Source organism: Streptomyces griseiscabiei (genome assembly GCF_020010925.1).
GTDB classification, from domain to species: domain Bacteria; phylum Actinomycetota; class Actinomycetes; order Streptomycetales; family Streptomycetaceae; genus Streptomyces; species Streptomyces griseiscabiei.
The window spans coordinates 3,265,001-3,319,427 of record NZ_JAGJBZ010000001.1; the positions used below are offsets into that span (position 1 = coordinate 3,265,001).

Consider the following 54,427-nt stretch of genomic DNA (forward strand, 5'->3'; position numbering starts at 1 on the left):
CAGGTTCATGCAGTGCCACATGCCGTAGGTGAAGTAGACGTACACATGTCCGGGCGGACCGAACATCACGCCGTTGCGGGCGGTGCGTCCCCGATAGGCGTGGGAGCCGGGGTCGTTCGCGCCGTCGTAGGCCTCGACCTCCGTGATGCGGAGCTCGATCGGACCCTGCGGGGAGGAACGGACGAGGACGCGTCCCAGAAGGTCCGGGGCCACCTCCAGTACAGGGCGGTCGAAGAACCCGCGGGCGAGGGGCGTACGGTCGAGGCTCGCGATCATGGCGTACGAGCGTAGTCCCCGACGGGTGTGTGCCGACGGGTGGCCAGGTGGCGCTCTCTCTTGGAAGGGTTGGAGAAGAGAGAGGACGCGGAACCGGCGACTGCCGGACTGCGTTTGTAGGGATCAAGGATCAACGCAGGCTTTGCCTGACGGGAGGAACAGACATGGGGTTCAAGCGGCTGCTCGCGAGCCTGGGAGCCGGTGGCGCTTCGGTCGAGACGGTGCTGACCGAGGTCAATGTCGTGCCGGGCGGTGTCGTCCAGGGTGAGGTGCGGATCCAGGGCGGCTCCGTGGACCAGCAGATCGAGGCGCTGTCCGTCGGTCTCCAGGCCAAGGTCGAGGTCGAGGGCCAGGACGCGGAGTACAAGCAGGACATCGAGTTCACCAAGCAGCGGCTCGGTGGTGCCTTCGAGCTCAAGGCCGGGGCGGTGCACGTGGTGCCGTTCGGGCTGGAGATCCCGTGGGAGACGCCGGTCACCACGATCCAGGGGCAGCCGCTGCGGGGCATGAACATCGGCGTGACCACCGAGCTGGAGATCGCGCGCGCGGTCGACTCCGGTGACCTGGACCCGATCAACGTGCACCCGCTGCCGGCCCAGCAGGCTCTCCTGGACGCCTTCATCCAGCTGGGCTTCCGCTTCAAGAACGCGGACATGGAGCGCGGTCACATCCGGGGGACGCGGCAGAAGCTGCCGTTCTACCAGGAGATCGAGTTCTACCCGCCGCAGCAGTACCACGGCCTGAACCAGGTCGAGTTGAGCTTCGTCGCCGACGAGCGCGAGATGGACGTCGTGCTGGAGATGGACAAGAAGCCGGGTCTGTTCAGCGAGGGCAGCGACTCGTTCCGCTCGTTCAAGGTGGGGCTGCACGACTACCAGAACACGGACTGGGCGGGGTATCTGAACCAGTGGCTGTCGGAGGTCGGCAGCAAGCGCAGTTGGTTCTAGGCTCGGACCGCTCGACAGCCGCTCGACAGCCGCTCGAGACAACTGGAACCACACCTACCCCGGATCCATCAGGAGGTACCGAGGTGACCGAGCCGAAGAGGCCGCCGCTTCCCCACGATTTCCACCCGGTCGTGCCGTCCTTCACGGTCGCTAGCGAGGACGTCGAGGCCGGTGCGACGCTCAAGGACGCTCAGGTCCACGCGGAGGGGAACACATCTCCCCATCTGCGCTGGGAGGGCTTCCCTCCGGAGACCAAGAGCTTCGCCGTGACGTGCTACGACCCGGACGCCCCCACGGGCAGCGGGTTCTGGCACTGGGTCGTGTTCGACATCCCGGCGTCGGTGACGGAGCTGCCCACGGGTGCGGGCTCGGGGAAGTTCGAGGGGCTGCCCGAGGGCGCCGTCCAGGCGCGCAACGACTACGGGACGAGGGACTTCGGCGGTGCCGCTCCGCCGCCCGGGGATCCCGCGCACCGGTATGTGTTCACGGTGTACGCGGTGGATCAGGAGAAGCTCGGTCCGGACGCGGACGCCTCTCCCGCCGTGGTCGGCTTCAACCTGCGATTCCACACGCTGGGGCGCGCTCAACTCATCGGAGAGTACGCCGCTGTGGCGGAATAGTAACGAAGCCGGACGTTCATTGAACGTTTGCCCGTCTCTGGTCTTGGAAGTGATCAGAGACGGGCATTTTTTATTGCGTTGTCCATCTCGGCGTGCCCGGCCAGAGTTGATCCAAGCCCGCCGGGGGGTGGGCTGGCACAGGAGGTGGGCTGGGATGCGGGACACGCTGGTACTGAACGCGAGCTTCGAGCCGCTGTCGACGGTGACGCTCAACCGAGCCGTCGTGCTGGTACTGCAGGACAAGGCCGTCGTCGAGCAGACCCACCCCGAACTGCGCATGCGCGGAGCCGCGGTCGACATACCGGCGCCCCGGGTGATCAGGCTCTGCAGGTATGTACGGGTGCCGTTCCGAAGACAAGCGCCGTGGTCGAGGCGGGGTGTTCTGGTACGGGACAGGCACAGGTGCGCGTACTGCGGTCGTCGGGCGACGACCGTGGACCACGTGGTGCCGCGGTCGCGGGGTGGTGGTGACACCTGGCTGAACACGGTGGCTTCCTGCGCCGAGGACAACCACCGCAAGGCGGACCGGACTCCGGAGCAGGCGGGGATGCCGCTGCTGCGGCAGCCGTTCGAGCCGACGCCGGCCGATGCGATGCTGCTGTCTCTGGGGCACGACGACTTCGACGCGCTGCCTGCCTGGCTCTCGCAAGGGGCCGCGTAACGCCGTTGGGGTCGGTGCCGTTCGCGGACTGCGGGTCCGTTGTGGCTGATCGCGCAGTCCCCCGCGCCCCTTGAAAGCAACAGCCTGGGGCCCGCCTTCCTCGTCGAAGGCGGGCCCCAGGCTGTGGTGCGTGTTCAGTCGATCGCCGGCTTCTCGCGGCGGTCGCCGTTGCCGTCGGACGGGCGGGGGACGGACGGGCCGCCGCCCAGATTGCCGAAGTTGCCCATGGCGCCGGAGAGGCCCTTGAGGGCGTCGCCGATCTCGCTGGGGACGATCCAGAGCTTGTTGGCGTCGCCCTCGGCGATCTTCGGGAGCATCTGGAGGTACTGGTAGGAGAGGAGCTTCTGGTCCGGGTCTCCTGCGTGGATGGCCTCGAAGACCGTACGGACGGCCTGGGCCTCGCCCTCGGCGCGCAGGGCGGCGGCCTTGGCCTCACCCTCGGCGCGCAGGATCTGGGACTGCTTCTCACCCTCGGCGGTGAGGATGGCCGCCTGGCGCGTACCTTCGGCGGTGAGGATCGCGGCGCGCTTGTCACGGTCGGCGCGCATCTGCTTCTCCATCGAGTCCTGGATGGAGGTGGGCGGCTCGATCGCCTTGAGCTCGACGCGGTTGACGCGGATGCCCCACTTGCCGGTGGCCTCGTCGAGGACGCCGCGCAGGGCCGCGTTGATCTCCTCGCGGGAGGTCAGGGTCCGCTCCAGGTCCATGCCACCGATGATGTTGCGCAGGGTGGTGACGGTGAGCTGCTCGATGGCCTGGATGTAGCTGGCGACCTCGTAGGTGGCGGCGCGGGCGTCGGTCACCTGGTAGTAGATGACCGTGTCGATGTTCACCACCAGGTTGTCCTGGGTGATCACCGGCTGCGGCGGGAACGGCACGACCTGTTCGCGGAGGTCGATGCGGTTGCGGATCGAGTCGATGAACGGGACGACGATGTTGAGGCCCGCGTTGAGCGTGCGCGTGTAGCGGCCGAACCGCTCGACGATGGCCGCGCTGGCCTGTGGAATCACCTGGATGGTCTTGATCAGGGCGATGAAGACCAGCACCACCAGAATGATCAGGACGATGATGATCGGTTCCATCGTGTGCTCCCCGAGCCCTTCTCCGCCGTGTCGCTGCCTGAGATCTTGAAAGTGCTCAAGATCCTGAAGATCCTATGCCTGCCGAGGCCGTTGAAGATCTTGTGGTCGAGTCTGGCAGAACACCGCCTGCCAGGTGGGTCGTTCAGGTCACAGTGTCATCGCCTCGTGACCACGTCGTACGAGGTCACATGACGATCGCCGTGGCTCCCTCGATCTCCACGACGTCCACTTCCTGGCCCACCTCGTAGGCCTGACCGGTGTCGAGCGCGCGGGCGGACCAGATCTCGCCGCCCAGCTTGATACGGCCGCCCGTGCCGTCGACCCGTTCCAGGACGACGGCGTGCTTGCCCTTCAACGCGTCGATGCCGGTCGCGAGTTGGGGCCGTCCCGATCTGTGCCGGGCCGCGATGGGCCGTACGACGGCGATGAGCGAGACGGAGACGATCGCGAAGACGACGACCTGCAGGACGACTCCCCCGCCGAGCCCCGCGACCACGGCGCCGGCGACCGCGCCCAGGGCGAGCATGCCCAACTCGGGCATCGCGGTCACGACGAGGGCGATACCGAGCCCGGCCGCGCCGATCAGCCACCACACCCATGCGTCGATGCTGTCCACAACGGCCATGGTAGAACCGCGATCCGCCCGCCGAACAGAGCGCACGGTCAAAGATCGCGTACAGAGGGCTGCCAAGTCGGGTGCGCCCGGGCCCGGTTGTGGTCCCGGGGCACCCGACTTGCGGAAGATCGGGAGAAGTTGGAGGTCAGGTGAGGGGCAGGCCGTGGGCGGTCCAGCGCTCGCCGAGCTGGTCGACGACGAGCGGGAGGCCGAAGCAGAGGGAGAGGTTGCGGGAAGTCAGCTCCAGCTCCAGCGGGCCGGCGGCGAGGACCTTGCCCTGACGGATCATCAGGACGTGGGTGAAGCCCGGCGGGATCTCCTCGACATGGTGCGTGACCATGATCATGGAAGGGGCGATCGGGTCGCGGGCGAGGCGGCCGAGCCGGCGTACGAGGTCCTCGCGGCCGCCGAGGTCGAGGCCGGCGGCGGGCTCGTCGAGGAGCAGCAGCTCGGGGTCGGCCATCAGGGCGCGGGCGATCAGGGTGCGCTTGCGCTCGCCCTCGGAGAGGGTGCCGAACTTGCGGTCGACGTAGTCCGTCATGCCGAGGCGGTCGAGGAAGGCGCGGGCGCGCAGCTCGTCGATCTCCTCGTAGTCCTCGTTCCAGGTGGCCGTCATGCCGTACGCGGCCGTCAGCACCGTCTGCAGGACGGTCTGGCGCCGGGGGAGCTTCTCCGCCATGGCGATGCCGGCCATGCCGATGCGGGGGCGCAGTTCGAAGACGTCGACCTTGCCGAGGGTGTCGCCGAGGATCGTGGCGGTGCCCTTGCTGGGGTAGAGGTAGCTGGAGGCGATGTTGAGGAGGGTGGTCTTGCCGGCGCCATTGGGGCCGAGGATGGCCCAGCGCTCGCCCTCCTTGACCGACCAGGAGACCTGGTCCACCAGAGCCCGGCCCTCGCGGACCACGGATACGTCCTCCAGCTCCAGAACATCGCTCATGAGCGCGCTGTCTCCCCTTGCAGTGTCGGCCTGTCTCGGCTGTCGCGTACGCCTGTGGTCGGAGCCACCGCCGGGTGGGCGCAGCCCTCAGGGAAATCTACGCCACCGGTCGGGCCGTCCATCCCCTCGGTCGGTCCTTAGGGTGGGGGCATGCTCTCGGAACCACGTTCAGGACGCCTCGCCTCATGGGGAAATGCCCTTCTTGCCGGACTTGTCTCGCCGGATGACGCGGTGCTCGCGATCGTCGGGGAGGACGCCGTGCACCGGGTGGAGGGGTTGCCCGGTGAGTCGGGGCCCGTCGGGCTGACGCTCGGGCTGGGGCGGTTGCGGGCGCTCGGGGTGACCGGGCTGCGGGTCGCGCTGCCCGCGGCGGGGCATCCGCTGGGGCTGAGCGGGCCGCCGGAGTTCAACAAGCGCGCGCTGGAGGCGGAGGAGGCGGTCGTCTGCCACGGGGGTGCGCTGGGGCTGGTGCCGGAGGTGTACGCGGTCGGGCCGTCGGGCGACGAGCATGTGGAGGTCGTCTGGCACTGTCTGGAGGTGCGGGAGGCGCCGCCCGCCGATGTGCCGTCCCTCGGGGAGGCCGAGCGGGAGTTGGCGGAGGCGTTGCGGGAGGCGACCGAGGTGCTGTCGCGGCTGGACGTCGCCGCGTCGGGGCCGGTGGCGGAGGCGGCGATCGACGCGTACCGGGCGCGCGCCGAGCGGGGGCGGGAGATGCTGGCGCCCGGGTATCCGCCGCGTGCGGTACGGGTGCTGGAGCTGGCCCAGCGGGTGGGGCTGCTGATCGCGGTGGCGTTCGAGAACGGCGACGGCGGGGCCGTGAGCGCCTCGGAGATGGCCTCGCGGGCGGCTGCGCTGCGGCCGGTGGAGCGGACGGCCCGGCGGGCGCAGGTGGCGGCTTACAACGCGTTCGTGGAGGAGCGGGAGCGGGGGCGGTAGTTCGTGCGGGGGTGCGCTGGGGCCCTGGCTGTGTGTTGCCCGGCGGCTGCGGGTGCGACTGGGCCCTTGGTCGCGGGTTGCTCGGTGGCTGCGGCTGGGCGGGGGCCGGGTTTCGCTCACCGGCGCTCGCCGGGTGCCGCTGCGCCCACCCTCCCCCACTCTCGGCTTCGCTCGAGCGGGAGGTGCCCCCATCGCCGCAGCGGCACGATTGCCCGCAGTCGGGGGGAGCCGCGGTGCGATCGGCCCGCAGTTGGCGCTGGAGCGGACGGCCGAAGCCCCGCGAACCCGGAAGGGTTGCGGGGCCTCGGTGCGCAGCGCCTCGGCTCAGGGGTTGGCCGTCACGTTGCCGAACGTCGGGTTGAGCGCGGCGATGAGGTTGGCGCTGAGTCCGGTGACCGTGACGGGGACGTCGACGGGGACCTGGACGTCGAGGCCGGAGCCGACGCCCGGGGAGTGCACGGCAGCGCTGTCGGCGGACGAGTCGGCGACGGCCGCACCGGACGAGGCGCCCGCGGCGAGACCGGCGGCGGTGACGGTCAGGGCGGCCTTCTTGGCGAAGTTCATGAGCTGCGTTCCTCCTGCGTCGTACGGGTCCGGCCCGCTCGCGGGCCGTGCGCTGATCAACGCCGGGCGGACACGCGGTGGCACGGACGAACGCCGGGAACTGCCTGTTCGGCGCATTGGGGTGACAACCTGACCGGCCTTCCAGGAGCGCCTGGAAGGCCGGTGGTCACTGGTGCTCCGGGGCGGGAACGTCAGTGGTTGACACCCAGGTTGCCGAAGGCCGGGTTCAGGACACCGATGACGTTCACGCTGTTGCCGACCACGTTCACGGGGATGTTGACCGGGGCCTGGATGACGTTGCCCGAGACGACGCCCGGCGAACCGAGGGCCTTGCCGTCGGCGTGCGCGCCGCCGTCGCTGGCGGAGGCCATACCGGCACCGGCGGCGACGAGGCCACCGGCCACCATCGTGACAGCGGCGGCCTTCTTCAGGTTCTTCACTTTGAGCCCTTCCTCGCGGTCGCTGCGGCGGTCGCACGCAGCACGCACTGAAGAACGCGGGCGGTCCCGGCAGGATGCGCCACCCGGGGGACATACACCCGACAGTATGAATCTCAGTCCGGAGGGGAACCCTCCGTGTTGCCGGACGATCCGTCCCTCATCCGGCCACACCGTGTCGCACCGCCCACAGCGCGGCCTGTGTCCGGTCCGCCAGGTCGAGCTTCATGAGGATGTTCGAGACATGGGTCTTCACCGTCTTCTCGGAGAGCACCAGGGCGCGGGCGATCTCCCGGTTGGAGCGGCCGTCGGCGATCAGGCCGAGCACCTCGCGCTCCCGCTCGGTGAGTGAACCGCCTCTCCCCTGCCCCGAGTTGGTCTCCTCCTGGGACAGCAGGGCGTCGGCGACCTCCGGTTGGAGAAGGATGTGGCCGGCGTGCACCGAGCGGATGGCACCGGCCAGGGCGTCGGGGTCCACGTCCTTGTAGACGTATCCGGCGGCGCCGGCGCGCAGGGCCGGGACGACCGTGCGCTGCTCGGTGAAGCTGGTGACGATGAGCACGCGCGCGGGGTTGGACAGTTCGCGGAGTTTCCGGAGGGCCTCGACGCCGTCCATGCCGGGCATCCTGACGTCCATGAGGACGACGTCCGGCCGTAGTTCCTCGGCTCGGGCGACGCCCTCGGCGCCGTCGGCGGCCTCGCCCACGACCTGTATGTCGTCCTGCACCTCCAGGAAGGTGCGCAGGCCGCGTCGGACCACCTGGTGGTCGTCGACGAGCAGCACCTTGATTGCGTCAGCCACCGGGGACCTCCATCTCGATCGTGGTGCCCTTTCCGGGCGCCGATTCCACGGTCAGCCGGCCGCCGACCCCGCTGGCCCGGTCCCGCATGGAGACCAGTCCGAGGTGGCGTCCGGCACGGCGTACGGTCTGGGGGTCGAAGCCGGTGCCGTCGTCCGTGACGCGCAGGACGGCTCCGCCGCCCCGCCGGTCGAGGGTGACGTCGACCTGTTCGGCGCCCGAGTGCCGCAGGGCGTTGTGCAGGGCCTCCTGGGCGACGCGCAGCATGGCCTCCTCCTGGGCGGCGGGCAGCGCGCGGGCGCCGCGGCCGGAGAAGGTGACGCGGGCGCTGTGGGCGCGGTCCAGGACGTGGACCTGGGTGCGCAGGGTGGCGACCAGGCCGTCCTCGTCGAGTCCGGCGGGGCGCAGTTCGACGACGGCGGCGCGCAGTTCGTCCGCGGCCTCGGCGGCGAGGGCGGCGACCTGCTGGAGTTCGCCCTTCGCGCGCGTGGGGTCGCGGTCGACGAGGGCGGTGGCCGCCTGGGCGGTCAGGCGCAGGGAGAACAGCTTCTGGCTGACGGCGTCGTGGAGTTCGTGGGCGAGGCGGGAGCGCTCCTCGGCGATGGTCAGCTCGCGGCTGCGCTCGTAGAGGCGGGCGTTGGTGAGGGCGATCGCGGCGTGCTGGGCGAGGATCGACAGCAGTTCCTCGTCCTCCTCGGTGAAGCCGCAGCCGCCCTCGGGCCTGGGGCAGCGCTTGTTGGCGAGGAAGAGGGCGCCGATGACCTCGTCGCCGTCGCGGATGGGCAGGCCGAGGAAGTCGATCAGGTCGGGGTGGGCGCTGGGCCAGCCCTCGAAGCGGGGGTCCTCGCGGACGTCCGCCAGCCGCTCGGGGGTCGCCTCGTGGAGCATCGCGGCGAGGATGCCGTGCTGACGCGGGAGGGGGCCGATGGCCTTCCACTGGGCGTCGCTGACGCCGTCGACGACGAACTGGGCGAAGCCGCCGTGGTCGTCGGGGACGCCGAGCGCGGCGTACTCCGCGTCGAGCAGCTCACGCGCGGAGGCGACGATCGTCTTGAGGACGTCACGCACCTCCAGATGCCTGCTCATGGCCAGCAACGCGCTGCTCACCGCGGCGAGGCCGGACCGTGGACCTTGACTCATGGCCTCACCGTACCGGCGGGGTCCGACACCGCGGATCGGACCGCCGGAGGCCTCGGCGGGGCCCTCGGACCTAGGCCGGGGACCTACGACCGGACCTAGGCCCCGTCCTAGGTCCCTCAGGTCGGCCCGGCGGCCTAGGGCGAAGTGCCCCGGTGGTCTGCGGCCCGCGTACGAGGCGGCCGGGGTGGTCCCGTTCCTACGTTGGGATCACCGCCGACCGGTTCGGGAGGCGGCCGGGAACGAGGGGACGGTTGTCATGCCGGTAGCGATCATCACGGGGGCGTCGAAAGGGCTGGGCCGGGCGCTCGGCTCGGCACTGGCGGAGCGCGGCTGGGATCTGGTGCTGGACGCCAGGACCGCCGGGGCCCTGAACGAGACGGCGGCGGAGCTGTCGGCGTACGGGACGCGGGTGGAGGCCCTGCCGGGGGATGTCACGGACGCCGGGCACCGGGCGGAGCTGGTGGCGGCGGCGCGGGCGCTGGGCGGGGTCGATCTGCTGGTGAACAACGCCAGCGCGCTGGGTGCAGAGCCGCTCGTACGGCTGGAGGAGCTGGCGCTGGACGGGCTGCGGCGGGCCCTGGAGGTCAATGTGGTCGCGGCGCTGGGGCTGGTCCAGGAGGCGCTGCCGCTGTTGCGGGCCTCGGGGGCGGGCGCGGTGATCGGTGTCAGTTCGGACGCGGCGGCCGAGGCGTACGGGACGTGGGGCGGGTACGGGGCCTCGAAGGCGGCGCTGGACCAGCTGTCGGCGGTGCTGGCCGAGGAGGAACCCGGGCTGCGGGTGTGGGCCGTCGATCCCGGGGACATGGGGACGGACCTGTACGCGGCGGCCGTGCCGGACGACGACGATCCGCGGCCGAGCCCGGCGACGGTGGTCCCGGCCTTCCTGCGGCTGCTGGACGAGCGGCCGGCCAGTGGCCGCTACGGGGCCCCTTCCCTGCTGGAGCGGCGATGACGACGGCGGCGGTGCGGGTGCCGGAGGGGCTGCACGCGCGTGTGCCCGCCGAGCAGCGCGGTCCGGGGCTGGACCGGGACGGTGTGCGGCTGCTGGTCTCGCGGGGCACGGCGGTGTCGCACCACGCGTTCGCGGCGCTGCCGGGGCTGCTGAGAGCGGGGGACCTGCTGGTGGTCAACACCTCGCCGACGCTGGCGGCGGCGGTGGACGGGACGGTGGGGCACGCGCGCGTGGTGGTGCATTTCTCCACGCGGGGCGACGACGGGCGGTGGGCCGTCGAACTGCGGGAGCCGGACGGGCGCGGCACCACGCGCGCGCGTGCGGGCGGTCCGGCGGGGACGGAGGTACGGCTCCCCTGTGACGTACGGCTCGTCCTGGAGGAGCCGCTGAGCGAGCGGGGTGAGCGGCTGTGGTGGGCCCGGGTGTCCGCACCGGCCGTCGCGGGGGTGCGGGCCGGTGCGGGGGTGCCGGCCGTCGCCGAGCTGCTCCGGGAGCACGGGCGGCCCATTCGGTACGCCTATACGGAGCGGGACCAGCCGTTGTCCGTGTACCAGACGGTGTTCGCGCTGCCGTCGGAGGGCGGGGCGGGGAGCGCCGAGATGCCGAGTGCGGGGCGCCCCTTCACCGCGCGGCTGGTGGCGGAGCTGGTGAGCCGGGGGGTGCAGTTCGCGCCGGTCACGCTGCACACGGGGGTGGCGTCGGCGGAGGCGCACGAGCCGCCGTATCCGGAGCGGTTCGCGGTGCCGGAGGCGTCGGCCCGGTTGATCAACGCGGCGCGGGCCGGAGACGGCCGGGTGGTCGCCGTGGGGACGACGGCGGTGCGGGCCGTGGAGTCGGCCACCGGGGACGACGGCGTCGTACGGGCCCGGGAGGGCTGGACGGATCTGGTGGTGACACCGGGGCGCGGGGTGCGGGTGGTCGACGGGCTGCTGACCGGGCTGCACGAGCCGGAGGCCTCGCATCTGCTGATGCTGGAGGCGGTCGCCGGGCGGGCGGCGATCGACCGCGCGTACGAGGCCGCCGTCGAGGGGCGTTACCTGTGGCACGAGTTCGGGGACGTGCACCTGATCCTGCCGCCGGAGCCCACCGCCACGGGGCCTTACACAGAGCATTGCGACAGCAACTGCCCGTGAGGCGCACGCCCGGCCCGTGTGAGCCCGCCCATAGGGCGCGCATCACGTACGAACCTGCCTAGGAGAGAGATAAGGGTGGTTTGAGCGGGAGAGACGGGTTGGTCTGTCCTGTTTTGCCGTTTCCGCTCCAACTACCGAGGATCGTACGTCACACCTTTGCCACATGATTTTGCGGCCGCTAAGAATTGCTGCTGTCGCTCGACGCCGCGGGTCGCCCCGCGGCGTTTGTGCTGGAAGAGCAGTGTCCCCATCCGGCACGAGAGCGACCTCCGCGCTATTCGAAGAGGTCCCTCACTCATGCTCAAGAACGCCAAGAAGAACCCCGGCCACAGTCTCGCGCTGACCAAGACCCACAAGCTCTCGCTCGCCGGAGTGGCCGCCTTCGGTGCCGCCGCCCTCGCGTTCTCGCTGGTGCCGGCCGAGGCTCAGACCGCCACGCAGACCGTGTCCGCGGCTCCGGCGGCGTTCAGCCAGAACCCGGCCAAGGCCGCGAAGGCGAGCGTCACGAACCAGGCCGCCGACGCCGACAAGAAGGCCGCCGCCGCTGCCGCGAAGAAGAAGGCCGCGCAGGAGCGCGCGAAGAAGGAGGCGGCCAGCCGGTCCGCCCAGCGCGCCAAGGTCGCCAAGGCCGCCGCGAAGTCGTACCCGAACAACCTCGACGGCTGGATCCGCGAGGCGCTCGACATCATGAAGAAGCACAAGATCCCGGGCACCTACAACGGCCTGCACAAGAACATCATGCGGGAGTCCTCGGGCAACCCGAACGCCATCAACAACTGGGACATCAACGCCAAGAACGGCGTCCCGTCGATCGGTCTGCTGCAGGTCATCAAGCCGACCTTCGACGCGTACCACGTCCCGGGCACGAAGAAGAGCCAGTACGACCCGGTCGCCAACCTGACGGCCGCCGCGAACTACGCCGCCGACCGCTACGGCTCGATCGACAACGTCAACAGCGCGTACTGAGGCCCGCGCGGGACCTCGGAGAACGTGGAAGGGCGGCACCCGGTGCGGGTGCCGCCCTTCGCTTGCCGGTGCTACCCGGTCACTTCCGCATGACCTCGGGCTCGTGGCGGCGCAGGAAGCGGGCCACGAGGACACCGCAGAGCGCGCCGAGCACGATGAGGGCGATCATGTCGAGGGTGTAGGCGCCGACCGCGTGGTCCCACAGCGGGTCGGTGTCGCCGGCCTCCTTGGGCGGGCTGATGTTGTTGAAGTCCAGCGTGGCACCGGCGGCGGCGACCGCCCAGCGCGACGGCATCAGGTACGAGAACTCGTTCACACCGGGGCTGCCGTGCAGGGCGAAGAGGCAGCCGGTGAAGACGACCTGGACGATCGCGAACATCACCAGCAGTGGCATCGTCTTCTCGGCGGTCTTCACCAGCGAGGAGATGACCAGGCCGAACATCATGGACGTGAAGCCGAGTCCCATGATCGGGACGGAGAGCTCCAGCATCACGGCGAACTTGCCCTCGCCGAAGATCAGCCCCTCGTCCGGGATCGTCCGGCTGGAGAAACCGATCGCGCCGACCATGGCGCCCTGGAACACGGTGACCGCGCCGAGGACGATCACCTTGGACATCAGGTACGCCGAGCGCGACAGGCCGGTGGCCCGCTCCCGCTCGTAGATCACCCGTTCCTTGATCAGCTCTCGTACGGAGTTGGCGGCGCCCGCGAAGCACGCGCCGACCGCGAGGATCAGCAGGACGGTGGTGGCCGTGCCGTTCGGGATGGGCAGGCCGGTCGCCTTGTTCACCCCCCGCACCAGCAGGTCCTTGTCCGGGTCGATGAGCAGGCTCACCGCGCCGAGGACGGCCGGCAGGATCACCGTCAGCGCCAGGAAGCCCTTGTCGGAGACGATGACGGAGACATAGCGCCGGACCAGGGTGGCGAGCTGGGAGAACCAGCCCTGTGGCTTCGGCGGGCGCATCGACTGCGGCGGCGGCATGTGCACCGACTGCGGGGCGACGGCGTCGATGTCCGCGGCGTACATCTGGTAGTGCTGCGAGCCCTTCCAGCGGCCCGCCCAGTCGTAGTCGCGGTAGTTCTCGAAGGCGGAGAAGACGTCGGCCCAGGTGTCGTAGCCGAAGAAGTTCAGCGCCTCCTCAGGCGGACCGAAGTACGCCACCGAGCCGCCCGGGGCCATCACCAGCAGCTTGTCGCAGATCGCCAGCTCGGCCACCGAGTGGGTGACCACCAGGACGGTGCGGCCGTCGTCGGCGAGGCCGCGCAGCAGCTGCATGACGTCGCGGTCCATGCCCGGGTCGAGGCCGGAGGTCGGCTCGTCCAGGAAGATCAGCGACGGCTTGGTCAGCAGCTCCAGGGCGACCGAGACGCGCTTGCGCTGGCCGCCGGAGAGCGAGGTGACCTTCTTGTCCTTGTGGATGTCGAGCTTCAGCTCGCGCAGCACCTCGTCGATGCGGGCGTCACGCTCGGCGGCCGTGGTGTCGGCCGGGAAGCGCAGCTTGGCCGCGTACTTGAGGGCCTTCTTGACGGTCAGCTCCTTGTGCAGGATGTCGTCCTGCGGGACCAGACCGATGCGCTGGCGCAGCTCGGCGAACTGCTTGTACAGGTTCCGGTTGTCGTAGAGGACGTCGCCCTGGTTGGCCGGGCGGTAGCCCGTGAGCGCCTTCAGCAGGGTGGACTTGCCGGAGCCCGAGGGGCCGATGACCGCGATCAGCGACTTCTCCGGGACACCGAAGGAGACGTCCTTCAGGATCTGCTTGCCGCCGTCGACGGTGACCGTCAGATGGCGTGCGGAGAAGGAGACGTCACCGGTGTCGACGAACTCTTCCAGGCGGTCGCCGACGATGCGGAACGTCGAGTGGCCGACGCCGACGATGTCGTTCGGGCCGAGGAGGGCGGTGCCACCCTTGGCGATCGGCATGCCGTTGACGAACGTGCCGTTGTGCGAGCCGAGGTCACGGATCTCGAAGCGCCCGTCGGGCGTCGCGTGGAACTCGGCGTGGTTGCGCGAGACCTGGAGGTCGGAGACCACCAGCTCGTTCTCCAGCGCACGACCGATCCGCATCACCCGGCCGAGGGCCAGCTGATGGAACGTGGTCGGGCTGCGGTCGCCGTAGACCGGCGGCGCCCCCGCGCCACCACCGGGGCCCTGCTGCGGGAAGCCCTGCTGCTGCGGGACCTGGGCCGCCTGCGGCTGCTGCCAGCCCGCCTGCGGCGCCTGCTGCTGCGGGGGCTGCTGGCCGGCGTATCCGGCGCTCGCGCCCTGCGCCGCGTACGGCTGCTGCTGGGGCTGCGCGACGGACGCGGCGGTGCCGGAGAGGCTGAGTCTCGGGCCGTCGGTCGCGTTGCCCAGGTACACGGCAGAGCCGGGGCCGATCTCCAGCTGGTGGATCCGCTGCCCCTGCACGAAGGTGCCGTTGGTGCTGCCGTGGTCCTCGATCACCCAACTACGGCCGCCGAAGCTGATCGTGGCGTGACGCCAGGACACCCTGGCGTCGTCGAACACGATGTCTCCCTGCGGATCACGTCCGAGGGTATATGCCCTGGACGGATCGAGCGTCCAGGTTTGTCCGTTCAATTCCAGTACGAGTTCCGGCACTCCATGCCCCACTGAGTTGTCCCCCGAATTACCCCCAACACAGGGAGTCTAGGGATGTCGAACATCGGGGGGAACTATTTCAGGCTCGACCCCCTGACCGAAAGTCGGGCCTTGTGAAGAGAACGTACGGGGGCATCTCCCCGTCCCGTTGACGGGGTTGAAACCGGGCCGGAGAGTGGTAATCCCACGCGAGGGGGACATCAGCGGTGCAACGCCGCGATGCGGATCGGGGGGTCCGACCATGAGCGACCGGAATGTTGACCGTGGCAGGCGTGTGCCGTGGGGGGATGTGCTGTTCTCCGCGATCGCCGCCGTGAGCTGGGCGTTGATCGGCATGGCGGCCACGGCGGCGCTCGGTCTGCATCTGCTGGAGGCCGACTCCGCGGGCGAACTCGGGCCCATGACGGCGGCTGTCGTGGCGCTCGGGGCGGGTGGGTCGGTGACCCCGTCCGGCGATGTGTCCGCCTTTGGCCTGGATGGGGCACGGGCCACCACCGCCATCGAGATCACGCCACTGGGGGTGAGCCTGGTCGGAGCGCTCCTGCTCTCCTGGTTCTTCCTGCGCTCCCTGCGCGGCGCGGGAGTCACGATCCCCGCCGCCGAACTCCTCGCGCGCGCGGGCACGGTGCTCGCGCTCTTCGTGGCGCTGATGGGCGGACTGGCCTGGGCGGGCGCCGCCGTCATCACCCTCGACGGCGCCCGGCTCGGCATCGACGGACAACTGCCGGGCGGCGGCGGCCTCGACGACGTGGAGATCCCCGGGCTCGGCGGTCTCGGGGACCTCGGCGGCGGTCTGCTGCCGGACCGGCTGGGCGACCTGGCCGACGCGAACGCCCGGGTCGGCTTCACGGTCGACACCGTGCCGACCCTGCTGGGCGGCCTGACCTGGTGCCTGGGCGTGCTGCTCGTCGCCCTGCTGGCCTCGCGCCGCACTCCCCTGCCGCCCGCCCTCGACGCCGTGCACCGGGTCGTACGGCCGGCCGTGTCCGCGGTGGTCACCGTGCTGCTGGTGGCGGTCCTGGCCGGGCTCGCGGCGGCGGTGTACGCGGCGATCGGCGACGCGCACCCCGGGCGGATCGCCGGCGCGGCCCTGCTCGGCGCGCCCAACGGGGTCTGGGTGGGCGTCCCCCTCGGCCTCCTCGTCCAGTGGGACGGCAGGGCCACCGGGGCGCTGGCCGACCTCCTGCCCGACCCGCTCGACGAACTGCTGCGCGTCGACGCCGGCGAACCCGTCACGCTCGGCCGCCTCGCCGAACTCGACAACCGTCTCTGGCTGTTGGGCCTCGCCGCCGCGCTGATGATGATGTACGCGGGGGTCCTGACCGCCGTGCGTACGCCTTTCGTACGGCCGTCGGCCGCCACCGCTGCCGGGGGTGCGCCCGGTCCGGATGTACGGGGCGGGGGTGCGCTCGGCTTCGTCGCACGCTGCGCGCTTCGGCTGGGGCTCGCGACGGCGGTGGCGCTGCCGCTGCTCGTCCTGCTGACGGAGCTGTCGGTGGACGCCTCGCTGGCCGTGTTCGGCATCGACGCGTTCGACGCGGGGATCGAGCTGCGCGGGCGGGCGGCCATGGCGCTGGTGCTGGGCGCGCTCTGGGGCGCGGGCGCGGGGGCCGCCGGGGCGGTCCTGGCCTGTCTGACGCGGGCCGCCGGGCTGCGGCCCTCTCCGTGGGCGCGGGGTGGGGTGGGTGGCGGCGGGGCGGCGGGCACCGGGGTCCACGAGACCTCGGGCTCCGCCTCGGGACCGTACACGCCGGGCGCTCCGTACCGGCCGCCGAACCCGGACACCAATCCGTATCTGCGGCTGCCGGACGGGCTGCGGGGGCCGTCGGGGGCGCCGGGTCCGCCGGGAGCCCGGGAGCCCGGAGGGCCCGGGGGCGGCGGTCAGGGGGCGGCTGGTGGCCGGGGCGGTTCCGGGGCGCGGGAGCCCGACGTGTACGGGGCGCCGACGGTGATGCGGAGGGGCACGCCTCCGCCGAGGCGCCCCGGGACGGGGCCGGGGACGGGATCGGGGCGGGGATCGGGGGCGGGCTCCGGCTCGGGGGCGCGGTCGGGGACGTGGCCCGCACCGCCTCCGCCTCCGCCGCCGCCGGAGGAGCGGCCGCCTCCGCCACCGCCTCGGGGCCCCCGGGGGCGTTGACGGAGGCCCGGGACCGGGGGAGATCCTGTGAAGGTGTTCCGGGGCGTCGTACACGGTCCGGGTGCGCTTCAGCCGCCGGTAACCCAGTGTTCTCCGTCCGCTGGGCGGACCTCAGGGGCAAAAGGCGCGGGGCGCCGGATACGGTTGGCACATCATGAGCGCTTCGCAGACCTCCTCTGACACGCCCACTCTCCTCGTCAAGATCTTCGGCAAGGACCGGCCGGGCATCACCGCCGGGCTGTTCGACACCCTCGCCGCGTACTCCGTCGACGTCGTCGACATCGAGCAGGTCGTCACCCGTGGCCGGATCGTGCTGTGCGCGCTCGTGACCGAGCCGCCCGCCGGTCAGGAGGGCGACCTGCGGGCGACCGTGCACAGCTGGGCGGAGTCGATGAAGATGCAGGCGGAGATCATCTCCGGCCTGGGCGACAACCGGCCCCGTGGCCTCGGCCGCTCCCACGTCACCGTTCTCGGCCACCCGCTGACCGCCGAGTCCACCGCCCGTATCGCCGCCCGGATCACCGCGACCGGCGGCAACATCGACCGTATCTTCCGGCTCGCCAAGTACCCGGTGACGGCCGTCGAGTTCGCGGTGTCCGGTACGGAACCGGAGACGCTGCGCACCGCGCTGGTCACCGAGTCGGTGGCGCTGGGCGTGGACGTGGCCGTCGTCGCGGCGGGGCTGCACCGCCGGGCGCAGCGCCTGGTGGTCATGGACGTGGACTCCACGCTCATCCAGGACGAGGTGATCGAGCTCTTCGCCGCGCACGCCGGCTGCGAGAAGGAGGTCGCCGAGGTCACCGAGGCCGCGATGCGCGGGGAGCTGGACTTCGAGCAGTCGCTGCACGCGCGCGTGGCGCTGCTGGAGGGGCTCGACGCCTCGGTGGTGGAGAAGGTGCGCAGCGAGGTCCGGCTCACGCCGGGGGCACGCACCCTGATCCGTACGCTGAAGCGGCTGGGCTTCCAAGTCGGTGTGGTCTCGGGCGGGTTCACCCAGGTCACGGACGATCTCAAGGAGCGGCTGGGCCTCGATTTCGCGCAGGCCAACACCTTGGAGATCGTCGACGGCAGGCTCACCGGCAAGGTCGTGGGCGAGATCGTCGACCGGGCGGGCAAGGCGCGGCTGCTGCGCCGGTTCGCCGCCGAGGCGGGCGTGCCGCTGGCCCAGACCGTGGCGATCGGCGACGGCGCCAATGACCTCGACATGCTCAACGCGGCCGGTCTGGGCGTCGCCTTCAACGCCAAGCCGGTGGTCCGCGAGGCCGCGCACACGGCGGTGAACTTCCCCTTCCTCGACACCGTGCTGTACCTCCTCGGGGTGACCCGGGAAGAGGTCGAGGCGGCGGACACGCACGACGAGTAACGGGGCGGGCGATTCACGGACGACAGGCCCGGCACCAGGTGGTGCCGGGCCTGTCGTCGTGCCTGTCGTCGTGTCGGGTGCCGGGGCGCCCGCGCGGCGGGTTATTCCGTCGGCGCCCAGTAGTCGGCCAGCGTGGCCGCGCCCGGTTCCAGGCTCTTCCAGGCGCCCTCGAAGGTGAGGACGGCGAAGGCGGCGGCCGGGAAGCCGAGGCGGTTCATCCGCTCGCGGGCGTCGCCCTCGGCGCCGCCGGCGAGGATGTCGGCGAGGCTCTGGACTCCGGGGTTGTGGCCGATCAGGACGACGTTCTGGGTGTCGTCGGGGGTTTCGTTGAGCAGGGCGATCAGCTCGCCGGGCGAGGCTTCGTAGATCCGCTCCTCGTAGACCGTTTTCGGCCGCTCGGGCAGCTCGTGGACGGCCAGCTTCCAGGTCTCGCGGGTCCTGACGGCCGTGGAGCAGAGGGCAAGGTCGAGGGGGATGCCGGAGTCGGCCAGCTTGCGCCCGGCGACGGCGGCGTCCATACGGCCCCGGTCGGCGAGCGGCCGTTCGTGGTCGGAGACCTGTGGCCAGTCGGCCTTCGCATGCCGGAAGAGGACGATCCTGCGGGGTTCTGCGACGCTCATGCGTCCCAGCTTCGCACGAAACAGGCCATGGGGCGCAGGGAGTTGAAGTGCGGATACCCGAGACCGGTACCCGTGCTTCCGGCGGGCTGGCCGCTCGTCACGGTGTGTGGTTCGGCAGGGCCTGCTGTATCCACTGCAGGAAGTGGGCGATCACGGGGTCGCCGCTCGCCGCCCGGGCCTCCGCGGGGTTCAGGATCAGCAGCAGGAGAGCGGCGAAGCCGAGGGCGGGCAGGGCGATCGCCCACCAGGGCAGCCGGATGTCGACACCGGTCGTGGGCGCCGGGTGGGGCCGGGTGTGCGTAGGGGCCGACATGCCGCCTCCGTGGTCCGCGAGTCGTCGTGGCCCGTCCTCCGTGGGCCCTCGCGGGTCCCCTGCGGCCACACCTCGAAGCTACGGAACGCGAGCGCCGGGGCCCATCCGGTGATCCACCCACTTCACCCTGAGACTCACCCCCTAGGGGACGGGGGGATATCCCCACCCCGGCGGTCACGGCGGCGGTCACGCCGACGATCAGGCCGGCGGTCACGCCGACGCGACCGCCGTGCCGCTCAGGGTGACGCGATGACCGCGATGATCCCGATGACGACGAAGATGGCGAGGAACGAGCCGAAGACCAGGAGCATCTTCTTCTGGCCGTTCTGGGGGTTCGGGTCGAGCACTGGCATACGCCCAGTCTCGCACCCCCGGCCCGCCGCGAGGCCGCCGGGGGGCGCAGCGGACCGCCTGGCGGCCCGGGGGCCGTCAGCGGGCCGCCTCGTCCTCCACCACCCGGTCGCGGCCCGCCAGGACGCCCGCCGCGATCTGCGGGACCATCAGGGCCGCCATCAGGGCGAGGGGCAGTCCCCAGCCGCCGCTGTGCTGGTACAGGACGCCGACGAGGAGCGGGCCGGGGACGGAGATCAGGTACCCCGTGCTCTGGGCGAAGGCGGACAGCCTGGCCACCCCCGCGCCGGTCCCGGCCCGCATGCCGACCATGGTGAGCGCCAGCGGGAAGGAGCAGTTGGAGACACCGATCAGCAGCGCCCACGCCCAGGCTCCCCCGGCCGGGGCCAGATAGAGCCCGCCGTAGCCGAGGAGCCCGCAGACGCCCAGGGCGACCGCGATGGGGCCCTGGTGGGGCAGCCGGGTGGCGAGCCGGGGGATGACGAAGGCCAGCGGTACGCCCATCGCCATGGTGACGGCCAGCAGCAGCCCCGCCGTGCCGGCCGGGACCCCCGCGTCCCGGAAGATCTGCGCCATCCACCCCATGGTGATGTAGGCGGCGGTCGCCTGGAGGCCGAAGAACACGGCGAGCGCCCAGGCGGTACGGCTCCGGGTGATCCGGAGGGCGGGCCCGTCCTCGGGCGCGGGTGCCGTGCCGGCGGGTGCCGTCCCGCGCGCGGGGGTCTCCCCGGCCCGGCGGCGGTCGCGGTCCCGCACGAAGGGCAGCCAGGGCAGTACGGCCGCCGCCGCGAGGCCCGCCCAGACGGCGAGGCCGGTCTGCCAACTGCCGCCCAGCGCCGCGGTCATGGGCACGGTGACGGCGGCGGCGGACGAGGTGCCGAGGGCGAGGGCCATGGAGTACAGGCCCGTCATGGAGCCGACGCGGTCCGGGAACCAGCGCTTGACGATGACCGGCATCAGGACGTTGCTGACGGCGATGCCCATCAGGGCGAGGGCGCTCGCGGCCACGAAGCCGGCCGTACCGCCGGCGTACGGCCTCAGCAGCAGGCCGCCCGCGATCGCGGCCATGCCCGCGCAGACGACGGCGGCCGGGCCGAAGCGGCGGGCGAGCCGGGGGGCCATGACGCCGAAGAGGGCGAAGCAGAGCGGGGGTACGGAGGTGAGGAGACCGGCGACGCCGCCGCTCATGCCGAGCCCGACGCGCACCTCTTCGAGGAGGGCGCCGAGGCTGGTGATGGCGGGGCGGAGGTTGAGCGCGGTCAGGACGATGCCCACGACCACCAGACGGGTCGTCCACGCGCGCGTGGACGACGACGGGCCCCCGGAGCGGGGCTGTTCGGACGGGACGCGTCCCTGGGCGGTGGATGCGGGCATGGTCGATGGGGGTGTGGTGGATGTCGGCGTCAAAGTCTCCTCACTCATGAGACCCATCATAGAATCATAGGATGATTGGTTGTCCATGGCCCGGCCTCTCCCGGTCGGCCCGTCCGTGCGAAGGTGTGCCATGCCGCTGAGCCATCCCCGCCGATCGGCGCTGTCCGAGCAGGTCATCGCCGCGCTACGGAACCAGATCACCTCGGGCGAGTGGCCGGTGGGCTCCCGTATCCCCACCGAGCCCGAACTCGTCGAGCAGCTGGGCGTCGCCCGGAACACGGTCCGCGAGGCCGTGCGCGCGCTCGCGCACAACGGTCTGCTGGACATCCGCCAGGGCTCCGGCACCTATGTCGTCGCGACGAGCGAACTCGCGGGCGTGATGCACCGCCGCTTCGCGGGCGCCGATCCGACGCACATCGCCGAGCTGCGCTCCGCCCTGGAGTCGAGCGCCGCGAAGCTGGCCGCCGAGCGGCGCACCGAGAAGGACCTGAAGCAGCTCGACACGCTCCTGGCCCGGCGTGAGGAGGCGTGGGCCTCGGGCGACGCGGAGGCCTTCGTGACCGCCGACGCGACCTTCCACCTGGCCGTCGTCGCCGCGTCCCACAACGACGTCGTGACGACCGTCTACGCCGACCTGGGCGAGGTCCTGCGGGACTGGCTGCGCGGTGACGTGGGCGAGGAGCTGACCCCGGAGACGTACATGGACCACACCCGGCTCGTGGACGCGATCCGCGCGGGCGACACGAAGACCGCCGCGGCGGAGGCGGCCGGCTATCCGTTCCACTGCCGTCCGGCCCGGGTCAGTCCGCCCCCCGCCGGTGGCTGAACCACACCGACCGGACCTCCTTCCAGCAGCGCCCGGTGAGGCGTACGGTCCGCGCGGGCGCCGTCTCGACGGCCGCGCTGTCGCTGTCGATGTCCCACCACCGCGCGCACTCGATGTGCAGCCGGACGTGGTCGACGGAGGCGTAGGGGTTGAAGCAGTGCGCGACCACCTGGGAGCCGGTGACGGTGCTGTGGCAGGCCGCCCCGAACGGATCGGGCTTGCCGTCGTCCGCCGCTACGCGCGCGTGCGGTGCCGACTCGGACGGAAGGGTGAGGACAAGGGCCAGGGCGACGACAGCTGGGGCGACGCTGCGGGAGACGCGCACAAGGGGGACCTCCTCGGCCGAGTGGCTGAGCGGTGCACGTCCAGCGTGCGCGGCACCCGGCCCCGACGGCCCGCCGGATGAGCCGAACGAGTGACGATTCCGGCGGACAGGAGTACGGCGAGGGCGCGCACCCGAATGGATGCGCGCCCTCGAACCGGCGTACTGCCTGTGGCGGTGGCGTTCAGGCGCCGATCGCGTGCAGCCCGCCGTCGACGTGGATGATCTCGCCGGTGGTCTTCGGGAACCAGTCGCTGAGCAGCGCGACGACACCGCGGCCGGCCGGCTCGGGGTCCTTGAGGTCCCACTCCAGCGGCGAACGGTCGTCCCACACGGCCGCCAGCTCGCCGAAGCCCGGGATGGACTTGGCGGCCATGGAGGCGAGCGGACCGGCGGAGACCAGGTTGCAGCGGATGTTCTGCTTGCCCAGGTCACGGGCGACGTAACGGCTGGTGGCCTCCAGGGCGGCCTTGGCCGGGCCCATCCAGTCGTACTGCGGCCAGGCGAACTTCGCGTCGAAGGTCAGACCGACGACCGAGCCGCCGTTCTGCATCAGCGGCAGGCAGGCCATGGTCAGCGACTTCAGGGAGTACGCCGAGACGTGCATCGCGGTGGCGACGGACTCGAACGGCGTGTTGAGGAAGTTGCCGCCGAGGGCGTCCTGCGGGGCGAAGCCGATGGAGTGCACGACGCCGTCGAGGCCGCCCAGCTCCTCACCGACGATGTCGGCCAGCCGCCCGAGGTGTTCGTCGTTGGTGACGTCCAGCTCGATGACCTTGGTGGGCCTGGGGAGCTTCCTGGCGATGCGCTCGGTCAGCGTGGGCCGGGGAAAGGCCGTGAGGATGATCTCGGCGCCCTGCTCCTGGGCCAGCTTGGCGGTGTGGAAGGCGATGGAGGACTCCATCAGCACACCGGTGATCAGGACGCGCTTGCCCTCGAGGATTCCGCTCATGGTGATCAGTGACCCATTCCCAGTCCGCCGTCTACGGGGATGACGGCTCCAGTGATGTACGAGGCGTCGTCCGAGGCGAGGAACCGCACCGTCGCGGCGATCTCCTCGGGCTGCGCGTACCGGCCGAGCGGCACCTGCTTCACGATGCCCGCGCGCTGCTCGTCGGTGAGCACCTTCGTCATGTCGGTGTCGACGAAGCCGGGGGCGACGACGTTGAAGGTGATGTTGCGCGAGCCCAGCTCACGGGCGAGGGAGCGCGCGAAGCCGACCAGGCCCGCCTTGGAGGCGGCGTAGTTGGCCTGCCCCGGCGAACCGTAGAGGCCCACGACCGAGGAGATGAGAACGACACGGCCCTTCTTCGCGCGCAGCATGCCGCGGTTGGCTCGCTTGACGACCCGGAAGGTGCCCGTGAGGTTGGTGTCGACGACCGAGGTGAAGTCCTCCTCGGTCATCCGCATCAGCAGCTGGTCCTTGGTGACGCCGGCGTTGGCGATCAGGACCTCGACCGGGCCGTGCTCGGCCTCGATCTCCTTGTAGGCCTGCTCCACCTGCTCGGGGTCGGTGATGTCGCACTTGACGGCGAGGAAGCCGGCCGGCGGCTCCCCCGAGCGGTAGGTGATGGCGACCTTGTCGCCGGCGTCGGCGAACGCGCGGGCGATGGCGAGGCCGATGCCCCGGTTGCCTCCGGTGACGAGAACCGAGCGGCTCAACGGATCACCCTTTCGTTCTGAAGTCTGGTACCGGGTCTGGCACCAGGTCTGTCACCCCCGAACCTATCCGTCCGCCGCGCCGGGAACGGACTAGGGGAGCGACAGGGCCATGGGGTGCTGTCTGTGGGAACCCCACAGACAGCACCCCATGGCAAAGTGGATCACCTGAGTGCGGGATCCCCACAGCACTTCTTGTACTTGCGCTCCGAGCCGCACCAGCACGGTCCGTTGCGCGGCGGCGGCCAGTCGACCGCCTGCCCCGTGCGGGCCAGTTCGGCGGCGTACGCGGACCGGACCGCCGGAGTGTCGAGGGAACCGCTTCCCGTCGCCTCCGCGTACGCCGTCAGATCGCCCACCGTCGCCCGGCCGACCGCCAGGCGTGGGGCGCCCTCGTCGGACAGCTCGCGCAGTGTCCGTTCGACCTGGCGACGATAGTCCGCGTGGTCGTCGCCGTACGCCTCCACGACGGACGGCAGGCGCTGGAGCAGCCGCGCGAACTCTCCCGGCGGCCAGAACAGAACACAGGTCTTCAGCCGGCCGGAAGACAGCAGCTCGTCTTCGGCGAAGTCGTGCGCGAGCGCCTCGAACTCGGCCAGCACGGCATCTGTGCCCCCGGCCTCCAGCCGCTTCCTGCGAAGTGGATCGTGCAACTCATCCAGCGGGCGCACCCGGCCGCCCCCCGCGAGGCTGGCACGTTGTTCGTGCAGTGCGTCTGCCAGGTGGTCCCAGTCGTCGTGCGGTTCGCCGAGCAGTCGCCGTACTCGGTGGCGGCCGATGACGAGTTCCTCCAGACCGAAGGAGTCCGGGGAATCGGCGACCACGTCGGCCGTCACGGTGGCGCCGACGCCCAAGGCATGTGTGACCCCGGACGTGAACCACTCGGCGGCCTTCGCCGTCTCGCCCCCGGCCTCGAAGACCTCGGCGACGATGCTCCAGGCGGCCGGGTCCCGGGGGTGCCGCGCGCGGAACGCGGCAGCGGCGGCGCGGGCCACATCCTCCTTCCCGGCCTCCCACAGCGCGTTGATACGCCAGGCGTCCACGATGTCCGGCTCCCGGCAGCCGCCCGACGCCGGGTCGAGCAGCCGCTCGTAGAGCGCGACCGCCCGCTCGTGCTCTCCGGCGTCGAGCCATGCCTCGGCGGCCTCGCGAAGCAGCTCCTCACGCTCTTCCGGACATCGCTCCGCCAGTCGTTCACTCTCCTCGGCGAACTGGGCGTGGTTGCTGCCCCCCAGCGCACCGGGAGGGACAGCGGCGGGCTGCCGGGCCTTGCGTGCCTTGTTGCTCCTGCTGGACATGCAGCGCTTGCTGGACATGAACTCACGGTAGTGGGGACGCGGTTGGGGTGGAGGGGGAACCTCCCCTGATCACACCTTCGTGATGAGCGAGACGGACATCTTGCACTGGAGCACGCTGTTCGAGGATCCCAACGCCACGGAACCTGATGGACACGAGGTAGGAGGTCCGCCTCCTGGGTGGTCAGGACGGCTGGAGTGGGCCGCCGGCCGGTGGCCATCGCTCGCGTGACTGTCCGGCCAGCCACCTGCATGCCCGGTGTTGCCGCAGCTACTTCACGCTCTTCAGGGCAAGGACAAGGGCCAGGGCCCAGAACCCCGATGGCCGCGCTCAGCATGTCAGCGGGCACGGGCAGTACAGCGTGCGCCAGTGGCCCTCGGACCTGAGCGTCCACCCGTCAGCACCGAGCCGCTTCAGGAGCTCCCCGACCTCCTTGCTCGGATGGTCCGCCGCAGCGATCTCGTGTCCACTACGTCCACCGCGCACTCCGCCCATACGGTCTTGCCGGGCCCCGTGCGCTCCTCGACGCCCCAACGCGCCGCGACGGCCTCGACGATGAGCAGCCCTCTGCCGCCCTCGGCGTCCGCCGGATCACCGGTCGGCGGTTCCGGAGGCCCGGGGTGCCTCGGGTGCGTGTCGGACACCTCGACGCGTACGACGCCCTCGGCAGGAGCGTGCGTACGGGCGTACTTGAGCCGCAGCTCGAAGTCGCGGCCGTGCAGCGCGGCGTTGGCGGCGAGTTCGGCGACGACGAGGGCGACGGTGTCGGATGCGGGGCTGCCGTACGGCACGTCCCACAGGTCGAGCCGGTACCGGGCGGTCCGCCGGGCGAGGCGGGCTCCTCGGCGTGTGGCCGGGAAACGCCGCACGAACACACTTACGGTAACGGCCTCCTGGGCCGGTGGCACTGGCATGCGACCAGCGTCGTGTCGTCCTTCGGTCCGCCAACAGGGACGACGCCCATACAGACACGGCTGTACCGGTACACACTCTGGACTGGGTGGATAACTCCCCGTGACGCTGGTCGGATCGGGCGGTTGGGCCGGTGGGAGCGGGGACCGGCGAGGGCGTGGACGGATGAGCACGGGAGGCGCGCGGCGATGACTGCGGACCAGGGCGGCGCAGAGAACGGCACCAGCGGCACCGAGGCGGAACTCTCCGACAGCCTCAGGACCTTCGGGGCGGTCCTGAAGGCACTGCGGGAGGAATCCGGCCTGACGCAGGAGGAGTTCGCTCTGCGGGTGCGGTACTCGCACGCGTACATCGCCAAGATCGAGCAGGGGAAGCGGTTCCCTCCCACGGATCTGCCGGAGCGGGCGGCGGAGGCGTTGGGGCCGGTCGCGCTCAAGGTCCTCACGGCGGCGGCGAAGAGTCTGACGAGGCGGGCGGGGCTGGCGTCCTGGTTCCGGCAGTGGGCGGGGATCGAGGAGGAGGCGATCTCCTTGTACGCGTATGAGTGCCGGGCGGTGCCGGGGTTGTTGCAGCCGGAAGGGTACATCCGGGCGATCTTCGACCGACAGATTCCGCCCTTGTCGGAGGAGCAGTTCGAGCGACAGGTAGCCGCACGGCAGGAACGGCAGCGGCTGCTGGACGAGCGCCCGAACACCGCGTTCTCCTTCCTCATCGAGCAGGCCGTACTGGAACGCCGACTGGGAGGCAAAGAGGTGGCACGGGAGGTCATCGCCAACCTCTTGGAACACGGCACCCGCCGAAACGTCGAGATCCTCGTCATGCCCCTCCGGCAGGAGGATCACTCCGGCGTCGACGGCCAGATGTACCTCGCTGAACGTGACAATCACCAGTGGGTCGGTTACGTCGAGGGCCACGGCAGCAGCACCCTCCTGGCGGAGCCGAAATTGGTGAGTTCCATGCTCCAGCGCTATGGGAAGATGCGCTCACAGGCCCTGAGTCGTATGGCCACGGTGGACCTGCTGAGGGAGATGCAAGGAGCGCTATGAGCACCGAACTGGCCTGGTTCAAGAGCAGCTACAGCGGCAGTGGCGGCGGCAACTGCCTCGAAGTCGCCGTGCGCCCCGAAGCGGTCCACGTTCGCGACTCCAAGGACAAGAGCATCCGTCCCCTCACCGTCACACCATCCGCCTGGACGGCGTTCACCGCACTCGCGGCGGGCTCGGCCGCGCACGGCTGAGGCCACGTCGTACACGAAGTTCGCGGCGGGCACGGGAGTTGGTTCCCCGTGCCCGCCTTTTGTCTGTGCCCGTTGTCCGTGCCCCATGATTCACTGCCTCCGACGGCCATCACAGGCAAGCGCCCGAAGGGACTCCCACCCGTGCCCCATGCAGTCGATCAGTCGTTCCTGGCACTCCCCCTACGCGCCCTGGCCGACGCCGCGCTCGCCCGTGCCCGGGCCCTCGGTGCCGAGCACGCGGACTTCCGGTTCGAGCGGGTGCGGAGCGCCTCCTGGCGGCTGCGGGACGCGAAGCCGGCCGGGTCGTCGGACACGACGGATCTGGGGTACGCGGTACGGGTGGTGCACGGCGGGACCTGGGGGTTCGCGTCCGGGGTGGATCTGACGATGGACGCCGCCGCGAAGGTCGCCTCGCAGGCCGTGGCGATGGCCAAGCTGTCGGCGCAGGTCATCAAGGCCGCCGGGTCCGACGAGAGGGTCGAGCTGGCCGACGAGCCGGTGCACGCGGAGAAGACCTGGGTCTCGTCGTACGGGATCGACCCCTTCGCCGTCCCCGACGAGGAGAAGTCCGCGCTGCTGGCGCAGTGGAGCGCGCGGCTGCTGGCGGCCGACGGGATCAACCATGTCGACGCCTCGCTGCTCGCCGTGCACGAGAACAAGTTCTACGCGGACACCGCCGGGACCGTGACCACCCAGCAGCGGGTCCGGCTGCATCCGTCGCTGACGGCGGTGTCGGTCGACGAGTCCAGCGGAGAGTTCGACTCGATGCGGACGCTGGCGCCGCCGGCCGGGCGCGGCTGGGAGTACGTGACGGGCACCGGCTGGGACTGGGACGACGAGCTGGCGCGCATCCCGGAGCTGCTCGCCGAGAAGATGCGGGCGCCCAGCGTCGAGGCGGGCGTCTACGACCTGGTGGTGGACCCCTCCAACCTGTGGCTGACCATCCACGAGTCCATCGGGCACGCCACCGAGCTGGACCGCGCGCTCGGCTACGAGGCCGCCTACGCCGGTACGTCCTTCGCCACCTTCGACAAGCTCCACAAGCTGCGGTACGGCTCCGAGCTGATGAACGTCACCGGTGACCGCACCGCCGAGCACGGTCTGGCGACCATCGGGTACGACGACGAGGGCGTGGAGTGCCAGAGCTGGGACCTGGTGCGGGACGGGACGCTCGTCGGCTATCAACTCGACCGCCGTATCGCGAGGTTGACCGGTCTCGGGCGGTCCAACGGCTGTGCGTACGCCGACTCCCCCGGGCATGTGCCGGTGCAGCGGATGGCGAACGTGTCGCTGCGGCCGGACCCGGCGGGCATGTCCACCGAGGACCTGATCGGCGGGGTCGACCGGGGGATCTACGTGGTCGGGGACCGGTCGTGGTCCATCGACATGCAGCGCTACAACTTCCAGTTCACCGGGCAGCGGTTCTTCCGGATCGAGAACGGGCGGATCACCGGACAGCTGCGGGACGTCGCCTACCAGGCCACGACCACCGACTTCTGGGGGTCCATGGCGGCCTTGGGCGGGCCGCAGACGTACGTCCTCGGCGGCGCCTTCAACTGCGGCAAGGCCCAGCCGGGCCAGGTCGCCGCGGTCTCGCACGGCTGCCCGTCGGCCCTCTTCAAGGGCGTCAACATCCTCAACACCACGCAGGAGGCCGGTCGATGAGCGCCCGTGACAGCAAGGCCCACAAGCCCCACGAGATCGTCGAGCGGGCCCTCGGACTCTCCCGCGCCGACGGCTGTGTGGTGATCGCCGACGAGTACTCGACGGCGAACCTGCGCTGGGCGGGCAACGCGCTGACCACGAACGGGGTCACCCGGGGCCGGTCGGTGACCGTCGTCGCCCTGGTCGACGGCAAGGAGGGCACCGCCTCCGGGGTGGTGTCGCGGTCGGCGGTCACCGCCGAGGAGCTGGAGCCGCTGGTGCGGGCCGCCGAGGCCGCCGCGCGCGGCGCGGGACCCGCCGAGGACGCGCAGCCGCTGATCACGGGCGTGGAGCACTCCCCCGACTTCACGGACGCGCCCGCCGAGACCTCCTCCGCCGTGTTCGCCGACTTCGCGCCGGCGCTCGGCGAGTCCTTCGCCCGCGCGCGTGCGGGCGGCCGGGAGCTGTACGGCTTCGCCAACCACGAGCTGGTCTCCAGCTATCTCGGTACGTCCACCGGACTGCGGCTGCGGCACGACCAGCCGAACGGAACGCTGGAGCTGAACGCCAAGTCGCCGGACCGCAAGCGCTCGGCGTGGGCGGGGCGCTCCACCCGGGACTTCAAGGACGTCGACCCGGCGGCCCTGGACGCCGAGCTGGCCGTACGGCTGGGCTGGGCCGAGCGGCGGGTGCCGCTGCCGGCGGGGCGGTACGAGACGCTGCTGCCGCCGACGGCCGTGGCGGATCTGCTGATCTACCAGATGTGGTCGGCGTCGGCGCGGGACGCGGCCGAGGGCAGGACCGTGTTCAGCAAGCCCGGCGGTGGCACCCGGATCGGCGAGCGGCTGACCGAGCTGCCGCTGAGCCTGCGCAGCGACCCGAACGAGCCGGGCCTGGAGTCCGCGCCGTTCGTGCTGGCCCACTCCTCCGGCGGCGACAGCTCGGTCTTCGACAACGGGCTGCCGCTGGGGGCGACGGACTGGATCAGCCGGGGCGAGATCGCGCGTCTGCCGACCACCCGGCACAGCGCCGGCCTGACCGGGCTGCCGGTGGTGCCGACGATCGGCAATCTGATCCTGGACGGCGGTGACGACCGCTCCCTGGAGGAGATGGTCGCGAACACCGGGCGCGGGCTGCTGCTGACCTGCCTGTGGTACATCCGCGAGGTGGACCCGGCGACGCTGCTGCTGACCGGGCTGACCCGGGACGGCGTCTACCTCGTGGAGAACGGCGAGGTCACGGGCGAGGTCAACAACTTCCGGTTCAACGAGTCGCCGGTCGACCTGCTCGGCCGGGCCACCGAGGCGGGGCGGACCGAGAAGACGCTGCCGCGCGAGTGGAGCGACTACTTCACCAGGGCGGCGATGCCCGCGCTGCGGGTGCCGGATTTCAATATGAGTTCTGTCAGCCAGGGCGTATAACCTCGTACCTGATTCACCTGGTGCGACCCGATCGAGGAGACACGAGAACCGTGACGGACATCGTCGACGAGCTGAAGTGGCGAGGGCTGTTCGCCCTGTCCACCGACGAGGACGCCTTGCGCAAGGCGCTCGCGGACGGTCCTGTCACGTTCTATTGCGGTTTCGACCCGACCGCGCCGTCCCTGCACGTCGGGCATCTGGTGCAGGTGCTCACGGTGCGCCGGCTCCAGCAGGCCGGGCACCGGCCGCTGGCGCTGGTCGGCGGCGCGACGGGTCTGATCGGCGACCCCCGCCCGACGGCGGAGCGCACACTGAACGACCCGGAGACGGTCGCGGGCTGGGTCGGCAGGCTGCGCGCCCAGATCGAGCCGTTCCTGTCCTTCGAGGGCGAGAACGCGGCCGTCATGGTCAACAACCTCGACTGGACCGAGGGCCTGTCCGCCATCGAGTTCCTGCGGGACATCGGCAAGCACTTCCGCGTCAACAAGATGCTGACGAAGGACTCCGTCGCCCGGCGGCTGGAGTCCGACCAGGGCATCAGCTACACCGAGTTCAGCTACCAGATCCTCCAGGGCATGGACTTCCTCCAGCTCTACCGGAGGCACGGCTGCACACTCCAGCAGGGCGGCAGCGACCAGTGGGGCAACCTCACGGCCGGCCTGGACCTGATCCACCGCCTGGAGCCCGGTGTGGAGGCGCACGCGCTGGCCACCCCGCTGATGACCAAGGCGGACGGCACCAAGTTCGGCAAGACCGAGGGCGGCGCCGTCTGGCTCGACCCGGAGATGACGACGCCGTACGCGTTCTACCAGTTCTGGCTGAACGTGGACGACCGCGACATCACCCGGTACATGCGGATCCTGTCCTTCAAGTCCCGTGCGGAGCTGGAGGAGTTGGAGGCGCAGACCGAGGAGCGGCCGCAGGCGCGGGCCGCGCAGCGGGCGCTGGCCGAGGAGCTGACGACGCTGGTGCACGGCCCGGAGCAGACGGCCGCGGTGATCGCCGCCTCCCGTGCGCTGTTCGGGCAGGGCGAGCTGGCGGAGCTGGACGAGAAGACGCTGGCGGCGGCGCTGTCCGAGCTGCCGCACGCGAAGGTCGCCGGGCTGGCGCCCGTCGTGGATCTCCTCGCCGAGGTCGGGCTGGTGCCCAGCAAGTCCGCGGGGCGGCGGACCGTGAAGGAGGGCGGGGCGTACGTGAACAATGTGAAGGTCACCGCCGAGGACGCCGTTCCGGCGTCGGAGGACCTCATTCACGGGCGGTGGCTGGTGCTGCGGCGGGGCAAGAGGAATCTGGCGGCGGTCGAGGTCGTCGGGGCCTAGACGCCGTCGGGGGCGCGGGGATCTGGCGGCTGCCACCTCGTCGTGGTTGCTCGCGCAGTTCCCCGCGCCCCTTCGGGGCGCGTCCTGGGCTCAGGTGCGCTGCTTCCTCTTGCCCAGGGTCGCCATGTAGGCCATGTCGCCGAGGGCGACGATGATGATCGCGGCGACGAGCTGGAAGATGTGGCGGCTCCAGTCGATACCGGCGGTCTCCTCGACGCCGAAGCCGCGGGCGACGGCGTTGCCGACGATCGCGCCCAGCATGCCGAAGATCGTCGTCAGCCAGAGCGGGCTGTGCTGCTTGCCCGGGAGGATCGCCTTGGCCAACAGGCCGAGGATGAATCCCACGATGATCGCCCACAACCAGCCCATGGCTGCCTCCTCGTACGGCTCGACGTGAGCAGTACGCCCAGTGTCGGCCCGCCCGCGGTACGCCGCATGTCGGGCACGGCCGTACGCGGCGCGGCGCATCTCCTCCACTCTCCGTGGAAGGTGACCCGGTCTCGTAGGCGGCGCAGACGCGGCGTAACGTGGAGCCTGTCCTGACCGTGTTCCGTGGAGCGGGCACGGACGGGCACGGGCCGGGGAGCGTCCGATACAGGCGGGTGGTGGAACGTGATGCGGAAGCAGCAGAACGTCGAGGTCTTCCGGATCACGGGCGCCCGGCAGGGCCTCGCCGACGACGTCCGCGCCCGGCAGCGTCGCTACATCATCTCGATGTCCGTACGCACCCTCGCGGTGATCGCCGCCGCGACCCTCTGGAACGTCGAACGGCACGTCGCGGTCGTCGCACTGGTGCTCGGCGCGGTGCTGCCGTACATCGCCGTGGTGATCGCCAACGCGGGCCGGGAGAACGCGCCCTCGCTGCCGTCGACGTTCGTACGGGCCCCCATGCGGCCGATGATCACGCCGTCCGCGGAACCCTTCCCGGAAGACGCGGCGGCCGATCCCGCGGACGGTCGGCGCAGTGAGCCGCGCGAGCGGGCCTGAGCACCGGGGATGTCCGCGAAGCGGAATCCGGCCACCCGCCAAGCTCAAGAAATGCTCAGATCAATCATGTAGTTCCTGTGCCGGGCAGAGGCCTACCCGTGACATACTTCGTACGCGCTCCGCATCCCCCGTCGGAGCGACAGACCGACGCCGGGCAGCTCCCCCCGTGGCTGCTCGGCGTCGCCTTTTCTCCGGTTCTCTCCGGCTGGATCCGTGCCGCTAGGGTCGACGGATGAACATCCTCGACGTCCCCGGCTCCGACCCCTCCTCCCCCATCTGCTCGGCCAAGGGCTGCCGTGCGGACGCGGTCTGGGTACTCGCCTGGAACAACCCGAAACTGCACACGCCGGAGCGGCGCAAGACGTGGCTCGCGTGCGAGGAGCACCGGGAGCATCTGTCCCAGTTCCTGGGGGTGCGGGGATTCCTGAAGGACGTGGTGAAGTTGGACGACTGGGAGGAACCCGCGCCAGAAGGGTCCTAGGGCCGCCCCAGGTCGTGTCCGCTCAGCCCCCGATCGCCGACATCGGCCGGTCCGGCTGCACGAAGGACGGGTCGTCCAGGCCGGCGCCCGCCTTCTTGCCCCACATCGCCAGGCGCCAGATCCGGGCGATCTCCTCGTCCGGGGCGCCCGAGCGCAGCGCGGCGCGCAGGTCGGTCTCCTCGCGGGCGAAGAGGCAGGTGCGGACCTGGCCGTCGGCGGTGAGACGGGTGCGGTCGCAGGCCGAGCAGAAGGGGCGGGTGACGGAGGCGATGACACCCACGCGGTGGGGGCCGCCGTCCACGACCCAGCGCTCCGCCGGGGCCGAGCCGCGCTCGTCCTTGCCCTCGTGGGTGAGGTCGAAGCGGGTACGCAGGGAGGTCAGGATGTCGCCGGCCGTGACCATGCCGTCGCGCTTCCAGCCGTGCTGGGCGTCCAGGGGCATCTGCTCGATGAACCGCAGCTCGTAGTCGTGCTCGACGGCCCAGGCCAGGAGGTCCGGGGCCTCGTCGTCGTTGAGGCCCGGCATCAGGACGGAGTTGACCTTGACGGGGGTCAGGTCCGCGTCGCGGGCGGCTTCGAGGCCTTCGAGGACGTCCTTGAGGCGGTCCCGGCGGGTGAGGGCCTTGAAGACGTCCGGGCGGAGGGTGTCCAGGGAGACGTTCACCCGGTCCAGGCCGGCCGCCTTCAGGGCCTTCGCCGTACGCCTGAGGCCGATGCCGTTGGTGGTGAGGGACATCTGCGGACGGGGGGCGAGGGCCGCCACCCGCTCCACGATGCCGACCAGACCGGGGCGCAGCAGGGGTTCACCACCGGTGAAGCGGACCTCCTCGATGCCCAGGGTGCGGACGGCTATGTCTATGAGACGGACGATCTCGTCGTCGTCGAGCAGGTCGGGCTTGGCCAGCCACTGCAGGCCCTCCTCGGGCATGCAGTACGTACAGCGCAGATTGCAGCGGTCGGTCAGCGAGACCCTGAGGTCGGTGGCCACTCGGCCATAGGTGTCGATGAGCACGTGGGCCCCCTCCCGCGTCAGACCATGGGTTGTCGAATCGGTGGTTCTCGAGTCAGTGGTTGCCGAACACCTGCGAGCCTACGTGACCGCGCCGACAACATCACGGGCCCGATCCCACGAGACACGGCGCGGGGCCGCCGTAGGGATCTACGACGGCCCCGCGCGAAGCCGGTGTCGAGGTCTCGGTGCTCAGTGCGCTCCGGTACCGGTGAGGGAGCGGACCTCCAGCTCGGCGTACTTGGCCTCGTCGGGCTTCTCCTTGGACAGGACCGTGCCGAGGAAGCCCATGAGGAAGCCGAACGGGATGGAGATGATGCCCGGGTTCTTCAGCGGGAACCAGGCGAAGCCGACGTCCGGGAACATCGCCTTGGGGTCGCCGGAGACGACGGGCGAGAAGAGCACCAGGCCGACGGCGACGATCAGACCGCCGTAGATCGACCACAGCGCGCCCTGGGTGGTGAACTTCTTCCAGAAGAGGCTGTAGAGGATCGTCGGCAGGTTGGCGGAGGCCGCGACCGCGAAGGCGAGGGCGACGAGGCCGGCGACGTTCAGGTCGCGGGCGAGGGCGCCGAGGCCGATGGAGACGATGCCGATGGCGACGGTCGCCCAGCGGGCCGCGCGGACCTCCTCGGCGCCGGAGGCCTGTCCCTTGCGGATGACGTTGGCGTAGATGTCGTGCGCGAAGGAGGACGAGGACGCCAGGGTGAGGCCGGCGACCACGGCGAGGATCGTCGCGAAGGCCACCGCCGAGATGGTGGCCAGCAGGATCGCGCCCCAGGCCGAGTCGACGCCGCCGAGATGCAGGGCGAGCAGCGGGGCCGCCGTGTTGCCCGACGGGTTGGAGGCGATGATCTCGTCCTGGGAGATCAGCGCGGCGGCGCCGAAGCCGAGGGCGATGGTCATCAGGTAGAAGCCGCCGATGATGCCGATGGCCCAGTTCACGGACTTACGGGCGGCCTTGGCGTTGGGCACCGTGTAGAAGCGGATCAGGATGTGCGGCAGACCGGCGGTGCCGAGGACCAGGGCGATGCCGAGGGAGATGAAGTCCAGCTTGGAGGTGCCGGTGGCGCCGTACTGCAGGCCGGGCTCCAGGAAGGCGGCGCCCTTGCCGCTGTTCTCGGCGGCGGTGCCGAGCAGATCGGAGATGTTGAAGTTGAACTTCAGCAGCACCAGGAACGTAATGAGGAGCGTGCCGCCGATGAGCAGGACGGCCTTCACCATCTGGACCCAGGTGGTGCCCTTCATACCGCCGATGGAGACGTAGACGATCATCAGCAGACCGACGAGGGCCACGATGAGGATCTTGCCCGCGTCGGAGGTGATGCCGAGGAGCAGGGAGACGAGGACGCCCGCGCCCGCCATCTGGGCCAGCAGGTAGAAGATCGAGACGACGATCGTGGAGGTACCCGCGGCGGTACGCACGGGGCGCTGGCGCATGCGGTACGCGAGGACGTCGCCCATGGTGTAGCGGCCGGAGTTCCGCAGCGGCTCGGCGACCAGCAGCAGGGCGACCAGCCAGGCGACCAGGAAGCCGATGGAGTAGAGGAAGCCGTCGTAGCCGAAGAGGGCGATGGCGCCCGCGATACCGAGGAACGACGCGGCGGACATGTAGTCGCCGGAGACCGCGAGGCCGTTCTGGAAGGCGCTGAACTGGCGGCCGCCCGCGTAGAAGTCGGCGGCGTCCTTGGTCTGGCGGCCGGCCCAGACGGTGATGCCGAGGGTCGCGAGGACGAACAGCGCGAACAGGGTGATGATCAGCGGCCGGTGCTCGCTGGCCTCGTTGGCCGCGAGGATCGTCTGCGTTGCGGGGCTCATGCGCCGCCCTCCATCCGGGACTTGATCGCCTCGGCCTTGGGGTCGAGCTTCGCGGCTGCGTGCCGCGAGTACCACCAGGCGATGAGGAACGTGGTGACGAACTGGGCGACGCCGAAGACGAAGGCGACGTTGATGTTGCCGAAGAGCTTGGTGCCCATGAAGTCGCCCGCGTAGTTGGAGAGCAGGACGTACAGCAGGTACCAGGCGATGAAGGCCACGGTCAGCGGGAAGGCGAACGAGCGGTAGGAGCGGCGCAGTTCGGCGAACTCCGCGCTCTCATGGACCGCGGTGAACTCCTCGGGTGAGGGGAGGTGATGTTCGGCCTTCGCGGGGGGCGGTGCGTCGGTTGCCACGGAGTCTCCTCGCGTCTGAGCCGCGGTCGCGACGGTGGACGGTGCCTTTTCCGCCGTCGGATCGGGGGACGGGCTGGGTACGGACATCGGGTCGGCTCTGTTCCTTCGGTGACGGGTGCACGATCGTGCTCGGGCTCCCTGCTCAACGTCACGGCGGCGCGTGAGGACCGGTTCAACCGTGCGTGTTTCTTTCGAAAACCGATTCGGAAGCACTGCGGAGGCCGGGGCGGAAGTGGCCGGGAAGTGCGGTGACTTCGAGGGTTACCCCTCTACTTCGGCCGACCGCCCATGAAGTCATTGCTGGCCGGTGACGACCAGGGATAGCTTCGGGCTGCACCACCAACGTCATGTACCTGCCCAGGCACCCGTATGCCCCGGGCCGGTTTCTTTGAGGATGATGTGGAGATCCCATGGCTCATCTGCGCTCCAGACGACAGCTCGCACTCGCCGTGCCGGTCGTCCTGTCGCTGACCGCCTCGCTCGGTTTCCTGCCGGGTGTCGCCTCGGCGACCCCGCTCGCGGAGACCACCGCCGCGACCGCAAAGGGCCCGAACCTCTCGTACGTCGTGAACACGAAGACGGACAAGGGCACGATCGCCAGGGTGCAGAAGGCGATAACCGAGGCCGGCGGTCAGGTCGTCATCACGTACGACAAGATCGGCGTGATCGTGGTCCACTCGACCGACCCGGCGTTCGGCGCGACGATCCGCGCGGTGCGCGGCGTGCAGTCCGCCGGTGCCACCCGGACCTCGCCGCTGACCCCGGCCGGTACGACGGACCTGGGCGCCGTCGACATGCTGACGGACGCGGAGGCCGCGAAGGTGAAGGCCGCCTCGGCGGACATCCCCGACGCCGAGCCCCTCGAGGCCGACCAGTGGGACCTGCGGACGATCGGCGCCGACAAGGCCGCGAAGATCAACGACGGCAGCGAGGACGTCACGGTCGCCGTGATCGACACGGGCGTCGACGACACCCACCCGGACCTCGCGCCGAACTTCTCCAAGTCCCAGTCCGCCAACTGCGACGGCGGCGTCGCGGACACCAGCGAGGGCGCCTGGCGTCCGTACACCGCGAACGACTACCACGGCACGCACGTCGCCGGTGAGATAGCCGCGGCGCGCAACGGCGTCGGTGTCGCCGGTGTCGCGCCGGGTGTGAAGGTCTCCGGAATCAATGTGACCGACCGGGTCAGCGGCCTCTTCTACGCGGAGAGCGTCGTCTGCGCGTTCGTGTTCGCCGCCGACAAGGGCGTGGAGATCACGAACAACAGCTACTACGTCGACCCGTGGCTCTACAACTGTGTCGACGACCCGGACCAGGAAGCCATCGTCGACGCGGTGAACCGCGCGCAGAAGTACGCCACCAACAAGGGCACCCTGCACCTGGCCTCGGCGGGCAACTCCAACCACGACCTGGCCTCCGACGCGATCCTGGACGCGTCCAGCCCGAACGACACCACCCCGGTCGAGCGCACCATCGACCCGAGCGAGTGCCTCGACGTGCCGACCCAGCTGGACGGCATCGTCACGGTCAGCGCGACGGGCGTGAAGAACGAGAAGTCGTACTACTCCACGTACGGCAACGGTGTGGTCGACATCGCGGCGCCGGGCGGCGACGCCCGCTACCAGATCCCGGACACGCCGTCGAAGAACGGCCGCATCCTGTCCACGATGCCGAACGGCGGCTACGGCTACCTCCAGGGCACGTCGATGGCGTCGCCGCACGCCGCCGGTGTCGCCGCGCTGCTGAAGTCCACGCACCCGTGGGTGTCCGCGCAGGGGCTGCAGAAGCTGCTGAAGGGCCAGGCGGACGCGCAGGCCTGCCCGACGTCGTACGACCAGAACGGCGACGGCGTGCAGGACGCGGTGTGCGAGGGCGACGCGAACGTGAACGGTTTCTTCGGGTTCGGCATCGTCAACGCCCTGAAGGCCGTCAAGTAGCCCTTCCCGGCGAACACGTTGGTGGCTGTGGCCGAGCAGGGATCGTTCTCGTAGTTCTCGTACTTCTCGTACGAGGCTGAAGGGCCGGGCGGTGTCACACCGCCCGGCCCTTCCGTTGCATAGTCCCGTCATGAGGACAACGGAAGACGCGTGGGCGGCGCTCGGTGGCGATCCCGCGCCGCTGTCGAGGGTTTCGACCGTCGTACGGGACGGGGTGCTGGACGCCCGGCTGCCGGTACGGGAGCTGGCGCGGGCCTGTGTGACGGTGTGCGCGCTGGCCGCGGCCGAGCTGGGGGCGCGGCGGGCCGGGCTCGCGGAGGTGCCCCGGGTGCGGGTGGACGACGGGTCGGTCGGCACGGCGTTCGTCAGTGAACGGCATCTGCTGGTCGACGGGCGGGCCCCGGTGACCTTCGCGCCGCTGTCGCGGTTCTGGCGGACGGCGGACGGGTGGGTGCGGACGCACGCCAACTATCCGCACCACCGGGAGCGGCTGCTGTCCGCGCTGGGCGTGTCCGGCGCCGAGGTGCCCGCGGTCGAGGCGGCGCTCGCCGAGCGGTCCGCGCGGGAGGTCGAGGAAGCGGTGTACGCGGCCGGGGGTCTGGCCGTGGCGCTGCGGACGCCCGGGGAATGGGCCGCGCACGAGCAGGCGCGAGCGGTGGCGGCCCGGCCGCTGATCCACCACGAGCGGCTGGACACGGCGTACGCGCGCGTGCTCCCGCCCCTGCCCTCGGCCGAGGCGCTGTTGTCGCCCGCCGCCGGGTTGCGGGTCCTGGACCTGACCCGGGTCATCGCGGGCCCGGTCGCCACCCGCACCCTCGCCCTGCTGGGCGCGGACGTGCTGCGGGTCGATCCGCCGGGCATGCCCGAGATCCTCGACCAGCACGCCGACACGGGCTTCGGGAAGCGGTCGGCGGCCCTCGATCTGGCGGCGGACCCCGGGGCGTTCGAGGCGCTGCTCGCCGAGGCCGACGTCGTCGTCACCGGATACCGGCCGGGTGCGCTGGACCGGTTCGGGCTGTCGGCCGAGGCACTGGTCGACCGGCGTCCCGGACTGATCGTGGCGCAGCTCTCGGCCTGGGGCGCGGACGGGCCGTGGGCCGGGCGGCGGGGGTTCGACAGTCTGGTGCAGGTGGCGACGGGGATCGCGGCGGTCGAGGGTACGGCGGACCGGCCGGGCGCGCTGCCCGCGCAGGCACTCGACCACGGCACGGGCTATCTGCTGGCGGCGGCCGTCCTCAGAGCGCTCACCGAGCAGGCGGAGCAGGGATACAGCCGGGCCGTGCGGCTGTCGCTGGCCCGGACGGCGGCCTGGCTGACGGGCGGGATCGAGCGGGCCCCGGGCCGGGGCGAGGCTCCCGGCCCGCCGGACGCCTGGCTCGCCGAACGGGACAGCCCTCTCGGCCGGCTGCGGTACGCGCGGTCGCCGGTGTCCTTCGAGGGCGGGCCGGCCGACTGGGCGCGGGGGCCGGGGCGTTGGGGCACGGACGAGCCGCGCTGGCGTTGAGTCGGCGGGCCCGCCGGGCCGTACGTATGGGTGGAATGTCGAACTGCCAGTTGGTTTCCGGCACTTGCCCAGGTCTGGTGCGACTGGTGAACTTTTCGGGGTGAGCCTGACGGGACGGACGGCGAAGGAGACGGAAGCGAGCGCGGAGACGGAAGCGAGCGCGGAGACGGGAGCGGGGGCGGAGGCCGACGAGCCGCAGGAGCGTGCCGGGGAGCGGACCGGGTGGACCGGGGGCGGGGCCGGCCGGGCCGTCGTGGTGCTGGTCCTGGTGGCCGTGGGCGCGCTGATACCCCTGTTCGGGCCGCGGGTCGCGCTGGACGGCACGGGTGAGGCCGGGGCCCCCGGGGCGGGTGGGATCGCGCTGTTGCGGGCGGTGCTGCTGGCCGCGCTGTGTGTGCCGGTGGGCGAACTGTTCGTGGCGTGGCTGGCCCGGCGGACACCGGGCGGGCCACGTCCGGGGGTGGCGGCGCCGCGGAGCTGGGCGGCGGGGGCGGCCGGGGCCGGGTTCCTGGCCTCGCTGGGCCTGGCCTCGGTCGTGGCCACGGGCAATCTGGTGCCGGACTCCCCCGCCGACCTGGACGTGGGCGGCCTCTACGAGACCCGGGACGGCAGACTCGCCCTCCTGGAGGTCAACGCCTTCGCGGCGGCCGGTCTGCTCGCGCTCTCCCGCCGCCCGGCCGCCCAGGCGCTCCCCCTGGCCGCGATCGCCGTCGCGGAGGCACTGCGCGCCCACCCCGGCACCGAGTACGACCCCCTCGTCGGCACCGGTCTGACCCTGGTGCACCTGATGTGCGCGGCCCTGTGGGCGGGCGGACTCCTCCACGTCCTGCGGACGCTGCGCACGCGCGCGTGGCGGTCGTCGGAGGCGGGCGCCGCGCTGTTGGGCCTCTACGCGCGCGTGGCCGCCGTTCTGCTCGCCGCCGTCACCGCCACCGGGGTGTGGAGCACACTGCGCCGGATGCCACCGGGCACGGTCCTCGACCAGCTGACCGAGACGGCGTACGGCCGCGCCCTGCTCGCCAAGGTCCTCCTCGTGGCCGCCGTCGCCGCCCTCGCCCTCTGGGCCCGGCTGCGGCTGCGCGGCACGACCGGCGACCCGCTCGGCGCCTGCGCTCCCGCGCGCGCGGAGGTGGCGGTGCTCGGCCTGGTCGTCGCGGTGTCGGCGCTGCTCACGGCGCTGCCGGTACCGATCCGCTGGTGAGCGGGGTCCCGGCTCCCCGGCCGGGTCCCTCGGCGAGGGTGCCGAGGACACCCCGGACCAGCAGGTACTGGGCCGCCAGATAGGTGAGCATGATCCACAGATCGGGGCGCGGCGGCTGCGGCCACCCGGCCACGCCGGTCGCGATGAGCAGGTCCGACACCATGAAGAGCGCGCCGCCGAGGCCCGCGACGAGTCCCAGCCGGGTGGCGGACCACGCCATCGCGGTCAGCAGGGCGCTGTATCCGGCGACGGGGAGCCGCAGCTCCGCCGGCAGACCGGGCCAGAGACTCGTGACGGCGGCGACCAGGGCGAGGGCGTAGACGAGGGCGCGGGCGACGCCGGGCGCGAGTCGCTCGGGCTTCCCGGCTCCCCCGGGCCTCGCGGATCTCCCGGCTCTCGCGAAGAGCACGAGGTAGCAGACGTGCCCCACCGCGAAGGAGCCCATCCCGGCGAGGAAGGCGGGCTCCGCGCCGGAGAGGAGCAGTACGTCGCCGCCCCAGCCGAACAGCAGTGCGGCGAGCAGTGGTCGAGGGGCGCCGCGTGTGTAGGCGTGGGCCGCGAGCAGGGGCATCAGCAAGGGCTTGGCGACGGTGTGCCCGGTGTCGGACCCCACGGCGAGGGAGCCGAGGTCGACGGCGGCGGCGACCCCGAAGGCGACGAGGAACGCGGAGCGGAGTGCGGGGCGGAGGGCGGGGCCCCGGTCCGGCTTCACGCGACGGTTCCCGTGGTGGCGGCCGGAGCGGTGGGATCGGCCGTCTCCACGGCCTCCCCGGTCGCCGCCGGCCGCGCGGGCTGCCAGCCGGGGCCGCCGAGGACCCGTCCCGCGCGCTCGCCCCAACTGCTCGCCCTCTTCAGGTCCTTGGCGATGGCCGCGTACTCGTGGGTGGCGACCCGCAGCGGGTTGTATGTGTCGATGTTCTTCGTCAGGCCGTACACCGGCCGTTCGGTCTCCTCGACGAACGAGCCGAAGAGCCGGTCCCAGACGATGAGGATGCCGCCGAAGTTGCGGTCCAGGTAACCGCCCTGGGAGGCGTGGTGGACCCGGTGGTGCGAGGGCGTGTTGAAGACGAACTCGAAGGCGCGGGGCAGCTTCCCGATGCGCTCGGTGTGGATCCAGAACTGGTAGACGAGGTTGGCCGAGGAGCAGAAGGCGAGCGCGGCCGGGTGCACTCCGAGGGCGATGAGCGGGAGGTAGAAGGGCCACACGGTCCAGGTCGTCCAGGGCTGCCGCAGGGCGGTGGTGAGGTTGAACTTCCGGCTGGAGTGGTGCACGACGTGGCAGGCCCAGAGGATCCGGATCACGTGGTGGCCGCGGTGCGACCAGTAGTAGAAGAAGTCCTGCGCGAGCAGCATCAGCGGGACCGTCCACCACAGGACGGGGACGCGCAGCGGGGTCAGTTCGTGGACCGCCGTGTAGATCGCGACGATCGGGATCTTCCAGAGGAAGTCGAAGGCGAGACTCCCGAGGCCCATGCCGACGCTCGTCGCGGCGTCCTTCGTCTCGTACCCCGCGGCATCGTCGTCCGGATGGATCCGGACGCTGATCACCTCGATCACGGTGAGCAGCACGAAGGCGGGTATCGACCACAGCACGACATCGGGCAGGTTCGGCATGGGGGCACGGTAGATCCGCTGGTGGGCGAGGGCTAGACGTTGTTACTGACAAGTATTTCCGGCGGTACGCGCTTGCTTCTTGGCGCTGTCCGCCAAAGCGGGGAGCCGGGAGTGAACTGTCGCCCCGTCACTTGCCCGGCGCCACCGCCGGGTAACGAGCTGTCAGTCCCGGCCCGTATCCTCATGGACCATGCTCGAAGACCACACGACCGCAGCGTCGCAAGCGCCTTGGCCGGCCGCGTACCCCGAGGGGTACGCGGTCGTGGACGTGGAGACGACCGGGCTGGCCCGGGACGACCGGATAATCTCCGCGGCCGTGTACAGACTGGACGCGCGGGGCGAGGTCGAGGACCACTGGTACACGCTGGTGAACCCGGAGCGGGACCCGGGACCGGTGTGGATCCACGGGCTGACGAGCGATGTGCTCGAAGGGGCACCGCTCTTCAAGGAGATCGCCGAGGAGTTCTCGTCCCGGCTCGCGGACCGTGTCCTCGTCGCGCACAACGCGGTGTTCGACTGGTCGATGATCGCCCGGGAGTACGCGCGCGCGGAGACCGAGGCGCCGGTGCGGCAGCGGCTGTGCACGATCGCGCTGTCGAAGGAGCTGGGTCTGCCGCTGCCCAACCACAAACTGGAGTCGCTGGCGGCGCACTTCGGCGTCGTCCAGCAGCGGGCGCACCACGCGCTGGACGACGCCCGGGTGCTGGCGGAGGCCTTCCGGCCGAGTCTGCGGGTCGCCGCCGCGAGCGGCGTACGGCTGCCGCTGCACGAGTGCCGGCCGCTGACCGAGTGGCGGGACGGCGCCGCCACCGCGCCGCGGATCGGGCAGCAGGCGGGGCACGGCGGTGGTTACGGCGGCGGCTACAGCGGCTACCGGCCCACCAGTTGGCGGCCCTCGCGGAAGCGGCCCGCCTGTCCCTACCCCAACCCGGGGCGGTACGAGGACGGCAAGCCGCTCAAGCAGGGGATGCGGGTCGCCTTCTCCGGGGACACCTCCATCGAGCGCGACCTGCTGGAGGACCGCGCGATCGAGGCCGGGCTGCACGTCGCGACGAGTCTGTCCCGGGTGACCAGTCTGCTGGTGACCAACGACCCGGATTCGCACACGTCGAAGGTGGTCAGGGCCCGGCAGTACGGGACGCCGGTCGTGGACGAGGCGGGGTTCGGGCAGCTGCTCCGGGATGTGGAGCCCGCGGACGAGTGACCCGTACGGACGGGTGATTGCCGGGCGACTCGCCCGGCGTCCGCTCGCCCGCGCGGTGGCGACGGCTCACCCTGTGGCGCATGGCGAGATGCGAAGTTTGCGGCAATGACTACGGAATGACCTTCGAGGTCCACGCACAGGGCGCGATCCACGTCTTCGACTGCTTCTCCTGCGCGATCCACCGGATGGCCCCCATCTGCGAGCACTGCCGGGTGCAGATCATCGGCCAGGGCGTCGAGGTCGAGGGCCACTGGTACTGCGGGGCCCACTGCGCGCGGGCCGAGGGGAGGGCGGGGATCGTCGACAAGGTCTGAGGCTCCCGGAGCCGTGCGGGCCCCGCGGTCCCAGGGCCTCGTGGTCCGAGGGCCTGCGAGTACGCACCCGCCCGAACACGCCCCACGGCCGAGTTGTACGGTCGTGGGGTGTACCGCTTCCTGTTGTCCCGGCAGTGGGTGATCCTCACGCTGCTCGCTCTTCTCCTGGTCCCGACCATGGTCAGGCTGGGTGTTTGGCAGATGCATCGCTATGAGGAGCGCAGCGCGCGGAACCAGCTCGTCGCCGACGCGATGGCCGCGAAGCCGGTGCCCGTGGAGCGGCTGACCTCCCCCGGGCACACCGTCACCAGCGCCGAGCGCTATCGCACGGTGACCGCGAAGGGCCGGTTCGACACCGATGACGAGGTCGTCGTCCGCCGCCGGGTCAACGCCGACGACGAGGTCGGTTTCCATGTCCTGACCCCGTTCGTCCTCGACGACGGCAAGGTGCTGCTCGTCAACCGGGGCTGGATCCCCGCGGACGGGCCGAGCCAGACCGCGTTCCCCGAGATCCCCGCCCCGGCCGGCGGCGAGGTCACCGTCACCGGGCGGCTGATGCCCGACGAGACGACCGCGGCCAGCGGTATCAAGGACCTCCAGGGACTGCCCGACCGGCAGATCATGCTGATCAACAGCGAGCGGGAGGCGGACCGTCTCGGCGTCCAGGTGCTCGGCGGCTATCTCGCGCAGACGGCACCCGAGCCCAAGGGCGACACCCCGGAACAGCTCGACAGCCCCGGCAACGAGAACGCCGCGCTGAACTACGCCTACGCCCTGCAGTGGTGGCTCTTCGCCCTCGGTGTCCCCGTCGGTTACGTCATCCTCGTCCGCCGTGAGCGCCGCGACCGCGCGGAGGCGGAAGCCGCCGCCGCGGCGGCCGAGGACGAGAAGGAGACGGCGACCGCTTCGGCGTAGCCGGCCTCAGGTACGGGACCGGCCGTCGGCCGCGCGCTCCCGCCAGTACACGAACGTGCGTTCAGGCTCGGGGAGCAGGTCCCACGGGTGGCGTGTCATGTGGCGGCCGAGGCGTCTCAGGACGGGAGCGGCCTCGGTCGGGCGGTGGGCGCGGGTCAGGGCGAACGCGAGGATGTTGAGGTCGGTGACGGCCTCGGCGTGCGGTGCGCCGCCGGCGTCGAACCAGCTCCTGAGGGCCAGGTCGATCTCGTGGACGGCGCGGGGCTCGTTCCAGTTGCCGCCGCCCGAGCCGAGGGCGTCGAGGGGTGTCGCCTCCTGGCGGTGGGCCATCAGTTCGACGCGGGCCGCCACGGGGAGCAGGGCGAGCGGGGAACCGTGCGGTGCGCGGGCGGCCGCCTGCCAGGCGAAGTCCATCATGTCGGGGACCGTGCCATGGCCGCGCGGGGACAGATAGCGCAGGAGCCGGTGGTACGACGTCCGCAGCCAGGGGGCGCGGTCGACGGCCTCGGTCCAGACGGGGACCGCGTCCTTGACCGGTACGGCGCAGCCGTCCATCAGGGACAGCAGGGCCAGCCAGGGGGTGGGGTCCTCCGGGCAGGCCTCAGCGGCGCGGAGGCAGAGCCGTTCGGCGTGGCGGACGGCGGTGTGGCCGGTGCCGGGGGTGCGGTGGGACTCGACGAAGGCGCGCAGGGTGAGGGCGTCGCCGTCGTCCGGGCGGTCGGTGGTCCAGCGTTGCGGGACGGCCGTGGGGAGGTGCCGGGCGAGTACGGCGACGCGGTGGGCTCGGCGGTCCCAGTCGCGGCCGGTGGCGCGCAGGAGGGTGGCGACCGGTTCCCATGAGGGGCGGGTGCGGCCCGCGCCGAGGCCGTGGAGCTGTGGGGCGGGGCGGAGTTCGGCGAGGGTTCGGTGCAGTGCGTCGTCGTCGAGTTCGGGGCGGATCAGGAGGGCGGGGCGGCGTCTCAGCATCTCAGCATCTCTGGATCCGGGGGTCGGAGTGGGGTGGGTTCGGGTGCGTTGTCGGGTGCGGGCGAGTGGGGGCTGCTCGCGCAGTTCCCCGCGCCCCTAAGAGCTTCAGGCCTCTGCGGGCCTGAAAAGCACGGGGCGCGTCCCCTGCTTTTCAGGGGCGTGGGGAACTGCGCGAGAAGCCCCACCGGGCCCGCACCCGACAACGCACCCCGGGCCGGCTCAGCAGGTGGCCGTGGCTCTCAGCAGCAGCGGCCCTCCGGGTGTTCCTCCCGGCGCAGGGTCCGGAGGATGTCGTACTCCCGCCGGGTCGGGACCGGTGCCGCCGGGTGGTGGCGGCGGTGGCGGTCGCAGTAGCGGTCGTACTCCGCTTCTCCGGTCAGCTCCCGCAGATACCAGCGGACGGTCCGCAGCCAGCGCCGGGGGGCCCGGCCGTAGGCGGCGGTGGTCATCGGCCCGCCCCCACCAGCTCCTTCTCGGAGCCCTCCTCGTCGATGCGGGACTCGACGTACGGGGCCTCGGTCGACGGGAGGGGGACCGGGGAGCGGACGGCGCGGACGCAGACGACGGCGCAGTTGATGAGGACGGTGAGGACCAGGAGCAGGAAGATCGCCATGATCACGCCGTCGACCGTGTTGTTGGTGACGATCGTGTGCATGTCGTCCATGTTCGTGGCGCCCGGCAGGAGTTCACCCTTGTCGATGGCCGCCGCGTACTTGTCGCGGAGGGCGAAGAAGCCGATGGCCGGGTTGTCGGAGAAGATCTTCTGCCAGCCGGCGGTGAAGGTGACGGCCACGTCCCAGGCGAGCGGGACACCGGTGACCCAGGCCCAGCGCAGCTTGCCGGACTTGATGAGCACGGTGGTGGTGACGGCCAGCGCGACCGCGGCGAGCAGCTGGTTGGCGATGCCGAAGAGCGGGAAGAGCTGCTTGATTCCGCCGAGGGGGTCGGTGACACCGGCGTAGAGGAAGTACCCCCAGGCGCCGACGACCAGGGCGCTGGTGATCCAGATGCCCGGCTTCCAGGTGACGCGGCCGATCGGCTTCCAGACGTTGCCCAGCATGTCCTGGAGCATGAAGCGGCCGACGCGGGTGCCGGCGTCCACCGTGGTGAGGATGAACAGGGCCTCGAACATGATCGCGAAGTGGTACCAGAAGGCCTTCATCCCGGCGCCGCCGAAGACCCCGGCGAAGATCTCCGACATGCCGACCGCCAGGGTCGGCGCACCGCCGGAGCGGCCGACGAGGGTCTCCTCCTCGACGGCCTTGGCCGCCGCCGTGAGCTGTTCGGGGGTGATGGTGAAGCCGAGGTTCTTGACCGCCTCGGCGGCCGTGTCGACGGTCGGGCCGAGCAGCGCCGCCGGGGAGTTCATGGCGTAGAAGAGGCCGGGTTCGAGGACGCACGCGGCGATCAGGGCCATCACGGCGACGAAGGACTCCGTGAGCATGGAGCCGTAGCCGATCATGCGGACCTGGGACTCCTTCTGGATCAGCTTCGGCGTGGTGCCGGAGGAGACCAGGGCGTGGAAGCCGGAGAGGGCGCCGCAGGCGATGGTGATGAAGAGGAAGGGGAAGAGGGAGCCCGCGAAGACCGGTCCGGCGCCCGTGTGCGCGAACTCGGTGACCGGTTCGGCGCGCAGGTTCGGCGCGGCGACCACGACACCGACGGCCATCAGGGCGATGGTGCCGACCTTCATGAAGGTGGAGAGGTAGTCGCGCGGGGCGAGCAGCATCCACACCGGGAGCACGGAGGCGACGAAGCCGTAGCCGACCAGGCAGAAGACCAGGGTCTCGGGGCTCCAGACGAAGTACTCGGCGAGCGAGGAGTCCTGGATCCAGCCGCCGCCGAGGATGGCCAGCAGCAGGAGGGCCACACCGATGAAGCTGGTCTCCACGACCCGGCCCGGACGCAGATAGCGCAGGTAGAAGCCCATGAAGAGGGCGATCGGGATGGTCATGGTGACCGAGAAGGTGCCCCAGGCGGACTCGGCGAGGGCGTTGACGACGACCATCGCGAGGACCGCGAGCAGGATGATCATGATGGCGAAGACACCGATCAGCGCGGCGGCGCCGCCCACCTTGCCTATCTCGTCACGGGCCATCTGGCCGAGGCTCTTGCCGTCCCGGCGCATGGAGAGGAAGAGGACGATCATGTCCTGGACCGCGCCCGCGAAGATCACGCCCGCGATGATCCAGATGGTGCCGGGCAGATAGCCCATCTGGGCCGCCAGGACCGGGCCGACCAGCGGGCCCGCGCCGGCGATGGCCGCGAAGTGGTGGCCGAACAGCACCCGCTTGTCGGTGGGGTGGTAGTCGACCCCGTCTTCGAGGCGTTCGGCCGGAGTGGCGCGGGTGTCGTCGACCTGGAGGACCTTGCGGGCGATGAACCGGGAGTAGAAGCGGTAACCGATCGCGTACGACCCGAGGGCCGCCATGAGCAGCCAGACAGCCGAGATCTCCTCGCCCCGGGAGAGGGCGAGCACGGCCCAGCCGATCGCACTGACGAGGGCGACGGCTATCCAGAGCGCGATCGATTTTGGTGACATACGGGATTTCTCCGGCGCCTCGGGACCGGAATCGGGCATGGCTGACGTAGACATGGCGGCTCCTGATTTCAACGGGTGTGCGGCAGAAGGGCGGGATGCGGCTCAGCGATGTCGGTCCGGGCGCGGCCCGTCCGGGCGGCGGTCCGGGCGACGTCGGTCCGTCAGCGCGTACGCGGCGAGCAGACAGAGGCCGCATCCCGGGACCCAGGCGAGCTGGTACCAGTAGAAGAACGGCGTGCCCGCGAGCCGTGGCTCCGCGGTGGCGTACCAGGGGACCCAGAGCAGTCCGGCGGCGGGGGCGAGGAGGAGGACGGCACTCGCGACGCGCCGTAGTCGCTGGTGAGCGCGGTGTCCCGTGGGGCGTGCCATGGCCGTTCTCCTCTCCCGATCGCTGTGGGTCTGTGCAAGAGTTGCCCACCCGGCGAATCCGGTTGACAGCGAATTTCAGAAGATTCCCCGAAGATTTCCCGCCGAGCCGTGTCCTCCGAACCGGCCGGCCGCGCAACCAACACGCGAGGGCCCAGGTACAGCCGGGCCCAGGCCCACCAAGGACGGTGACCCATGGCGGACGCTGCCATGACCGCGACGTTCCTCGCCGTGATCGGCGGAGCGTCGCTGCTCGCCGTCACCGCGCGCCGGCTGCGTCCCACCGACCGGCTGCCCTCGCTGGAGGGCTGGGCGCTCGCCGACCGGAGCCTCGGCCCGGTCTGGACCTGGCTGCTGCTGGGCGGCACGATCTTCACCGCGTACACCTTCACCGCCGTGCCCGGGCTGGCGTACGGCAACGGGGCGCCCGCCTTCTTCGCGGTCCCGTACACGGTGATCGTCTGCCCGCTGGCCTTCGTGCTGCTCACCCGCCTGTGGGAGGTGGCCCGGCGGCACGGCTATGTGACGGCCGGGGACTTCGTGCGCGGGCGCTACGGTTCGGCGCCGCTCGCCCTGGTGGTGGCGCTGACCGGGATTCTCGCGACGATGCCCTATCTGGCCCTGCAACTGCTCGGCATCAGGGCGGTGCTCACGGCCGGGGGCCTCTATCCGAAGGGCGCGGCCGGTGATCTGGTGATGGTCGCGCTGTTCGCGGGGCTCGCGGTGGCGACGTACCGGCACGGGCTGCGGGCGCCCGCCGTGATCTCGGCGCTGAAGGCGGTGGCCGTCTTCGTGTCGCTGACCGCCGTGTGCTGGCTGGTGCTGGAACGGTTCGGCGGTCCCGGCGCGGTCTTCGGCGGGGCGGCGGCGCGGCTGAGCGGCACCGGCGTCGAGGACTCCGCCCTTCTGCTGGCCCCCGAGCAGCAGCCCGCCTACGCCACTCTCGCGCTCGGCTCGGCGCTCGCCCTGCTGATGTATCCGCACGTCCTGACCGCCGGGTTCGCCGCCGACGGGCCGCGCACGGTCCGCAAGGTGGCCGTGGCGCTGCCCGCCTGGACGGGACTGCTGGCCCTGTTCGGTTTCCTCGGCATCGCGGCGCTCGCCTCCGGGGTGCGGGCGCCCGAGGGCGGTGCCGAGGCGGCCGTGCCGATGCTGGTGGACCGGCTGATGCCGGAGCCGCTGGCCGGACTGGTGTTCGGCGCGATCACCGTGGGCGCGCTGGTCCCGGCGGCCGTGATGTCGATCGCCGCCGCCACCGGCTTCGTCCGCAATGTGTACGTCGAGTACTTCCAGCCCACCGCCACGCCCAAGCGGCAGGTCCGCATCGCCAAGGTGGTCTCGCTGACCGCGAAGGTGGGGGCGGTGGCGTTCGTGTTCGGGCTGCGCGACCAGGACGCCATCAACCTCCAGCTCCTCGGCGGGGTGTGGATCCTGCAGATCTTCCCGGCGGTCGCGGTCGGCCTGTTCACCGGGCGGCTGCATCCCCGGGCGCTGCTCGCCGGGTGGGGGGTCGGCATGGTGACCGGCACGTTCCTGGTGGTGCGCGAGGGCTTCTCGTCCATCGTGCTCCTGGGCGGCGGCTCGCTGGAGATCTACGCCGGTCTGCTCGCCCTGCTGCTCAATCTGACCGTCGCCGTCGTCGGCACCACGGTCCTCGAACGGCTCGGCGTCCCGCGCGGCGCCGACCTGACCGACCTACCGTCCCGCCTGACCGTCAGGCGGCGCCCCGAGACGGGAGCGAGCAACCCGTGAGACGCAGACAGCACATACGTGTGCCGGTGTCCCCGGCGGCTTCGGCGCCGCTGCCTCCGGCGGCTTCGACACCGGTTCCGCCGGCGGCCCCTGAGCCGGTGACCGCCGCCGAGCCGCTGGGGCGGGTGCCTGCCCCGGGCTCCGGTGAGCCCTTCGTCCCGAACCCCGCCCTGCCGCCGGGCGCCCTCGGCGATCCCGCCGATGTGGAGCGCGAGGCGGGTGTCGCCCGGCTGTTCGAGCTGCACTACTCCTCGATGCTGCGGCTCGCGGTGCTGCTGGGCGCGGACGACCCCGAGAACGTGGTGGCGGAGGCGTACTACCAGATCTACCGCAAGTGGCGGCGCCTGAGGGACGCCGAGGCGGCGGAGGCGTATCTGCGGTCGACCGTCTGCAATCTGACCCGGATGCGGATACGCCACCTCCAGGTCGTCCGCAGACATGTGGAGACCCCGCCGGACGAGTCGGTCGCGTCCGCCGAGAGCACGGCCCTGCTCCACGACGACCAGCGAGTGCTGATCGGCGCGCTCCAGCAACTGCCCGCCCGGCAGCGGGAGGCCCTGGTGCTGCGGCACTGGCTCGGGCTGAAGGAGAGCGAGATCGCGGCCGCGATGGGGATCTCCTGCGGCTCGGTCAAGACCCACACCGCACGCGGCCTCGCCGCCCTGACCCAGGCGATGGAGGCCCGGCGATGAACGACACCACCGGCAACGACACCGGGCAGGACCGCACCGAACGGGAGCTGGCGTCGGCGCTCGCGGCGCTCGCGGGGGGTGTGCACGCCGCGCCGGACGCGTACCGGACGGCGCGCGGGGACTGGCTCCGCCGGGAGCGCCGACGGCGGCTGGTGCTGGCCGTCCTGGTCCTGCTGGTCTTCGCCCTCGCCACGCTGATCGGCCTCTGGGTCCTCAACCAGGCCCCCTCCGGCTCGGGGGTGATCTTCTCGGGGGTGGGAGGGACGACGGCGGGGACGGGGCCCGGGTGACAGCTCCGGCAAGGGGGCCTCGCCCCCTTCACCCCTCCCCGGATCCGCCGGACTGATCACCCCCCGCTCCGGGCACCCGATCCCCGTGCACCCCCACATCGAGGACTACGCCCTGATCGGCGACCACCAGACCGCCGCCCTGGTGAGCCGCCGCGGTTCCGTCGACTGGCTCTGTCTGCCCCGCTTCGACTCGGCCGCCTGCTTCGCCGCGCTGGTCGGTGACGAGGAGAACGGCCACTGGACGATCGCGCCGAGAGACCCCGGAGCCCGCCCCCGGCGCGCGTACCGGCACGACTCGCTCGTGCTGGACACCGAGTGGGAGACCGCCGAGGGCACGGTGCGGGTGACCGACCTGATGCCGCAGCGCGACCGCGCGCCCGATGTCGTACGGATCGTGGAGGGCCTGAGCGGCCGTGTCACCGTGCGCAGTACGCTGCGCCTCCGCTTCGACTACGGCTCGGCCGTCCCCTGGATGCGCAGGTCGGACGGCCACCGGGTGGCGGTCGCCGGCCCCGACGCCGTATGGCTGCGCAGCGAACCCGGGGTGCGGTCGTGGAGCGAGGACCGGGCCACGTACGCGGAGTTCACGGTCGAGCCGGGCGAGAAGGTCGCCTTCGTGCTCACCTGGCATCCCTCCCACGAGCCCCGGCCCCGTCTGGTCGACCCGTACGAGGCGCTGCGGTCGAGCCTCCACGACTGGCGGGCCTGGGCGGCGCGCTGCCGGTACACCGGCCCGCACCGGGACACCGTGGTCCGCTCCCTGATCACCCTCAAGGCGCTCACCTACGCCCCGACCGGCGGTATCGTCGCGGCCGCCACCACCTCCCTGCCCGAGGAGATCGGCGGGGTGCGGAACTGGGACTACCGCCACTGCTGGCTGCGCGACTCCACCCTCACCCTCGGCGCGCTGCTGTCCTGCGGCTACCAGGAGGAGGCCGGCGCCTGGCGCGACTGGCTGCTCCGCGCGGTGGCCGGCGACCCGGCCGACCTGCAGATCATGTACGGCCTGGCCGGTGAGCGCCGCATCCCCGAGCACGAGCTGCCCTGGCTCTCCGGCTACGAGGGCTCGCGGCCGGTCCGGGTCGGCAACGACGCCGTACGGCAGTTGCAGCTGGACGTGTACGGCGAGGTCATCGACTCCCTGTTCGTGGCCCGGCGTTCGGGCCTGCCCGACCAGCCGGACATGTGGCGGATGCAGTGCGCGCTGATGGAGTATCTGCGGACGGCCTGGCGGAAGCCGGACGAGGGGCTGTGGGAGGTACGCGGTCCGCGCCGCCACTTCACCCACTCCAAGGTGATGTGCTGGGTGGCCGCCGACCGGGCCGTCCGCACCCTGGAGGACGACCCGGAACTGACCGGCGGCGACCTCGACGGCTGGCGGGAGCTGCGCGACGAGATCCACCGCGAGGTCTGCGCGCGTGGCTACGACGCCGAACGCAACACCTTCACCCAGTCGTACGGCTCCCGCGAACTCGACGCCGCGCTGCTGCTCATCCCCCTCATGGGCTTCCTGCCGCCGGACGATCCCCGGGTCGTCGGCACGGTCGACGCGATCCGCGAGGAGCTGAGCCACGAGGGGCTCGTCCGCCGCTACAGCGCCGACCACGCCACCTCCGCCACGACCGATGTCGACGGGCTGCCGGGCGGTGAGGCCACGTTCCTCGTCTGCTCGTTCTGGATGGCGGACGCGCTGCAGCTGACCGGCCGGACGAAGGAGGCGCGCGAGCTGTTCGACCGGCTGGTGGGGCTGGTCAACGACGTGGGGCTGCTGGCGGAGGAGTACGACCCCGCCGCGGGCCGCCAGCTCGGGAACTTCCCGCAGGCGTTCAGCCATGTCGGTCTCGTCGGCACCGCCCTCGCCCTCTTCGACGGGGAGGAGGCAGGATAGGGCCATGGATCTTGGGCTGAAGGACCGTGTCTTCATCGTCACCGGGGCGACCCGCGGACTGGGCAACGCGGTCGCGCGCGAACTCGTCGCCGACGGCGCGAAGGTGGTCGTCACGGGCCGCGAGGAGGAGAGCGTGACCGCGGCGGCGGCAGCGCTCGGGGCGGACGCGGTGGGGATCGCCGCGGACAACGCGGACCCCGGGGCCGCCGGGCGGCTGATCGCCGCCGCCCGTGAGCACTTCGGACGCTTCGACGGCATCCTCATCAGCGTGGGCGGGCCGGCGCCGGGGTTCGTCGCCGACAACACCGACGAGCAGTGGACGACCGCGTTCGAGTCCGTGTTCCTCGGGGCGGTCCGCCTGGCGCGCGCCGCGGCCGAGGAACTGGGTGAGGGCGGTGTCATCGGGTTCGTGCTGTCCGGGTCCGTGCACGAGCCGATTCCGGGGCTGACCATCTCGAACGGGCTGCGGCCGGGGCTGGCCGGGTTCGCCAAGTCGCTCTCCGACGAGCTGGGGCCGCGCGGCATCCGGGTCGTGGGGCTGCTTCCCGCCCGTATCGACACCGATCGGGTGCGGGAACTGGACGGGATGTCGGCCGATCCGGAGGCGACACGGGCCGCGCACGAGTCGCGGATTCCTCTGCGGCGGTACGGGCGGCCGGAGGAGTTCGGTCGCGCGGGGGCGTTCCTGCTGTCCCCGGCCGCTTCCTATCTGACCGGTGTGATGCTGCCGGTGGACGGGGGCATGCGGCACGGGTTCTGACGGTCGCCGTCCCGTCGACTCACCCTCTAACTCACCCTTTCCGCACCGTGCTTGGCCCCGCGCAGTCTGACCTCCGCCGGAAGCGCCGCCAGTCCCGCCGACTCCTTGGCGTGGGCCAGTGCCTCCGTCGTCAGGGTCCGCAGCGCGTCGCCGGGGTCCACATGGGGCTGGAGGACGAGGCGGACCCGGGCCTCGGGGGCGTTGCGGCGGCCGGTGAGGCGGGCGTGGGCGCGTTCGACGCCGTCCGCGTCCGCCGCGTCGGTGGTGAGGACACCCTCCAGGGCGCGTCCTCGGAGGAGGGCGCCCTCGCCGTCGCCGGTGTCGACGAGGACCTCGGCGAGGCGGTGGCGGCGCAGCACCGCCGTCAGCCA

57 protein-coding genes (2 of these 57 cut by a window edge) are annotated in these 54,427 nt (G+C 71.4%); 28 read left to right on the top strand and 29 right to left on the bottom strand.

Annotated features, from left to right (window positions below; all coding sequences use genetic code 11):
• A protein-coding gene (locus tag J8M51_RS14175; protein WP_086752525.1) for a DNA-3-methyladenine glycosylase crosses the window boundary here: on the bottom strand, positions 1-276 show its start. Its footprint begins 366 nt before the window's first position; the window shows 276 of its 642 coding nt (coding positions 1-276); it begins with the start codon at positions 274-276; the stop codon falls past the left edge of the window.
• A gap of 164 nt (positions 277-440) precedes the next feature.
• Here J8M51_RS14175 and J8M51_RS14180 point away from each other — a divergent pair, with 164 nt between their 5' ends.
• The 3 genes from J8M51_RS14180 to J8M51_RS14190 all read left to right on the top strand — a co-directional run bounded on the left by J8M51_RS14180 (position 441) and on the right by J8M51_RS14190 (position 2,504).
• Complete coding sequence (locus tag J8M51_RS14180; RefSeq protein ID WP_086752527.1) at positions 441-1,223, top strand: sporulation protein; 783 nt, start codon at positions 441-443, stop codon at positions 1,221-1,223.
• A gap of 83 nt (positions 1,224-1,306) precedes the next feature.
• Positions 1,307-1,843 (top strand): YbhB/YbcL family Raf kinase inhibitor-like protein, encoded by a 537-nt coding sequence (locus tag J8M51_RS14185; RefSeq protein WP_086752529.1) that lies wholly within the window; start codon positions 1,307-1,309, stop codon positions 1,841-1,843.
• A gap of 154 nt (positions 1,844-1,997) precedes the next feature.
• Positions 1,998-2,504 (top strand): HNH endonuclease, encoded by a 507-nt coding sequence (locus J8M51_RS14190; protein ID WP_033529234.1) that lies wholly within the window; start codon positions 1,998-2,000, stop codon positions 2,502-2,504.
• A 134-nt stretch (positions 2,505-2,638) separates the two neighbouring features.
• Here the strand turns inward: J8M51_RS14190 and J8M51_RS14195 are convergent, their stop codons facing one another.
• The 3 genes from J8M51_RS14195 to J8M51_RS14205 all read right to left on the bottom strand — a co-directional run bounded on the left by J8M51_RS14195 (position 2,639) and on the right by J8M51_RS14205 (position 5,139).
• Positions 2,639-3,586: an SPFH domain-containing protein gene (locus tag J8M51_RS14195; RefSeq protein WP_086752531.1), complete on the bottom strand. Its 948-nt coding sequence runs from the start codon at positions 3,584-3,586 to the stop codon at positions 2,639-2,641.
• Positions 3,587-3,770: 184 nt separating this feature from the next.
• The gene (locus J8M51_RS14200; protein ID WP_086752537.1) at positions 3,771-4,202 is read right to left on the bottom strand and encodes an NfeD family protein; all 432 of its coding nucleotides are present in this window, start codon (positions 4,200-4,202) and stop codon (positions 3,771-3,773) included.
• Between the two features lie 145 nt (positions 4,203-4,347).
• Positions 4,348-5,139, bottom strand: coding sequence for an ABC transporter ATP-binding protein (locus J8M51_RS14205; protein ID WP_046912565.1), 792 nt, complete (start codon positions 5,137-5,139; stop codon positions 4,348-4,350).
• A gap of 150 nt (positions 5,140-5,289) precedes the next feature.
• Between J8M51_RS14205 and J8M51_RS14210 the strand changes: the two genes are divergently transcribed.
• Entirely contained in the window at positions 5,290-6,075 is a 786-nt protein-coding gene (locus J8M51_RS14210; protein ID WP_086752535.1) for a hypothetical protein, read from the top strand.
• 324 nt (positions 6,076-6,399) lie between these two features.
• Here J8M51_RS14210 and J8M51_RS14215 read toward each other — a convergent pair whose 3' ends face one another.
• The 4 genes from J8M51_RS14215 to J8M51_RS14230 all read right to left on the bottom strand — a co-directional run bounded on the left by J8M51_RS14215 (position 6,400) and on the right by J8M51_RS14230 (position 9,016).
• The gene (locus J8M51_RS14215; protein ID WP_216590900.1) at positions 6,400-6,639 is read right to left on the bottom strand and encodes a chaplin family protein; all 240 of its coding nucleotides are present in this window, start codon (positions 6,637-6,639) and stop codon (positions 6,400-6,402) included.
• A gap of 191 nt (positions 6,640-6,830) precedes the next feature.
• Complete coding sequence (chpE, locus tag J8M51_RS14220; RefSeq protein WP_216590901.1) at positions 6,831-7,079, bottom strand: chaplin ChpE; 249 nt, start codon at positions 7,077-7,079, stop codon at positions 6,831-6,833.
• A gap of 157 nt (positions 7,080-7,236) precedes the next feature.
• Entirely contained in the window at positions 7,237-7,878 is a 642-nt protein-coding gene (locus J8M51_RS14225) for a response regulator (RefSeq protein WP_086760564.1), read from the bottom strand.
• Positions 7,871-9,016, bottom strand: a complete 1,146-nt coding sequence (locus J8M51_RS14230; RefSeq protein WP_086760566.1) for a GAF domain-containing sensor histidine kinase — start codon at positions 9,014-9,016, stop codon at positions 7,871-7,873. The genes J8M51_RS14225 and J8M51_RS14230 overlap by 8 nt, the downstream gene beginning before the upstream one ends.
• A 256-nt stretch (positions 9,017-9,272) precedes the next feature.
• Here J8M51_RS14230 and J8M51_RS14235 point away from each other — a divergent pair, with 256 nt between their 5' ends.
• The 3 genes from J8M51_RS14235 to J8M51_RS14245 all read left to right on the top strand — a co-directional run bounded on the left by J8M51_RS14235 (position 9,273) and on the right by J8M51_RS14245 (position 12,067).
• Positions 9,273-9,968: an SDR family NAD(P)-dependent oxidoreductase gene (locus J8M51_RS14235; RefSeq protein ID WP_086760568.1), complete on the top strand. Its 696-nt coding sequence runs from the start codon at positions 9,273-9,275 to the stop codon at positions 9,966-9,968.
• Positions 9,965-11,101 carry an S-adenosylmethionine:tRNA ribosyltransferase-isomerase gene (locus tag J8M51_RS14240; protein ID WP_216590904.1) on the top strand — a complete coding sequence of 379 codons (1,137 nt, stop codon included), beginning with the start codon at positions 9,965-9,967 and terminating at the stop codon, positions 11,099-11,101. Before J8M51_RS14235 ends, J8M51_RS14240 begins: the two co-directional genes overlap by 4 nt.
• Positions 11,102-11,398: 297 nt before the next feature.
• On the top strand, positions 11,399-12,067 hold the full coding sequence (locus J8M51_RS14245; RefSeq protein WP_086756992.1) for a transglycosylase SLT domain-containing protein: 669 nt from the start codon (positions 11,399-11,401) through the stop codon (positions 12,065-12,067).
• A gap of 79 nt (positions 12,068-12,146) precedes the next feature.
• Here J8M51_RS14245 and J8M51_RS14250 read toward each other — a convergent pair whose 3' ends face one another.
• The gene (locus tag J8M51_RS14250; protein ID WP_086756994.1) at positions 12,147-14,666 is read right to left on the bottom strand and encodes an ABC transporter ATP-binding protein/permease; all 2,520 of its coding nucleotides are present in this window, start codon (positions 14,664-14,666) and stop codon (positions 12,147-12,149) included.
• Positions 14,667-14,907: 241 nt separating this feature from the next.
• Between J8M51_RS14250 and J8M51_RS14255 the strand changes: the two genes are divergently transcribed.
• Both J8M51_RS14255 and serB read left to right on the top strand, forming a co-directional pair.
• Positions 14,908-16,803, top strand: coding sequence for a streptophobe family protein (locus tag J8M51_RS14255; protein ID WP_267299199.1), 1,896 nt, complete (start codon positions 14,908-14,910; stop codon positions 16,801-16,803).
• A gap of 154 nt (positions 16,804-16,957) precedes the next feature.
• A complete protein-coding gene (gene serB / locus J8M51_RS14260) occupies positions 16,958-18,166 on the top strand; it encodes a phosphoserine phosphatase SerB (RefSeq protein WP_086757443.1) in 1,209 nt (402 codons plus the stop codon).
• A gap of 101 nt (positions 18,167-18,267) precedes the next feature.
• On the opposite strand, the gene J8M51_RS14265 is transcribed toward serB, so the two are convergent.
• From J8M51_RS14265 to J8M51_RS14280, 4 genes are all read right to left on the bottom strand, one after another.
• Complete coding sequence (locus tag J8M51_RS14265) at positions 18,268-18,786, bottom strand: SixA phosphatase family protein (RefSeq protein ID WP_086757444.1); 519 nt, start codon at positions 18,784-18,786, stop codon at positions 18,268-18,270.
• Positions 18,787-18,883: 97 nt separating this feature from the next.
• The gene (locus J8M51_RS14270) at positions 18,884-19,099 is read right to left on the bottom strand and encodes a hypothetical protein (protein ID WP_086757446.1); all 216 of its coding nucleotides are present in this window, start codon (positions 19,097-19,099) and stop codon (positions 18,884-18,886) included.
• 236 nt (positions 19,100-19,335) lie between these two features.
• A complete protein-coding gene (locus J8M51_RS14275; RefSeq protein WP_086757448.1) occupies positions 19,336-19,452 on the bottom strand; it encodes an SGM_5486 family transporter-associated protein in 117 nt (38 codons plus the stop codon).
• Positions 19,453-19,528: 76 nt separating this feature from the next.
• Positions 19,529-20,824, bottom strand: coding sequence for a CynX/NimT family MFS transporter (locus tag J8M51_RS14280; protein ID WP_398856060.1), 1,296 nt, complete (start codon positions 20,822-20,824; stop codon positions 19,529-19,531).
• A 130-nt stretch (positions 20,825-20,954) separates the two neighbouring features.
• On the opposite strand from J8M51_RS14280, the gene J8M51_RS14285 reads away from it, so the two are divergent.
• Entirely contained in the window at positions 20,955-21,650 is a 696-nt protein-coding gene (locus J8M51_RS14285; RefSeq protein ID WP_086757451.1) for a FadR/GntR family transcriptional regulator, read from the top strand.
• Here the strand turns inward: J8M51_RS14285 and J8M51_RS14290 are convergent.
• The 5 genes from J8M51_RS14290 to J8M51_RS14310 form a co-directional block, all read right to left on the bottom strand.
• On the bottom strand, positions 21,625-21,975 hold the full coding sequence (locus tag J8M51_RS14290; protein WP_086757453.1) for a hypothetical protein: 351 nt from the start codon (positions 21,973-21,975) through the stop codon (positions 21,625-21,627). The genes J8M51_RS14285 and J8M51_RS14290 overlap by 26 nt on opposite strands.
• 181 nt (positions 21,976-22,156) lie before the next feature.
• Positions 22,157-22,924, bottom strand: coding sequence for an enoyl-ACP reductase FabI (fabI, locus tag J8M51_RS14295; RefSeq protein WP_086757455.1), 768 nt, complete (start codon positions 22,922-22,924; stop codon positions 22,157-22,159).
• 5 nt (positions 22,925-22,929) lie between these two features.
• Positions 22,930-23,634, bottom strand: coding sequence for a 3-oxoacyl-[acyl-carrier-protein] reductase (fabG, locus tag J8M51_RS14300; protein ID WP_086757457.1), 705 nt, complete (start codon positions 23,632-23,634; stop codon positions 22,930-22,932).
• Positions 23,635-23,795: 161 nt separating this feature from the next.
• Positions 23,796-24,947 (bottom strand): SEC-C domain-containing protein, encoded by a 1,152-nt coding sequence (locus J8M51_RS14305; protein WP_086757487.1) that lies wholly within the window; start codon positions 24,945-24,947, stop codon positions 23,796-23,798.
• Between the two features lie 393 nt (positions 24,948-25,340).
• A complete protein-coding gene (locus J8M51_RS14310; protein ID WP_179203184.1) occupies positions 25,341-25,841 on the bottom strand; it encodes an ATP-binding protein in 501 nt (166 codons plus the stop codon).
• A gap of 186 nt (positions 25,842-26,027) precedes the next feature.
• Here J8M51_RS14310 and J8M51_RS14315 point away from each other — a divergent pair, with 186 nt between their 5' ends.
• The 5 genes from J8M51_RS14315 to tyrS all read left to right on the top strand — a co-directional run bounded on the left by J8M51_RS14315 (position 26,028) and on the right by tyrS (position 31,460).
• Positions 26,028-26,885 carry a helix-turn-helix domain-containing protein gene (locus J8M51_RS14315; RefSeq protein ID WP_086757461.1) on the top strand — a complete coding sequence of 286 codons (858 nt, stop codon included), beginning with the start codon at positions 26,028-26,030 and terminating at the stop codon, positions 26,883-26,885.
• Entirely contained in the window at positions 26,882-27,076 is a 195-nt protein-coding gene (locus J8M51_RS14320) for a DUF397 domain-containing protein (RefSeq protein WP_086757462.1), read from the top strand. The genes J8M51_RS14315 and J8M51_RS14320 overlap by 4 nt, the downstream gene beginning before the upstream one ends.
• Before the next feature lie 141 nt (positions 27,077-27,217).
• The gene (locus J8M51_RS14325) at positions 27,218-28,741 is read left to right on the top strand and encodes a TldD/PmbA family protein (protein ID WP_086757464.1); all 1,524 of its coding nucleotides are present in this window, start codon (positions 27,218-27,220) and stop codon (positions 28,739-28,741) included.
• Positions 28,738-30,141: a metallopeptidase TldD-related protein gene (locus J8M51_RS14330; RefSeq protein ID WP_086757466.1), complete on the top strand. Its 1,404-nt coding sequence runs from the start codon at positions 28,738-28,740 to the stop codon at positions 30,139-30,141. Before J8M51_RS14325 ends, J8M51_RS14330 begins: the two co-directional genes overlap by 4 nt.
• A 50-nt stretch (positions 30,142-30,191) precedes the next feature.
• Positions 30,192-31,460, top strand: coding sequence for a tyrosine--tRNA ligase (tyrS, locus tag J8M51_RS14335; protein ID WP_086757468.1), 1,269 nt, complete (start codon positions 30,192-30,194; stop codon positions 31,458-31,460).
• Positions 31,461-31,550: 90 nt separating this feature from the next.
• On the opposite strand, the gene J8M51_RS14340 is transcribed toward tyrS, so the two are convergent.
• The gene (locus J8M51_RS14340; RefSeq protein ID WP_086757470.1) at positions 31,551-31,829 is read right to left on the bottom strand and encodes a GlsB/YeaQ/YmgE family stress response membrane protein; all 279 of its coding nucleotides are present in this window, start codon (positions 31,827-31,829) and stop codon (positions 31,551-31,553) included.
• 246 nt (positions 31,830-32,075) lie between these two features.
• Between J8M51_RS14340 and J8M51_RS14345 the strand changes: the two genes are divergently transcribed.
• Entirely contained in the window at positions 32,076-32,447 is a 372-nt protein-coding gene (locus J8M51_RS14345; protein WP_086757472.1) for a DUF3099 domain-containing protein, read from the top strand.
• A 232-nt stretch (positions 32,448-32,679) separates the two neighbouring features.
• Complete coding sequence (locus J8M51_RS14350) at positions 32,680-32,928, top strand: hypothetical protein (RefSeq protein WP_086757473.1); 249 nt, start codon at positions 32,680-32,682, stop codon at positions 32,926-32,928.
• 22 nt (positions 32,929-32,950) lie between these two features.
• Here J8M51_RS14350 and moaA read toward each other — a convergent pair whose 3' ends face one another.
• From moaA to J8M51_RS14365, 3 genes are all read right to left on the bottom strand, one after another.
• Positions 32,951-33,940, bottom strand: coding sequence for a GTP 3',8-cyclase MoaA (gene moaA, locus J8M51_RS14355; RefSeq protein WP_216590715.1), 990 nt, complete (start codon positions 33,938-33,940; stop codon positions 32,951-32,953).
• A gap of 189 nt (positions 33,941-34,129) precedes the next feature.
• Positions 34,130-35,755, bottom strand: a complete 1,626-nt coding sequence (locus J8M51_RS14360; protein WP_086757477.1) for a solute symporter family protein — start codon at positions 35,753-35,755, stop codon at positions 34,130-34,132.
• A complete protein-coding gene (locus J8M51_RS14365; RefSeq protein ID WP_086757478.1) occupies positions 35,752-36,108 on the bottom strand; it encodes a DUF485 domain-containing protein in 357 nt (118 codons plus the stop codon). Before J8M51_RS14365 ends, J8M51_RS14360 begins: the two co-directional genes overlap by 4 nt.
• A gap of 410 nt (positions 36,109-36,518) precedes the next feature.
• Between J8M51_RS14365 and J8M51_RS14370 the strand changes: the two genes are divergently transcribed.
• The 3 genes from J8M51_RS14370 to J8M51_RS14380 all read left to right on the top strand — a co-directional run bounded on the left by J8M51_RS14370 (position 36,519) and on the right by J8M51_RS14380 (position 40,753).
• The gene (locus J8M51_RS14370; RefSeq protein WP_086757479.1) at positions 36,519-38,048 is read left to right on the top strand and encodes a S8 family serine peptidase; all 1,530 of its coding nucleotides are present in this window, start codon (positions 36,519-36,521) and stop codon (positions 38,046-38,048) included.
• 130 nt (positions 38,049-38,178) lie between these two features.
• A complete protein-coding gene (locus tag J8M51_RS14375; RefSeq protein ID WP_086757486.1) occupies positions 38,179-39,552 on the top strand; it encodes a CoA transferase in 1,374 nt (457 codons plus the stop codon).
• Positions 39,553-39,808: 256 nt separating this feature from the next.
• Positions 39,809-40,753, top strand: coding sequence for a CopD family protein (locus tag J8M51_RS14380; RefSeq protein ID WP_398856324.1), 945 nt, complete (start codon positions 39,809-39,811; stop codon positions 40,751-40,753).
• Here J8M51_RS14380 and J8M51_RS14385 read toward each other — a convergent pair.
• Entirely contained in the window at positions 40,722-41,465 is a 744-nt protein-coding gene (locus J8M51_RS14385) for a lysoplasmalogenase (protein ID WP_086758593.1), read from the bottom strand. The two genes, J8M51_RS14380 and J8M51_RS14385, sit on opposite strands and share 32 nt — an antisense overlap.
• Positions 41,462-42,367, bottom strand: a complete 906-nt coding sequence (locus tag J8M51_RS14390) for a sterol desaturase family protein (protein WP_086758592.1) — start codon at positions 42,365-42,367, stop codon at positions 41,462-41,464. Before J8M51_RS14390 ends, J8M51_RS14385 begins: the two co-directional genes overlap by 4 nt.
• Before the next feature lie 190 nt (positions 42,368-42,557).
• On the opposite strand from J8M51_RS14390, the gene J8M51_RS14395 reads away from it, so the two are divergent.
• From J8M51_RS14395 to J8M51_RS14405, 3 genes are all read left to right on the top strand, one after another.
• Complete coding sequence (locus J8M51_RS14395; protein ID WP_086758590.1) at positions 42,558-43,571, top strand: DEDDh family exonuclease; 1,014 nt, start codon at positions 42,558-42,560, stop codon at positions 43,569-43,571.
• Between the two features lie 80 nt (positions 43,572-43,651).
• Positions 43,652-43,885 (top strand): hypothetical protein, encoded by a 234-nt coding sequence (locus tag J8M51_RS14400; RefSeq protein ID WP_078615750.1) that lies wholly within the window; start codon positions 43,652-43,654, stop codon positions 43,883-43,885.
• A 108-nt stretch (positions 43,886-43,993) separates the two neighbouring features.
• The gene (locus J8M51_RS14405; protein WP_086758588.1) at positions 43,994-44,800 is read left to right on the top strand and encodes an SURF1 family cytochrome oxidase biogenesis protein; all 807 of its coding nucleotides are present in this window, start codon (positions 43,994-43,996) and stop codon (positions 44,798-44,800) included.
• A gap of 6 nt (positions 44,801-44,806) precedes the next feature.
• Here the strand turns inward: J8M51_RS14405 and J8M51_RS14410 are convergent, their stop codons facing one another.
• From J8M51_RS14410 to J8M51_RS14425, 4 genes are all read right to left on the bottom strand, one after another.
• Positions 44,807-45,766: a hypothetical protein gene (locus J8M51_RS14410; RefSeq protein WP_086758586.1), complete on the bottom strand. Its 960-nt coding sequence runs from the start codon at positions 45,764-45,766 to the stop codon at positions 44,807-44,809.
• A 239-nt stretch (positions 45,767-46,005) separates the two neighbouring features.
• Complete coding sequence (locus tag J8M51_RS14415; protein WP_086759442.1) at positions 46,006-46,215, bottom strand: YbdD/YjiX family protein; 210 nt, start codon at positions 46,213-46,215, stop codon at positions 46,006-46,008.
• Positions 46,212-48,362 (bottom strand): carbon starvation CstA family protein, encoded by a 2,151-nt coding sequence (locus tag J8M51_RS14420; RefSeq protein ID WP_086759444.1) that lies wholly within the window; start codon positions 48,360-48,362, stop codon positions 46,212-46,214. The genes J8M51_RS14415 and J8M51_RS14420 overlap by 4 nt, the downstream gene beginning before the upstream one ends.
• A 48-nt stretch (positions 48,363-48,410) precedes the next feature.
• A complete protein-coding gene (locus J8M51_RS14425) occupies positions 48,411-48,677 on the bottom strand; it encodes a DUF3311 domain-containing protein (RefSeq protein ID WP_086759446.1) in 267 nt (88 codons plus the stop codon).
• 192 nt (positions 48,678-48,869) lie between these two features.
• Between J8M51_RS14425 and J8M51_RS14430 the strand changes: the two genes are divergently transcribed.
• From J8M51_RS14430 to J8M51_RS14450, 5 genes are all read left to right on the top strand, one after another.
• A complete protein-coding gene (locus J8M51_RS14430) occupies positions 48,870-50,426 on the top strand; it encodes a sodium:solute symporter family protein (protein ID WP_086759448.1) in 1,557 nt (518 codons plus the stop codon).
• Positions 50,423-51,118: a SigE family RNA polymerase sigma factor gene (locus tag J8M51_RS14435; protein WP_267299201.1), complete on the top strand. Its 696-nt coding sequence runs from the start codon at positions 50,423-50,425 to the stop codon at positions 51,116-51,118. Before J8M51_RS14430 ends, J8M51_RS14435 begins: the two co-directional genes overlap by 4 nt.
• Entirely contained in the window at positions 51,115-51,408 is a 294-nt protein-coding gene (locus tag J8M51_RS14440; RefSeq protein ID WP_267299202.1) for a hypothetical protein, read from the top strand. The genes J8M51_RS14435 and J8M51_RS14440 overlap by 4 nt, the downstream gene beginning before the upstream one ends.
• Before the next feature lie 85 nt (positions 51,409-51,493).
• Positions 51,494-53,296 (top strand): glycoside hydrolase family 15 protein, encoded by a 1,803-nt coding sequence (locus tag J8M51_RS14445; RefSeq protein WP_086755274.1) that lies wholly within the window; start codon positions 51,494-51,496, stop codon positions 53,294-53,296.
• A gap of 4 nt (positions 53,297-53,300) precedes the next feature.
• Entirely contained in the window at positions 53,301-54,056 is a 756-nt protein-coding gene (locus tag J8M51_RS14450; RefSeq protein WP_086755268.1) for an SDR family oxidoreductase, read from the top strand.
• Between the two features lie 26 nt (positions 54,057-54,082).
• Here the strand turns inward: J8M51_RS14450 and amaP are convergent, their stop codons facing one another.
• On the bottom strand, positions 54,083-54,427 hold the 3' portion of the coding sequence (gene amaP, locus J8M51_RS14455) for an alkaline shock response membrane anchor protein AmaP (RefSeq protein ID WP_086755269.1). Its footprint extends 234 nt past the window's final position; 345 of the gene's 579 nt are visible here — the last part of the coding sequence; the start codon falls outside the window, past its right edge — the gene reads right to left on this strand; it ends in the stop codon at positions 54,083-54,085.

Coding starts and splice junctions, on each gene's coding strand:
- J8M51_RS14180 (WP_086752527.1), top strand. CDS start 441: ATGGGGTTCAAGCGGCTGCTCGCGAGCCTGGGAGCCGGTGGCGCTTCG.
- J8M51_RS14190 (WP_033529234.1), top strand. CDS start 1,998: ATGCGGGACACGCTGGTACTGAACGCGAGCTTCGAGCCGCTGTCGACG.
- J8M51_RS14195 (WP_086752531.1), bottom strand. CDS start 3,586: ATGGAACCGATCATCATCGTCCTGATCATTCTGGTGGTGCTGGTCTTC.
- J8M51_RS14205 (WP_046912565.1), bottom strand. CDS start 5,139: ATGAGCGATGTTCTGGAGCTGGAGGACGTATCCGTGGTCCGCGAGGGC.
- J8M51_RS14210 (WP_086752535.1), top strand. CDS start 5,290: ATGCTCTCGGAACCACGTTCAGGACGCCTCGCCTCATGGGGAAATGCC.
- J8M51_RS14215 (WP_216590900.1), bottom strand. CDS start 6,639: ATGAACTTCGCCAAGAAGGCCGCCCTGACCGTCACCGCCGCCGGTCTC.
- J8M51_RS14230 (WP_086760566.1), bottom strand. CDS start 9,016: ATGAGTCAAGGTCCACGGTCCGGCCTCGCCGCGGTGAGCAGCGCGTTG.
- J8M51_RS14235 (WP_086760568.1), top strand. CDS start 9,273: ATGCCGGTAGCGATCATCACGGGGGCGTCGAAAGGGCTGGGCCGGGCG.
- J8M51_RS14240 (WP_216590904.1), top strand. CDS start 9,965: ATGACGACGGCGGCGGTGCGGGTGCCGGAGGGGCTGCACGCGCGTGTG.
- J8M51_RS14245 (WP_086756992.1), top strand. CDS start 11,399: ATGCTCAAGAACGCCAAGAAGAACCCCGGCCACAGTCTCGCGCTGACC.
- J8M51_RS14255 (WP_267299199.1), top strand. CDS start 14,908: ATGAGCGACCGGAATGTTGACCGTGGCAGGCGTGTGCCGTGGGGGGAT.
- serB (WP_086757443.1), top strand. CDS start 16,958: ATGAGCGCTTCGCAGACCTCCTCTGACACGCCCACTCTCCTCGTCAAG.
- J8M51_RS14265 (WP_086757444.1), bottom strand. CDS start 18,786: ATGAGCGTCGCAGAACCCCGCAGGATCGTCCTCTTCCGGCATGCGAAG.
- J8M51_RS14270 (WP_086757446.1), bottom strand. CDS start 19,099: ATGTCGGCCCCTACGCACACCCGGCCCCACCCGGCGCCCACGACCGGT.
- J8M51_RS14275 (WP_086757448.1), bottom strand. CDS start 19,452: ATGCCAGTGCTCGACCCGAACCCCCAGAACGGCCAGAAGAAGATGCTC.
- J8M51_RS14280 (WP_398856060.1), bottom strand. CDS start 20,824: ATGCCCGCATCCACCGCCCAGGGACGCGTCCCGTCCGAACAGCCCCGC.
- J8M51_RS14285 (WP_086757451.1), top strand. CDS start 20,955: ATGCCGCTGAGCCATCCCCGCCGATCGGCGCTGTCCGAGCAGGTCATC.
- fabI (WP_086757455.1), bottom strand. CDS start 22,924: ATGAGCGGAATCCTCGAGGGCAAGCGCGTCCTGATCACCGGTGTGCTG.
- J8M51_RS14305 (WP_086757487.1), bottom strand. CDS start 24,947: ATGTCCAGCAAGCGCTGCATGTCCAGCAGGAGCAACAAGGCACGCAAG.
- J8M51_RS14310 (WP_179203184.1), bottom strand. CDS start 25,841: ATGCCAGTGCCACCGGCCCAGGAGGCCGTTACCGTAAGTGTGTTCGTG.
- J8M51_RS14315 (WP_086757461.1), top strand. CDS start 26,028: ATGACTGCGGACCAGGGCGGCGCAGAGAACGGCACCAGCGGCACCGAG.
- J8M51_RS14320 (WP_086757462.1), top strand. CDS start 26,882: ATGAGCACCGAACTGGCCTGGTTCAAGAGCAGCTACAGCGGCAGTGGC.
- J8M51_RS14330 (WP_086757466.1), top strand. CDS start 28,738: ATGAGCGCCCGTGACAGCAAGGCCCACAAGCCCCACGAGATCGTCGAG.
- J8M51_RS14340 (WP_086757470.1), bottom strand. CDS start 31,829: ATGGGCTGGTTGTGGGCGATCATCGTGGGATTCATCCTCGGCCTGTTG.
- J8M51_RS14345 (WP_086757472.1), top strand. CDS start 32,076: ATGCGGAAGCAGCAGAACGTCGAGGTCTTCCGGATCACGGGCGCCCGG.
- J8M51_RS14350 (WP_086757473.1), top strand. CDS start 32,680: ATGAACATCCTCGACGTCCCCGGCTCCGACCCCTCCTCCCCCATCTGC.
- J8M51_RS14360 (WP_086757477.1), bottom strand. CDS start 35,755: ATGAGCCCCGCAACGCAGACGATCCTCGCGGCCAACGAGGCCAGCGAG.
- J8M51_RS14370 (WP_086757479.1), top strand. CDS start 36,519: ATGGCTCATCTGCGCTCCAGACGACAGCTCGCACTCGCCGTGCCGGTC.
- J8M51_RS14375 (WP_086757486.1), top strand. CDS start 38,179: ATGAGGACAACGGAAGACGCGTGGGCGGCGCTCGGTGGCGATCCCGCG.
- J8M51_RS14390 (WP_086758592.1), bottom strand. CDS start 42,367: ATGCCGAACCTGCCCGATGTCGTGCTGTGGTCGATACCCGCCTTCGTG.
- J8M51_RS14395 (WP_086758590.1), top strand. CDS start 42,558: ATGCTCGAAGACCACACGACCGCAGCGTCGCAAGCGCCTTGGCCGGCC.
- J8M51_RS14400 (WP_078615750.1), top strand. CDS start 43,652: ATGGCGAGATGCGAAGTTTGCGGCAATGACTACGGAATGACCTTCGAG.
- J8M51_RS14410 (WP_086758586.1), bottom strand. CDS start 45,766: ATGCTGAGACGCCGCCCCGCCCTCCTGATCCGCCCCGAACTCGACGAC.
- J8M51_RS14415 (WP_086759442.1), bottom strand. CDS start 46,215: ATGACCACCGCCGCCTACGGCCGGGCCCCCCGGCGCTGGCTGCGGACC.
- J8M51_RS14420 (WP_086759444.1), bottom strand. CDS start 48,362: ATGTCTACGTCAGCCATGCCCGATTCCGGTCCCGAGGCGCCGGAGAAA.
- J8M51_RS14425 (WP_086759446.1), bottom strand. CDS start 48,677: ATGGCACGCCCCACGGGACACCGCGCTCACCAGCGACTACGGCGCGTC.
- J8M51_RS14430 (WP_086759448.1), top strand. CDS start 48,870: ATGGCGGACGCTGCCATGACCGCGACGTTCCTCGCCGTGATCGGCGGA.
- J8M51_RS14440 (WP_267299202.1), top strand. CDS start 51,115: ATGAACGACACCACCGGCAACGACACCGGGCAGGACCGCACCGAACGG.
- J8M51_RS14450 (WP_086755268.1), top strand. CDS start 53,301: ATGGATCTTGGGCTGAAGGACCGTGTCTTCATCGTCACCGGGGCGACC.